This window comes from Mycobacterium simiae, from assembly GCF_008370645.1.
GTDB classification, from domain to species: Bacteria; Actinomycetota; Actinomycetes; order Mycobacteriales; family Mycobacteriaceae; genus Mycobacterium; species Mycobacterium simiae_A.
The window spans coordinates 1-46,730 of sequence record NZ_VTZN01000019.1 but is presented as its reverse complement, the minus strand read 5'-3'; the positions used below and the strand labels follow the sequence as shown (position 1 = coordinate 46,730).

General features: G+C 64.9%; 45 protein-coding genes and 3 pseudogenes. 13 read left to right on the top strand and 35 right to left on the bottom strand.

All coding sequences use genetic code 11. The features are described from left to right. Positions 1-27 precede the first annotated feature (27 nt). The 9 genes from F0Q45_RS05460 to F0Q45_RS05420 all read right to left on the bottom strand — a co-directional run bounded on the left by F0Q45_RS05460 (position 28) and on the right by F0Q45_RS05420 (position 11,802). Positions 28-1,686, bottom strand: a complete 1,659-nt coding sequence (locus F0Q45_RS05460; RefSeq protein ID WP_188112800.1) for a bifunctional uroporphyrinogen-III C-methyltransferase/uroporphyrinogen-III synthase — start codon at positions 1,684-1,686, stop codon at positions 28-30. A gap of 20 nt (positions 1,687-1,706) precedes the next feature. After that, on the bottom strand, positions 1,707-2,657 hold the full coding sequence (gene hemC, locus F0Q45_RS05455; protein WP_149652974.1) for a hydroxymethylbilane synthase: 951 nt from the start codon (positions 2,655-2,657) through the stop codon (positions 1,707-1,709). A gap of 9 nt (positions 2,658-2,666) precedes the next feature. Next, positions 2,667-4,076 carry a glutamyl-tRNA reductase gene (locus F0Q45_RS05450; RefSeq protein ID WP_149652968.1) on the bottom strand — a complete coding sequence of 470 codons (1,410 nt, stop codon included), beginning with the start codon at positions 4,074-4,076 and terminating at the stop codon, positions 2,667-2,669. Between the two features lie 109 nt (positions 4,077-4,185). After that, the gene (locus F0Q45_RS05445) at positions 4,186-4,464 is read right to left on the bottom strand and encodes a glutaredoxin family protein (RefSeq protein WP_149652967.1); all 279 of its coding nucleotides are present in this window, start codon (positions 4,462-4,464) and stop codon (positions 4,186-4,188) included. 4 nt (positions 4,465-4,468) lie between these two features. Then, positions 4,469-7,384 carry an MMPL/RND family transporter gene (locus F0Q45_RS05440; RefSeq protein WP_149652966.1) on the bottom strand — a complete coding sequence of 972 codons (2,916 nt, stop codon included), beginning with the start codon at positions 7,382-7,384 and terminating at the stop codon, positions 4,469-4,471. Beyond that, positions 7,381-7,824, bottom strand: a complete 444-nt coding sequence (locus tag F0Q45_RS05435) for an MmpS family protein (protein ID WP_262490879.1) — start codon at positions 7,822-7,824, stop codon at positions 7,381-7,383. Before F0Q45_RS05435 ends, F0Q45_RS05440 begins: the two co-directional genes overlap by 4 nt. A 238-nt stretch (positions 7,825-8,062) precedes the next feature. Next, entirely contained in the window at positions 8,063-10,231 is a 2,169-nt protein-coding gene (locus F0Q45_RS05430; RefSeq protein WP_149652964.1) for a xanthine dehydrogenase family protein molybdopterin-binding subunit, read from the bottom strand. Then, complete coding sequence (locus F0Q45_RS05425) at positions 10,228-11,205, bottom strand: FAD binding domain-containing protein (RefSeq protein ID WP_149652963.1); 978 nt, start codon at positions 11,203-11,205, stop codon at positions 10,228-10,230. Before F0Q45_RS05425 ends, F0Q45_RS05430 begins: the two co-directional genes overlap by 4 nt. A 3-nt stretch (positions 11,206-11,208) precedes the next feature. Next, entirely contained in the window at positions 11,209-11,802 is a 594-nt protein-coding gene (locus F0Q45_RS05420; RefSeq protein WP_149652962.1) for a (2Fe-2S)-binding protein, read from the bottom strand. A 135-nt stretch (positions 11,803-11,937) separates the two neighbouring features. On the opposite strand from F0Q45_RS05420, the gene F0Q45_RS05415 reads away from it, so the two are divergent. Genes F0Q45_RS05415 through cmaA2 form a run of 3 tightly spaced genes read left to right on the top strand, consistent with a single transcriptional unit; the run spans position 11,938 to position 14,324 of the window. Beyond that, a complete protein-coding gene (locus F0Q45_RS05415; RefSeq protein ID WP_149652961.1) occupies positions 11,938-12,849 on the top strand; it encodes an HAD family hydrolase in 912 nt (303 codons plus the stop codon). A gap of 45 nt (positions 12,850-12,894) precedes the next feature. Beyond that, positions 12,895-13,395: an FAS1-like dehydratase domain-containing protein gene (locus F0Q45_RS05410; protein ID WP_149652960.1), complete on the top strand. Its 501-nt coding sequence runs from the start codon at positions 12,895-12,897 to the stop codon at positions 13,393-13,395. Between the two features lie 23 nt (positions 13,396-13,418). Then, positions 13,419-14,324 carry a cyclopropane mycolic acid synthase CmaA2 gene (cmaA2, locus tag F0Q45_RS05405; RefSeq protein ID WP_149652959.1) on the top strand — a complete coding sequence of 302 codons (906 nt, stop codon included), beginning with the start codon at positions 13,419-13,421 and terminating at the stop codon, positions 14,322-14,324. Between the two features lie 96 nt (positions 14,325-14,420). Here the strand turns inward: cmaA2 and F0Q45_RS05400 are convergent, their stop codons facing one another. The 9 genes and pseudogenes from F0Q45_RS05400 to F0Q45_RS05360 all read right to left on the bottom strand — a co-directional run bounded on the left by F0Q45_RS05400 (position 14,421) and on the right by F0Q45_RS05360 (position 21,446). Further along, positions 14,421-15,506: a lysophospholipid acyltransferase family protein gene (locus tag F0Q45_RS05400; RefSeq protein ID WP_149652958.1), complete on the bottom strand. Its 1,086-nt coding sequence runs from the start codon at positions 15,504-15,506 to the stop codon at positions 14,421-14,423. Between the two features lie 6 nt (positions 15,507-15,512). Then, the gene (locus F0Q45_RS05395) at positions 15,513-16,643 is read right to left on the bottom strand and encodes an SDR family oxidoreductase (protein WP_149652957.1); all 1,131 of its coding nucleotides are present in this window, start codon (positions 16,641-16,643) and stop codon (positions 15,513-15,515) included. 88 nt (positions 16,644-16,731) lie between these two features. After that, positions 16,732-16,833: a 30S ribosomal protein bS22 gene (locus F0Q45_RS05390; protein ID WP_003402602.1), complete on the bottom strand. Its 102-nt coding sequence runs from the start codon at positions 16,831-16,833 to the stop codon at positions 16,732-16,734. 145 nt (positions 16,834-16,978) lie between these two features. Then, entirely contained in the window at positions 16,979-17,236 is a 258-nt protein-coding gene (locus F0Q45_RS05385; RefSeq protein WP_149652956.1) for a helix-turn-helix domain-containing protein, read from the bottom strand. Positions 17,237-17,376: 140 nt separating this feature from the next. Continuing rightward, positions 17,377-18,249 (bottom strand): pyrroline-5-carboxylate reductase, encoded by an 873-nt coding sequence (gene proC, locus F0Q45_RS05380; RefSeq protein WP_188112799.1) that lies wholly within the window; start codon positions 18,247-18,249, stop codon positions 17,377-17,379. A gap of 101 nt (positions 18,250-18,350) precedes the next feature. After that, positions 18,351-18,509: pseudogene (locus F0Q45_RS05375) on the bottom strand (acyl-CoA thioesterase domain-containing protein); the annotation flags it as partial. 1 nt (position 18,510) lies between these two features. Then, on the bottom strand, positions 18,511-19,353 hold the full coding sequence (locus F0Q45_RS05370) for a sugar phosphate isomerase/epimerase family protein (RefSeq protein ID WP_149652954.1): 843 nt from the start codon (positions 19,351-19,353) through the stop codon (positions 18,511-18,513). A 15-nt stretch (positions 19,354-19,368) separates the two neighbouring features. Then, entirely contained in the window at positions 19,369-20,415 is a 1,047-nt protein-coding gene (locus tag F0Q45_RS05365) for a hypothetical protein (protein WP_149652953.1), read from the bottom strand. Continuing rightward, positions 20,412-21,446: a Ppx/GppA family phosphatase gene (locus F0Q45_RS05360; protein ID WP_188112798.1), complete on the bottom strand. Its 1,035-nt coding sequence runs from the start codon at positions 21,444-21,446 to the stop codon at positions 20,412-20,414. The genes F0Q45_RS05365 and F0Q45_RS05360 overlap by 4 nt, the downstream gene beginning before the upstream one ends. A 116-nt stretch (positions 21,447-21,562) precedes the next feature. Between F0Q45_RS05360 and F0Q45_RS05355 the strand changes: the two genes are divergently transcribed. After that, positions 21,563-22,357 carry a hypothetical protein gene (locus tag F0Q45_RS05355; protein WP_149652952.1) on the top strand — a complete coding sequence of 265 codons (795 nt, stop codon included), beginning with the start codon at positions 21,563-21,565 and terminating at the stop codon, positions 22,355-22,357. Between the two features lie 3 nt (positions 22,358-22,360). Here F0Q45_RS05355 and F0Q45_RS05350 read toward each other — a convergent pair whose 3' ends face one another. After that, complete coding sequence (locus tag F0Q45_RS05350; protein WP_188112797.1) at positions 22,361-23,095, bottom strand: FadR/GntR family transcriptional regulator; 735 nt, start codon at positions 23,093-23,095, stop codon at positions 22,361-22,363. Between the two features lie 68 nt (positions 23,096-23,163). On the opposite strand from F0Q45_RS05350, the gene F0Q45_RS05345 reads away from it, so the two are divergent. Genes F0Q45_RS05345 through F0Q45_RS05335 form a run of 3 tightly spaced genes read left to right on the top strand, consistent with a single transcriptional unit; the run spans position 23,164 to position 26,335 of the window. Next, positions 23,164-24,126, top strand: coding sequence for a hypothetical protein (locus F0Q45_RS05345; RefSeq protein WP_149652950.1), 963 nt, complete (start codon positions 23,164-23,166; stop codon positions 24,124-24,126). Then, a complete protein-coding gene (locus F0Q45_RS05340; protein ID WP_149652949.1) occupies positions 24,123-24,461 on the top strand; it encodes a hypothetical protein in 339 nt (112 codons plus the stop codon). Before F0Q45_RS05345 ends, F0Q45_RS05340 begins: the two co-directional genes overlap by 4 nt. Further along, entirely contained in the window at positions 24,458-26,335 is a 1,878-nt protein-coding gene (locus tag F0Q45_RS05335; RefSeq protein ID WP_149652948.1) for a GMC family oxidoreductase, read from the top strand. The genes F0Q45_RS05340 and F0Q45_RS05335 overlap by 4 nt, the downstream gene beginning before the upstream one ends. Positions 26,336-26,902: 567 nt before the next feature. Here the strand turns inward: F0Q45_RS05335 and regX are convergent. From regX to F0Q45_RS05305, 6 genes and pseudogenes are all read right to left on the bottom strand, one after another. Then, entirely contained in the window at positions 26,903-27,586 is a 684-nt protein-coding gene (gene regX / locus F0Q45_RS05330) for a two-component sensory transduction protein RegX (RefSeq protein WP_149652947.1), read from the bottom strand. 72 nt (positions 27,587-27,658) lie between these two features. Continuing rightward, entirely contained in the window at positions 27,659-28,888 is a 1,230-nt protein-coding gene (locus F0Q45_RS05325; RefSeq protein WP_149652946.1) for a sensor histidine kinase, read from the bottom strand. 138 nt (positions 28,889-29,026) lie between these two features. Continuing rightward, the gene (locus F0Q45_RS05320) at positions 29,027-29,782 is read right to left on the bottom strand and encodes a phosphoglyceromutase (protein ID WP_149652945.1); all 756 of its coding nucleotides are present in this window, start codon (positions 29,780-29,782) and stop codon (positions 29,027-29,029) included. Positions 29,783-29,802: 20 nt separating this feature from the next. Then, positions 29,803-30,379, bottom strand: a pseudogene (locus F0Q45_RS05315) (YbjN domain-containing protein). Continuing rightward, complete coding sequence (mshA, locus tag F0Q45_RS05310; protein ID WP_188112796.1) at positions 30,376-31,719, bottom strand: D-inositol-3-phosphate glycosyltransferase; 1,344 nt, start codon at positions 31,717-31,719, stop codon at positions 30,376-30,378. Before mshA ends, F0Q45_RS05315 begins: the two are co-directional and overlap by 4 nt. A 68-nt stretch (positions 31,720-31,787) precedes the next feature. After that, complete coding sequence (locus F0Q45_RS05305) at positions 31,788-33,101, bottom strand: ROK family transcriptional regulator (RefSeq protein ID WP_149652971.1); 1,314 nt, start codon at positions 33,099-33,101, stop codon at positions 31,788-31,790. Between the two features lie 166 nt (positions 33,102-33,267). Between F0Q45_RS05305 and F0Q45_RS05300 the strand changes: the two genes are divergently transcribed. Then, the gene (locus F0Q45_RS05300) at positions 33,268-34,023 is read left to right on the top strand and encodes an SDR family oxidoreductase (RefSeq protein ID WP_149652943.1); all 756 of its coding nucleotides are present in this window, start codon (positions 33,268-33,270) and stop codon (positions 34,021-34,023) included. Here the strand turns inward: F0Q45_RS05300 and F0Q45_RS05295 are convergent. Beyond that, positions 34,004-35,269, bottom strand: a complete 1,266-nt coding sequence (locus F0Q45_RS05295; RefSeq protein ID WP_373424921.1) for a L,D-transpeptidase — start codon at positions 35,267-35,269, stop codon at positions 34,004-34,006. The genes F0Q45_RS05300 and F0Q45_RS05295 overlap by 20 nt on opposite strands. Positions 35,270-35,399: 130 nt before the next feature. After that, complete coding sequence (locus F0Q45_RS05290) at positions 35,400-36,512, bottom strand: UDP-N-acetylmuramate dehydrogenase (protein ID WP_149652941.1); 1,113 nt, start codon at positions 36,510-36,512, stop codon at positions 35,400-35,402. 2 nt (positions 36,513-36,514) lie between these two features. Between F0Q45_RS05290 and F0Q45_RS05285 the strand changes: the two genes are divergently transcribed. Genes F0Q45_RS05285 through F0Q45_RS05275 form a run of 3 tightly spaced genes read left to right on the top strand, consistent with a single transcriptional unit; the run spans position 36,515 to position 38,962 of the window. Next, complete coding sequence (locus tag F0Q45_RS05285; protein WP_149652940.1) at positions 36,515-37,039, top strand: DUF2505 domain-containing protein; 525 nt, start codon at positions 36,515-36,517, stop codon at positions 37,037-37,039. Positions 37,040-37,085: 46 nt separating this feature from the next. Beyond that, positions 37,086-37,916, top strand: a complete 831-nt coding sequence (locus tag F0Q45_RS05280; RefSeq protein WP_149652939.1) for a carbon-nitrogen hydrolase family protein — start codon at positions 37,086-37,088, stop codon at positions 37,914-37,916. After that, positions 37,913-38,962 carry an LmeA family phospholipid-binding protein gene (locus F0Q45_RS05275; RefSeq protein ID WP_149652938.1) on the top strand — a complete coding sequence of 350 codons (1,050 nt, stop codon included), beginning with the start codon at positions 37,913-37,915 and terminating at the stop codon, positions 38,960-38,962. Before F0Q45_RS05280 ends, F0Q45_RS05275 begins: the two co-directional genes overlap by 4 nt. Before the next feature lie 12 nt (positions 38,963-38,974). On the opposite strand, the gene deoC is transcribed toward F0Q45_RS05275, so the two are convergent. The 6 genes and pseudogenes from deoC to F0Q45_RS05245 all read right to left on the bottom strand — a co-directional run bounded on the left by deoC (position 38,975) and on the right by F0Q45_RS05245 (position 43,298). Then, the gene (deoC, locus tag F0Q45_RS05270; protein WP_149652937.1) at positions 38,975-39,664 is read right to left on the bottom strand and encodes a deoxyribose-phosphate aldolase; all 690 of its coding nucleotides are present in this window, start codon (positions 39,662-39,664) and stop codon (positions 38,975-38,977) included. Then, the gene (locus F0Q45_RS05265) at positions 39,664-40,101 is read right to left on the bottom strand and encodes a DUF2599 domain-containing protein (RefSeq protein WP_149652936.1); all 438 of its coding nucleotides are present in this window, start codon (positions 40,099-40,101) and stop codon (positions 39,664-39,666) included. Before F0Q45_RS05265 ends, deoC begins: the two co-directional genes overlap by 1 nt. Positions 40,102-40,105: 4 nt before the next feature. Beyond that, positions 40,106-40,393 carry a DUF2516 family protein gene (locus tag F0Q45_RS05260; RefSeq protein ID WP_188112795.1) on the bottom strand — a complete coding sequence of 96 codons (288 nt, stop codon included), beginning with the start codon at positions 40,391-40,393 and terminating at the stop codon, positions 40,106-40,108. 151 nt (positions 40,394-40,544) lie between these two features. Then, complete coding sequence (gene hbhA, locus F0Q45_RS05255; RefSeq protein ID WP_149652935.1) at positions 40,545-41,147, bottom strand: heparin-binding hemagglutinin HbhA; 603 nt, start codon at positions 41,145-41,147, stop codon at positions 40,545-40,547. A 266-nt stretch (positions 41,148-41,413) separates the two neighbouring features. Then, positions 41,414-41,861, bottom strand: a pseudogene (locus F0Q45_RS05250) (helix-turn-helix domain-containing protein). 84 nt (positions 41,862-41,945) lie between these two features. After that, a complete protein-coding gene (locus tag F0Q45_RS05245) occupies positions 41,946-43,298 on the bottom strand; it encodes a DUF445 domain-containing protein (protein WP_149652933.1) in 1,353 nt (450 codons plus the stop codon). A 135-nt stretch (positions 43,299-43,433) separates the two neighbouring features. Here F0Q45_RS05245 and F0Q45_RS05240 point away from each other — a divergent pair, with 135 nt between their 5' ends. Both F0Q45_RS05240 and pcaA read left to right on the top strand, forming a co-directional pair. Next, positions 43,434-44,141 (top strand): TetR/AcrR family transcriptional regulator, encoded by a 708-nt coding sequence (locus F0Q45_RS05240; protein ID WP_149652932.1) that lies wholly within the window; start codon positions 43,434-43,436, stop codon positions 44,139-44,141. A gap of 155 nt (positions 44,142-44,296) precedes the next feature. Continuing rightward, on the top strand, positions 44,297-45,160 hold the full coding sequence (pcaA, locus tag F0Q45_RS05235) for a cyclopropane mycolic acid synthase PcaA (protein WP_149652931.1): 864 nt from the start codon (positions 44,297-44,299) through the stop codon (positions 45,158-45,160). Positions 45,161-45,166: 6 nt separating this feature from the next. Here pcaA and F0Q45_RS05230 read toward each other — a convergent pair whose 3' ends face one another. Then, a complete protein-coding gene (locus F0Q45_RS05230) occupies positions 45,167-46,030 on the bottom strand; it encodes a 3-hydroxybutyryl-CoA dehydrogenase (protein ID WP_149652930.1) in 864 nt (287 codons plus the stop codon). Between the two features lie 165 nt (positions 46,031-46,195). Then, positions 46,196-46,730 (bottom strand): isocitrate lyase (aceA, locus tag F0Q45_RS05225; RefSeq protein WP_149652929.1); only part of this gene is annotated, 535 nt, incomplete at its 5' end.

Genomic DNA, 46,730 nt, shown 5'->3' with positions numbered 1-46,730 from the left:
TCGCCACGGTCGCGCTTGCGATCGCCACTAGCGTCGGCGGCTCTTCTTGCGCGGCGGGGGCAGCGCGCCTTCGGCGCGCAATCGGGCAGCATGTTCGGCCAACGCGTCGACCAGCGGGCCCACCGCGGCCGTCTCCGGCTGAACATCCACCCGAAGGCCGAACTCGGCGGCAGTCTCGGCGGTCTTGGGGCCGATGCAGGCAATAATCGTTCGCGCGTGCGGCTTGCCGGCAATGCCGACCAGGTTGCGCACGGTCGAGCTGGAGGTGAAGCAGACCGCGTCGAATCCGCCCGTTTTGATCATTTCGCGGGTGGACGCTGGCGGCGGCGCGGCCCGCACGGTCCGGTAGGCGGTCACGTCTTCGATCTCCCAACCGCGCTCGCGCAGTCCCTCGGCCAGCGTTTCGGTGGCAATGTCGGCCCGCGGCAGCAGCACTCGGTTAACGGGGTCGAACACGCTGTCATAGGGCGGGAATTCGTCCAGCAGACCGAGCGAAGACTGTTCGCCCGCCGGCACCAGCTCGGGACTGATCCCGAAGGCACGGACGCGGTCCGCTGTCGACTCGCCGACGCAGGCGATCTTCACCCCGGAGAACGCGCGGGCGTCCAAGCCAAATTCGCCGAATTTCTCCCACACCGCGCGCACCGCATTGGTGGAGGTGAACACCACCCACTGGAAGCGGCCGTCGACCAGGCCTTTGACGGCGCGTTCCATCTGCGCGGGGCTGCGCGGGGGCTCGACGGCAATGGTCGGCACCTCGACGGGCAGCGCTCCATACGACGTCAGCCGCTCGCTCATCTCGCCGGCCTGGTCTTTGGTGCGCGGCACCAGCACGGTCCAGCCGTACAGGGCCCGGCTCTCCCACCAGTTCAGCTTGGCCCGGTTGCTCACGGTCTTACCGATGGTCACCACCAGCGGTCCAGGCGACGGCCCGGCCGGGTCGGCGCCACCCAGAACGGTCGGATCGGTCAAACCCTGGAGCGTGGTTTCGACCGAACGCTGCTGGCAGGTGGTGCCGTGCGCAGTCACCACGCACGGCGTGGTCCCGGCTAGCTCGTGCTCGACCAGCGTCCGGGCGGCCTCGGCCAGATGCGACGCGGTGGCCTGCAGGATCAGCGGGCCGGGTGCCGCGGCTAGTGCCTCCCAATCCACGTCGCCGCGCACGTCGGCAACAGTGTAGGAGGAGCCCAGCGGCAGACCCGCATAGGTCGGGACTGCGCTGGTGGCGGCCAGCCCCGGCACGATCTCGACGTGCAGGTGGGTGCGCGCGACGGCGGTGAGCTCGGTGATGACCGCGTCCACGGACAGCGGGTCACCAGCCACCAGCCGCACCACGTCGACACCGGAGCGTGCCTGGGCGGTCAGAGTCTTGGCGACCTCGGCGGGATCACCGAGCGCCGGGCGAATATCGGGGCCGCTCGACACCCCCGCCGACGGCGGCTGACCGGCTGCTGTGGGAGCGGGTTCGGCGGTCTCCCCCGCCGGGGCGGCGGGCACCGGGCCGGAAACGGGTGGCAGGTCCTTGCCGATCAGCGCCAGCACGGCCGCTGGCACATCGGGGTCGGTAAACACCAGGGCGGCGTTCGCCAGCACTGTGGCAGCCCGTGTGGTCAATAGACCTGGGTCGCCGGGACCAGCGCCCACAAAAGTGATGCGGCCCGGATTCGGCTTCCGCCCTCGCGTCATCATTGTCGCTCCCACGTCACTCACTCAACTTCCTGGCGCGGGTCGTGCCGCGCTCCCCACACCAACTCCGCAGCGCCCAGTTCGAACAACTCCGCGGCGACCGAGAGACCTAGCTCCCAGGCCCGGGCGGAACTGCCGACGCCGGATGCGCGGATCACGTCGGATCCGTCCAGCGCCGCCACGCAGCCGCGTAGCGACAGCTCTTCGAAGACCCGTCCCTCCTCGTCGATGGAATCGACCACCTCAGCGATCGCACCCACCGGCGCGGAGCAACCGGCCTCCAGTTTCGCGAGCAGGGCACGCTCGGCGGTGACCGCCGCTCGGGTGTCGGCGTCGTCCAATTCCGCCATCACCGCTGCCAACCCACGGTCAGCAGCACGGCATTCGATCGCGAGCGCACCTTGAGCAGGCGCTGGCAACATTTGCACCGGCTCCAACGTCTCAGTGACGTCGTCGAGACGGCCCAGCCGGGCCAAACCGGCCCGGGCCACCACGATGGCGTCAAGATCACCACTACATACCCTGTTCAACCTGGTATCTAGGTTGCCTCGTAGGGGTCGGATTTCCAAACCGAGACCCAATGCTCTAAGCTGCGCGGCCCGCCGCGGTGAGGAGGTTCCCACCAGCGATCCCGCCGGCAACTCCGCAAGCACCAACCCGTCACGCGCTACCACTGCGTCGCGGGGGTCGTTCCGAGGCGGTATCGCGGCAATCGTGAACCTCGGGTCTGGGGCGGTTGGCAGATCTTTGTGCGAGTGCACTGCCGCATCGACGCGGCCCGCTGCGATGGCCTCCCGCAGCGCAGTGGTGAAGACGCCCACCCCCAGACTCTGGATCGGCGCAGACGATCGGTCACCCGCGGTGCTGATGGTCACCAATGTGGCGGGGTGGCCGTTGGCGATCAAGGCGTCTCTCACGGTCGCGGCCTGGGTGGTGGCCAGCAAACTGCCCCGGGTACCTATCCGGATCACGTGCGCCAATCAGCACTCGGTAGCCGGGTCGGGGATGCCCGGCACGACACCGGCACCCTGCTGGCGCGCCGCGGCATCGAACCCGCTGGACAGTAGCGGCAATTCTGCTGCGGTTGCGACAGCGTCGACAGCGGTTTGATCCAGTTCGAAGAGCTCGCGCAGCGCCTCGGCGTAGCTGTCCCCGCCCGGAGCACTGGCCAGCTGCTTGATTCGCACGGTGGGTGCGTGCAGCAGCTTGTCCACTACCCGCCGCACCGTGCGGGCCACCTCTTCGCGCTCGGCGCTTTCCAGCCCGGGCAGCCGGTTGTCCAGACGCAGCAACTCTGCCTCCACCACCTCGGCGGCGCGCTGACGCAGCGCTGTCACCGTCGGAGTGACCTCGGCCATCCGCTGCCCCAGCAGGTAGGCGGCAACTTCGGCGGCGACGATGTGGCGGGCCGCATCGACGTCGGCGGCGCTGGCGTGCGCGGACGGTTCGCGTTGGACGCGGTCCACATCGACGACCCAGACTCCCGGCAGACCGGCCACCGCCGGATCGACGTCACGCGGCATCCCCAGATCGCAGAAGACCAGCGGTTGAGTGTCTTCGTCGCGGCGCACGTGAGCCAGCGCGTGGTGCACATCGGCCAGCGAAACCACCGGACTCACCGCGCCGGTACAACTGACCACCACGTCGGCATCCGACAACGCGTCGGCCAGCCGGTCCAGGGTCAGCACTTGGGCTCGCACACCCGAATGACGGATCTTGGCGGCAAGTCGTTGCGCCCGGGCCAACGACCGGTTGAGCACATGAATTTCCCCGATACCGGCCCGAGTCAGGTGCGCGGACGCCAGGGCACCCATCGCCCCGGCGCCAACCACCGCAGCGGTCTTGCCGGCCAACCCCCCCAGCTGGCGTTCTGCGATGGCGAGGGCAACCGACACCACGGAGGCGCCAGCAGCGTCGATTCCGGTTTCCGAGTGCACCCGCTTACCCACCGACAGCGCCCGCTGGGCCAGCTCATGCAGCACCCGGCCAACGGTGCGGTTGGCCTCGGCGGCGGCATACGAGCGGCGGACCTGGCCAAGTACCTGTTGCTCGCCGACCACGGCAGAGTCCAGACCGCTGGCCACGGCGAACAAGTGCTCAACGGCGGCCTCGCTGTAGCGGACGTAGGCGTGTTTGGTCAGATCGCCCATCGACATGCCGGAGTGCTCCGACAGCACCTGCCCGATCACCGATAGGCCGCCGTGAAACGCCTCGACCACCGCATAGACCTCGACGCGGTTACACGTGGACAGCACCATGGCCTCGGTGACCAGCGGTGACTGCAGCACCCTGTCGACGATCTTGATCTGATCGCATTCGTCGATGCTGAGTTGTTCCAGGACCGAAACCGGCGCACTGCGATGCGAAACCCCGAAGAGCAGGATGCTCACCGCAGCACCACCTGGCCCGCTCCCTCGCGTCTTAGAAAGTGAACTGCTGTCTACGGTAGACGCTTGTCAGGTGGCCTACCAAATAATCGGCCGACCTGTCAGGACCTTCTCAGCGGCCTAGATCAGCGCGCAGCCGCGCTTCGTCGACTTCCCAGTAACTGTGCTCGCTCCCATTGAGCAAGATCACTGGCAGCCGGTCCCCGTATTCGGCCCGCAGCTCGGGATGGCCGGCCGACGCCGCGGCGTCCACGTCGGTGCTGACCAGATCGAAGCCCAGTTCGCCGGCCAGTTCAGCTAGCTGCGCATACACCCGCAGACAGATGGCGCAGCCGTCGCGAGTCAACAGCTCCACCCGGTGGGGCCTAGGCCGAGGCGGCGACTGTGTCATGGGCCTAGGGTACGAAAGTGCCGCGCCGATCCAGCGCTGGCGAGTTTTTCTCGGGAGGCAGCAGTAGGGCACGAACCAAGCGGCGGGGCCCGAAGGGCCGCAGCATGTGACTGGCTGGGCGCGGGCGCACCCGTTGCGGCCACCAGAACCAGCGTCCGAGCAGCGCGGCAATGGAGGGCGTCATAAACGAGCGCACGATTAGCGTGTCGAACAACAAGCCCAAGCCGATCGTGGTGCCGATCTGCCCGATAATCCGCAAATCGCTGAAGACAAAAAGTGACATGGTCACCGCGAAAACCATGCCGGCCGCCGTCACCACCCCGCCGGTGCCGGCCATCGCGCGAATGATTCCCGTGTTCAAACCGGCACCAATTTCCTCTTTGAGCCGTGAGACCAGCAACAGGTTGTAGTCCGATCCCACGGCCAACAACAGGATCACCGACATCGCCAACACCAACCAGTACAGCTCGATGCCCAGAATGTCCTGCCAGACCAGCACAGAAAGACCGAAAGAAGCGCCCATCGACAGCAGCACCGTCCCCACGATCACCACGGCGGCTACCACACTTCGGGTAACGATCATCATGATGATCAGGATCAGGCTAAGCGCCGCGACCCCTGCGATCAGCAGATCGTAGAGGGCGCCCACTTGAATGTCTTTGAACGTCGCGGCAGTGCCACCCAGGTAAATCGCGGCACCCTGCAAAGGGGTCCCCTTTATTGCCTCCTTCGCCGCCTGCCTGATCGGCTCCACCCGAGAAATACCCTCCGGTGTCGCGGGATCTCCCTCGAGGGAGATGATAAAGCGAGCCGCCTTGCCGTCGGGAGACAAAAACATCTTCAGACCACGCTGAAAATCCGGATTGTCAAAAGCCGACTTCGGAAGATAAAACGAGTCGTCAACCTGGGCCTCGTCGAAGGCCCGGCCCATTTCGCCGGGATCCGCAGGATTGGAGTCGGACTGCCGATAGAGGCCGGTCAGTGTGCTGTGCCAGATCAGCAGCATCTCGCGCATAAATTTCATCGTGGCTAACATCGGCGGCATCTGCGCCCGCATCTCCGGCAACAGCACGGTGAGAATATCTAGATCTTTGCCCAGGTATTCCAATTTTTCGCTCAACTGGTCGATATTATCGACTATGTCGAAGAGCGATCGAATCGACCAACAGAGAGGGACATCATAACAATGCTTTTCCCAGTAGAAATAACTGCGAATCGGCCGGAACACGTCTTCGAAGTCGGCAATGTGATCTCTTACTGAATTGGTGATGTTCGACACGTCGTGGGTCAAGCGGTCTATGTCGTCAGTGTTGGCAACGATCTCACCCATAAGTTCATACATGCGCTGCATCGTGTCGATGGCCACTTGCATCGCCTGCGCCTGCAGCAGCATATCGTTCAGCCGGTCTTTCATGAATTTCGAGTTCTCGACATTAGATACGTTCTGCATGCTGATGACGAAGGGTATCGAAGCATGCTTCATCGATGTCCCCAGGGGTCTCGTTATCGCCTTGACCTGGGCAACCCCGGGACTGTGGAAGATAGCTTTGGCCACCTTGTCCAGCACCAGCATGTCCACCGGGGTACGCATATCGTGATCGGCCTCGATCAACAGCACCTCGGGGTTGAGCCGAGCCTGCGAAAAATGGCGTCCGGCGGCGGTATCCCCAACATTGGACGGCATACTGGCCGGCATGAATTTGCGCAGATCGTAGGTCGTCTTGTAACTGGGCAAGGCCAACAGGCCAACAAACGCAACCACGCAGGTGGCCGCGAGAACCGGCGCGGGCCAACGAACAATCGCCGTTCCCACTCGACGCCAACGCCGCGTATTAATCCTGCGCTTGGGGTCGAAAAATTTGAAAAAGCTGCCGACCGTCAGCACAGCCGGGCCCAGTGTCAGCGCGGCCAGGACCGCCACGAACATGCCTATCGCGCATGGCGGGCCGAGCGTCTTGAAGTACGGCAGCCGAGCAAAGCTGAGGCAGTACATAGCGCCGGCAATGGTCAACCCGGAGCCCAAGATTACGTGCGCGGTCCCATGAAACATGGTGTAGAACGCAGTTTCGCGATCTTCGCCGGCGTAGCGTGCCTCATGGTAACGCCCCAGCATGAATATCGCGTAGTCCGTGCTGGCGGCGATCGCCATGAGTACGAGCAGGTTGGTCGCGAAGGTGGAAAGGCTCAGAACGTTGTGGTGGCCGAGAAAGGCGACGATGCCGCGGATTGCGCCCAGGTCGATTCCGACCATGATCAGGACGAGAATCGCAGTAACGATAGAGCGGTAGATGAACAGTAACATCACTGCAATCACCAGAGTGGTGATCACAGTGACCTTGGCAATACTTTTGTCTCCGGCCTCGGATTGATCGGCGTTGAGCGCTGACGGGCCGGTGACATAGGTCTTGATCCCACTCGGTGGCGGTGTGGTGTCGACGATATTCCGCACGGCGTGGACCGAGTTGTATGCTTCCGTTTCATTGTTGCCGACGAGATAGACGACCACATAGGCAGCTTTATCATCGGCACTTTGCGATCCCGCCGCCGTCAACGGGTCTCCCCAGAAGTCCTGGATGTGCGCGACATGCCGAGTATCAGCCGAAAGTTTTTGCAATAGCTTGTCATAAAAGTGGTGCGCGTCATCACCGAGTTGCTGGCGACCTTCCAGCACAATCGTCACCGCATTGTCGGAATCGAACTCATTGAATACCTGACCAACGCGCTTTATCGCTTCGATCGACGGGGCATCGCTAGGGCTCATCGATACCGAGTGCGCCTTGCCCACTACTTCCAGTTGCGGCACCGCGAGATTGACGATGGCGGTCAACGCCAGCCAAAAGAGCACGATCACGATCGCAAACCCACGGATCATGCGCGGCAGTAACGGCCGAGCGGCAGTAGGTTCGTCTTTTTCGCTCATCCGGATGTCACCTGGCAGAAGGCGAGGGCTCTTGGTCCGGCGGCAATCTTTTCGTCCTTGACTGCGTCGTTCACGAGGATCCGGCAGCCGATCGTGTCGCCGCTACTCTGCGCCATCACGTTGACGCTGACCGCGGGCAGCGTCGTGGTGACCGTTTGCGACCACGGGAGCGGCGTGCTGTCGATTCGTTGCACCCTGGCCTCGGGGTCCAATAGGGCGATCTTGGCGGTCGGGGCAGGGCCAAAGACTTCATAAGTCACTCGCTTCGGGTTGAACTGCGGCACATCGTCATCGGCTTTGACCTTGACAACGGGATGCTCGTGAACGCCGAAGATGCGGTGCAGCCGATAGATACCGAGCCCTGCGACAACGGCCACGGCGACGACGGCGAGCAGCAACCACATCCGCTTGACAATTCTGGTAACCGGAATCATTCTCACCTCGTGTCAGCCACCGGGTCACAATTTTGCCTGCTCGATCCGGTGCTCCGGCCACGGCCCGGAACCGGTACCTCGGAAGCCTCCACAGCGGTAATCGGATTTCTCGCCCGCTAGCAGCGTAGACGCTAACCGCCGGCCTACTGGATGCATTTCGGATTTCGCGTAAACGTCGTTACATTCGAGCCCGCGGGCGTCATGCCCAAGCGCCCACCCGGACCTGCGGGACACATCGTGCGCTTCACAGCAGCTTCTCCACTGTGATGGGCAAATCGGTGACTCGTCGGCCAGTGGCATTGAACACCGCGTTGGCAATCGCTGCGGGCACCGCGACGATCACTAACTCGCCGAGTCCCTTAACGCCGATCGGGTCGGCGATCGTGTCCTCGGCCAGCAAGAAGGCTGCGTCCAGCGCAGGGATATCAGCGTTGACCGGTACCAGGTAATCCGACATGTTCGCGTTGACTATGCGGCCGTCTCGGTGATCCAGGTCGGTTCCTTCCAACAACGCCATCCCAATTCCTCCGACCATGCCTCCGATAGCCTGACTATGCGCGAGTCTGGGATTGATGACCTTACCCGCGTCGTAACACCCATAGATGCGACGAATCCGCACGGTCGGAAGTACTGGGTCGACGCTGACTTCAGCAAATACGGCACCGTAAGCGTAGATCGAGTATCGATAGGCGGCGTCGTCGGGTTTCCAAGTCTGTTCGAAATCCAGCACCGACCAGCCGCGTCGGCGCAACAGTTCCTGATACGAGTCGCCACGCTCGGGTCCGGCGCGAAAAATCAAGCGGCCGTCGGCGACCGCGATGTCCTCTGGGCGCAGGCCGTGCAGCGGCGATCGCGGGTCAATAATCGCCATGCGAATGAACCTGTCGCGCAGCGTGCTGGCGACCATGAATACCGCAGAGCCCACGCTCGCCATGGTGCGCGAGGCGGAGTGCGGCGGCGCCGCCGGGAAGCTGCTATCGCCCAACGCGAATCGCACCCGGCTCAGCGGCATCCCGAGGGCATCGGCGGCGACTTGCGTCATCGACGTATACGTTCCAGGTCCCATGTCACTGGTTCCACATTTCACCTCGGCAGTGCCATCGGCGAAGACCTTTGCGCTGGCCGCACAGTCACTGCGATACGTGCGATAGGCCGCAACAGCCATCCCCATCCCGACAAGCTGATTGCCGTCGCGGGTGATTCCGGGCGTCGGATTTCGCCGGTTCCACCCGAAGGTTGCCGCGCCCTGGCTGAGGCACTCGGTGAGTCGTCTGGTGGAAAACGGCTGGCCGTTGGTCTGGTCGACATCGGGTTCGTTGCGCATCCGCAACTCGATCGGGTCCATGCCCAGGCGGTGGGCGAGATCGTCCATGCTGCACTCGAGCGCAAAGGTTCCGGTAACCGCACCGGGTCCCCTCATAAACCACGGCAGATTGACGTCGAGTCGAACAACGCGATACGTCGAACGCATGTTAGGCGCCCGGTACACGAATTGCGGACTGCGGACGATGCCATCCTCATAGACCGCGTATTTGGCTGCCTCGGTGCGCCCCTCGTGGATGATGGCATCGATGCGCCCGGATTGGTCCGCCCCGATCGCCATGCGCTGGCGGCTGGCAGGCCGGTACCCGATTCCGCTGTACATCTGCCTACGGTTCAGCACCAACTTGACGGGTCGCCGGATTCGGCGCGCGGCGAACGCGGTGAGCAGCTGGTGCGGCCAGGTCAGGCTGGCGCTACCGAATGCGCCGCCGACGAACGGCGAGATCAGCCATACGTCGTCGGTCGGTATACCGAAGGCGGCGGCATAGGCTTGCTGTGCTGAGCTGATGTTCTGGACCTTGTCCCAGACCGTGAGCCGGAGGCCATCCCACTTGGCAATGGTGGCAGGCATCTCCATGGGGTTGTGGTTGTTGCGGGCAATGCGGTACTGCAGATCTGACAGCACCGATGCGCGACGCAGCGCCCGCTCCGGGTCGCCGCGGGCGTAGTCCCTGATGAAACGTCCGGGTTGGGTAACGGCGTGCGGCGCATCGATATCCGTCACCGGCGGCCGACCGGAATAACGGACATGGACACGCTCGGCTCCGTGGGCTGCCGCCTCGAGTGTGGTGGCGACCACCACGGCGACTGGCTGCCCGAAGAAGGAAACCTGGCGAGTGTCGAAGGGCAGTTTCACCTCGGCGAAGTCGATCAGCACCGCAAGTACGTCACGCTGCAACAGCGCGGCACCGGTGTCCACGCGGTCGATGGCGCCACCTGCCACCGTGCTGCAGACCAGCGCGGCGTACACCAGCCCGGGAATCTGGTTGTCGGCCGCGTAGCGGGCCTTACCGGTCACCTTCAGCGGGCCGTCCACCCGGGCGATCGGTTGTCCGCAGACCACCTGCCCAGCGGTGAATGCCTGGGTCATGGCATCACCGCCACGGTGGCCAGTTGCCTCTCCACCGTGCGCTTGAGGAGTTCGACCTTGAAACCGTTCTCCCGCAGTGGCTTTGCACCGTCAGCGGCGAGCGCGGCGGCACGACGGAACACGTCTGCATCGGCTGGCCTGCCCCGCAACGCTGCTTCAACGGCCGGCAAGCGCCACGGCACGGTCGCAACCCCTCCCACGGCGATCCTGGCGCTGCGTATCGTGCCGGCAGCGACGTCGAGTGCCACGGCCGCCGACACCAGGGCAAACTGGAATGACTCGCGATCACGGACTTTCAGATACCCGGACCGGCGGGCCGCCGGCCCAGTCGTTACCTCGATCGCGACGATCAGCTCGCCCGGGCCGAGGTTGTGCTCCCAGTGCGGCGAGTCGCCGGGCTGCCGAAACAGATCAGCCAGCGCAAATCGCCGTTCCCGAGCGATTGTCCGAGCTACGACGACGCTATCCAGCGCCAGCAGCGCCACCGCCAGGTCTGATGGGTGGGTGGCTATGCAGTGGCGGCTGGTGCCAAGTATTGCGTGCGTGCGGTTGCGCCCTTCAATAGCCGAGCAGCCGGCGCCGGGAGTGCGCCGGTTGCACGCGGCCGACACATCACGGAAGTACAAACACCGTGGGCGCTGCAGCAGATTGCCGCCGACAGTTGCCAAGTTGCGCAGCTGTGCGGAAGCAGTGAGCTCCAGGGCTTGACTGATCATCGGAGCTTGTTGCCGTACAACAGGATGGGCGGCGAGCTCGGCCACCCGAACCAGGGCCCCGACGCGAATCGTTCCTGGCTGCACGTCGATCGACGTGTAGGGCAGGGCGTTGATGTCGACCAGGAGCTCGGGACGTTCCACCGTTTCGCGCATCAGGTCGACCAGCATGGTGCCGCCGGCGATGTAGCGACCTCCGGCTGCCCCCGCTCGCAACGCCGACAGCTCGTCGGCGGGCTTGATGTAGTGGAACGGGAACACGTGCTAGTAGTCTCGCGCCACCGCGGCGATTGCGTTGACGATGTTGGTGTAGGCGCCGCAACGACAGATGTTGCCGCTCATCCACGCTCGTATTTCCGCCGGAGAACCTGCGTGCCCTTCCGCGATACAAGCCAACCCGGACATGATTTGGCCAGGAGTGCAGTAGCCACACTGCAGCGCGTCCTCATCGATGAAGGCCTGCTGCAGGGGATGGAGCCTGCCCCCCGCGCCGGCCAAACCCTCGATGGTGGTGATCTGCGCACCGTCGTGCATGACCGCCAATGTCACGCAGGAATAGATACGGCGACCGTCAACCAGCACCGTGCACGCGCCGCATGCGCCATGGTCGCAACCCTTCTTGGTGCCGGGCAGTCCCGCTCGCTCGCGCAGCATATCCAGCAGCGACGTGCGGTTGTCGACACCGATTTCTCGGTGCTCACCGTTGATCAAGGCGCGCACGACGGCGGTGCCAGTTTCATCGCGGTCGATGCGCTCAGATCCGGCAACAGTACTAGTAGCGGCGACGGCACCACCCAGCGCAACGGAGGCCCCGACGAAAGTCCGGCGGTTGATTCGCAGCTCGGGCCCCTCATCCACAGGTCAACTGTAGACGGGCAGCGCTGGCCAGCCAGGTAAATCCACCTAAGACGTTTGCCCGTTAGGGTTGACGTTGGCCGCAGCCAGTTTCTCGACGGGCCACCGGCCGGGTACAGCGATTCTGGGAGGTTTCTCATGGCTTCCTCTGACCTGGGTGGCGCGGGCTGCTCGCACCACACCGGTCGCGTCGACCTGGAGTCGATGGCCGCAAACGCCAGCGCTCAACGCGCCCTTGACGGCAGGTACGCCGCCGCTGACCAACGGCCGCAACCGCCGATCGACCTGACGGCCGCTGCATTCTTCGATGTCGACAACACGCTGGTGCAGGGGTCCTCTGCGGTGCACTTCGGCCGTGGTTTGGCCGCTCACCACTACTTCACGTACCGCGACGTCCTGGGCTTCATCTATGCGCAGGCCAAGTTTCAGCTGCTCGGCGTGGAGAACAGCGATGACGTCGCCGCTGGGCGACGCAAGGCGCTGGCATTCATCGAAGGCCGCTCGGTCGAAGAATTGATGAATCTGGGCGAGTTGGTATACGACGAATTCATCGCGGACAAGATCTGGCCCGGTACCCGCGAGCTCACCCAGATGCATCTCGAAGCCGGTCAGCAGGTCTGGCTGATCACTGCCACACCCTACGAACTGGCGGCAACCATCGCTCGCCGGCTGGGCTTGACGGGCGCCCTTGGTACCGTCGCCGAGTCCGTCGACGGGGTATTCACCGGACGGCTGGTCGGTGAGATCCTGCACGGCACCGGCAAAGCGCACGCGGTGCGTTCGCTGGCCATCAGAGAAGGCCTGAACCTCAAACGCTGCACCGCCTACTCCGACAGCTACAACGACGTTCCGATGCTGTCGCTGGTGGGAACCGCCGTGGCCATCAACCCGGATGCCCGGCTACGCAGCCTGGCCCGAGAACGCGGATGGGAAATCCGGGACTTCCGAACCGCTCGCAAGGCCGCTCGGATCGGGGTGCCGTCGGCCCTGGCGCTGGGCGCCGCCGGGGGCGCATTGGCGGCTCTGGCGTCTCGACGCCAATCACGCTGATAAGCTGCGCCGCTGAGCACCTATCCGAGCGGAGAGCGCAGCGGCATGACAGTCCCCCAGGAAGCCGAAAAACTCATCGGCAAGAATTACCGGGCACCAGACTACTTCGAAGTAGGGCGGGAAAAGGTCCGCGAGTTCGCGGCGGCGATCTTTGACGAGCATCCAGCACATTACGACGAGGCGGCCGCGGCCGACGCGGGCTATCCCGCGCTGCTGGCCCCGTTGACCTTCCTGGCGGTCGCAGGCCGGCGGGTGCAGCTGGAGATTTTCACCAAGTTCAACATCCCAATCAACATAGCCCGGGTCTTCCATCGGGATCAGAAGTTCCGTTTCCACCGGCCGATCGTGGCCGGTGACAAGCTGTTCTTCCATACCTATCTAGACTCTGTCATCGAGTCGCATGGCACGGTGCTCGCCGAGATCCGAAGTGAAGTCACCGATGATGAAGGCAAGCCGGTCGCCACCGGCGTTGTCACCATGTTGGGGGAGGCGGCCCACCACGAGGCCGAGGCCGAAGCAGCGGTGGCGGCAATTGCCTCCATTTGAGCCAAGAAGGTAGGGTCCGTTCAATGACATCCCAGGGTGAAACGGGTGGCACTCAGCTCAAGCCACCAATCGAAGCTGTCCGATCCCACTACGACAAATCGAATGAGTTCTTCAAGCTCTGGCTTGACCCGTCGATGACGTACAGCTGCGCGTACTTCGAACGCCCCGACATGACTCTGGAAGAGGCGCAGTACGCCAAGCGGAAGCTGGCGCTAGACAAGCTGAACCTCGAGCCCGGCATGACGCTGCTGGACATTGGATGTGGCTGGGGCTCCACGATGCGCCACGCCGTGCAGGAATACGACGTCAACGTCATCGGCTTGACGCTGAGTGAGAATCAATATGCCCACGATGTGGCGAAGTTCGAGGAGATCGACAGCCCCCGGCGCAAAGAGGTGCGGATCCAGGGGTGGGAGGAATTCGACGAGCCAGTCGACCGCATCGTCTCACTGGGGGCCTTTGAGCACTTCGCTGACGGAGCCGGCGACGCTGGATTCGAGCGCTACGACACCTTCTTCAAGAAGTTCTACAGTCTGACGCCCGATGACGGCCGGATGTTGCTGCACACCATCACCATCCCGGAGCCCGAGGAAGCCAAGGCGTGGGGTCTGACGTCGCCGATGAGCCTGTTGCGGTTCATCAAGTTCATCCTGACGGAGATCTTCCCGGGCGGTCGGCTGCCCCGCATCTCGCAGGTCGACCACTACTCCTCCAACGCCGGCTGGAAGGTTGAGCGCTACCACCGGATCGGGGAAAACTACGTTCCCACCTTGAACGCCTGGGCAGATGCGCTCGAGGCGCATAAGGATGAGGCGATCGCCCTCAAGGGGCAGGAAACCTACGACATCTACATGCACTACCTGCGGGGCTGCTCGGATTTGTTCAGAGACAAGTACACCGGCGTCTGTCAGTTCACACTGGTGAAGTAGTCCAGCCGAAGTCGAGTCGTTGGGCTACCAACCCAGGAAATCGAAGCAAATCGCTCAACGACTCGACGTTGGAACGCCGCCCGCAATACTGCAACCTCAGCCGAAGAAGATATTGCGACGCCCGGCCAGCAGCTGGTAGAGCGTCTGCTGGATGGTCTCGCGCACTTGATCGGTCAACTCGAAGGTGACCATGGGATCCTCGGCGTCGGAGTCCGAGTAGTCGGACGTGTAAATCGGCTCGCCGAACGCGATACGCCACTTGGAGGGTAGCGGCACCAAGCCCGCCGGGCCTGCCAATGGGAACAGCGGGGTGACCGGGAAGTACGGCAAGCCGAACAGCCGCGCCAGCAGCTTGACGTCGGTGAGCATCGGGTAAATCTCTTCCGAGCCAATGATCGAGCACGGCACAATCGGCGCCTTGGTCCGTAGCGCCGCTGAGACGAAGCCGCCGCGTCCGAACCTCTGCAGTCGATAGCGGTCCTCGAAGCGCTTTCCCAGCCCTTTGTAGCCTTCGGGGAACACGGCGGTGAGCTGACCCGACGCCAACAGCCGGTGCGCATCGGTGGTGCAGGCCATGGTGTGTCCCGCCTTGCGTGCCGCTTCACCGAGCACAGGCAAGTCGAATACCATGTCGGCGGCCAGCAGCCTCAGGTCCCGGCGGGCAGGATGCTCGTCGTGAACCGCCACCGACAGCATCAGGCCGTCGAACGGCAACACCCCGGCGTGGTTGGCCACCACCAAAGCGGCACCCTGGCTCGGAAGATTTTCAATCCCACTGACTTCCACCCGGAACCAGGACTTGAAGAAGAATCTCAGTAAAGGTCGAACGATCGCGTCATTGAAGTGTGGATCGAATCCGAACTCATCGACAGCATAGTCACCGATGAGTCGTTGCCGAAGGAATCCGGCGACAGCGGCGACGCGCTGGGCAAGATCGTTCAGGGGCGCTTCCGCTGACCCAGACACACCAGTCGCACCCGCAACACGCCGATGCTCATCGATCTCGCGGACGACTGCGGCGATCTGTTCAGCCGATGCCCGCCCGTTCGGGTCCGACAGCAACGAGGGGTGCTGCCGCGTGGAGTCGGCTCGCTGATCTGCCCGGCGACGCGCGGCTACGCGACCCCGATTGGCATGCAGTGGAATGACATTCGCTCTGGTTTCACCCGCCACGTTATCTATCCAAATCTATCTAACCCCGACCCACGGAATTGGATTTCGGCTTCCCCAGCGTTGCGCTACAGCTATGACGCGGCCCTCCCAGGAGCGTACCCGATGCGGGTCAATTATGGGAGTCAAGCCGCGGCCGCGAATGTAGTCATCGAAGGCCTCGGCCGTCGACCACTTGGGGTGATAGCCGAGCTCAGAGCGCATTCTGCTGGTGTCCATCACCCTGCCATATCTCAGGTAATCGAATTGCTCGCGATTGATCTCGGTGTAGCGATTAGCTCGTCTCAGCGAATCAAGAGCCCACACCCCAAAGCCCGGCACCGGCAAGGGGATTCGACCAGCCCGCCGGATCGCCTGGGACAGCATGAGGATGCCGTCGGCACCAATGTTGAAGGTGCCGGGCTTGCCGGCCATCGCCGCACGCTCCAGCGCGCCCAGCGCATCCTGCTCGTGTAGCAACTGCAATCGTGCGTCGCGACCCAACATCGTGGGCACCAAAGGCCCGGCCAGATAACGCGACAACGTGGTATCCATCGCCGGGCCAATCATGTTGGCCAACCGCAGAATGGTTACCGCAACATCGGGCCGACGCCGGCCCAGCCCACGTGCGTAACCTTCGATGTCCAGACTGTCCTTGGCAAAACCCTCTCGGAAAGGTCGACGGCTGCTGCTGTCCTCGGTGAACACCACCGGATCGTGTGGGCTCGACCCGTAAACCTCGGAGGTGGACTTCAACACCACCCGGTGAACCGACGGCGCCTTCTGGCACGCTGCGAACAGCTGCATGGCGCCCATCACGTTGATTTCCTTCAACGCCGCGCTGCCTCCGGACCGCGGCGCGTAGGACGCCGCCGCGGCGTGCACCACCGTGTCGACGTCGCCGTTTCGAATTACCTTGGCGATAAACGGATTACGAATGTCTGCGCGAACAAACTCTGCTCGGCCCATGCGACGCAACATGTCCTTGCTCGGCGCGATCGCGTCCACTGCGATGACCGAGTTGATTAACGGGTTCTGCGCGAGCCGGGCGGTCACGTAGCCACCCAGAAACCTGCATGCACCGGTCACCAGCACCACTTTGGGGTAGTGGACCTGCTCGCCGCCGCCGATTCCCCCGGCGCCGCCCCCCTGACCGCTCGACGAATTCACCCCGCTAGCCTAGCGGCGACGAGAGACAGAAGCGTTACAGGCGAGTGTCGGTAGTCGCTGACTGCGGCCAGATCCGGCTAGGGCAGGCCTACTTACCGAGTTTTCTACGCTGCACTCGGGTGCGGCGCAGCAGCTTGCGGTGCTTTTTCTTCGACATGCGCTTGCGCCGCTTCTTGATGACTGAACCCATGAACTCCGCTACCTGCCCGTGACCGCTTCTCAACAACTTCTGAATGACTAGGACGGAGTCACTTTACCCAGCCCGCCGCACCCAACACCAAACCGGCGCCCATCGACGGCTGACCGGTCGGCTCGCGCAGACAGTCTTGTCTTGGTTAGCCGGCGAAGTATGAGGTCTGCAGCATGTCGTGGACGGCCTTCGCATGCACCCGGAACGACCGCCCGACCCGCACTGCGGGCAGCTCGCCGTTGTGCACCAACCGGTACACGGTCATCTTCGAGACCCGCATCAGCGAAGCCACCTCGGCCACGGTAAGGAATTGCGTGCCGGCCTGCTGGCCTTCACCCGTACCGCTCTCTCGTGCCGTTCTAGCAGCAGCTTCCCGGGCCGATGGCCCGTTCGTAGACGTCATCGCAACCCAATCATGTCAGGCACGCGCAATGCCAGCGGCTTCCCCTCCGCTGGCACCCACACGTGCATACAAAGAGGAGAATAGCGGGACTAGTGGGGTTACTGGTACTAGTGGGGGACATCAGTTCAAAATTCTTTGAATTATTCGGATGTAATTCGTAACTGTTCAGAACGGCTTTTAGCGGCTTGAACGGCCGCGTCCACCGCCACTCGAAACCCTCCTTTTTCCAGCTCACGCAGCGCAGCGGCAGTCGTCCCGCCCGGAGAGGTGACCGACGCCCGCAGTTGCAGCGCGGTGGTGTCGACCCGCAATCCCAGCGGCTTACCGGAGGGTTTGCGATCTTGCTCCATCCGCTCCAGCAGCATCGCCGCCGACCCGGCCATGGTCTGTGCCGCCAGGTCGGTAGCCACCTGGCGGGTCAAGCCCACCGCAACACCGGCGTCCACCAGGGCCTCGACCAACAGCAAAAAATACGCCGGACCTGAGCCCGACAGCGCGGTCACCGCGTCCAGTTGCTGTTCGGGAACGGTCAACACGACGCCCACCGCGTCGAACAGGGCCGAGACCTCCTCGAGCTGTTGTGGGGTGACGAAACGGCCCTTGGCCAAGGCGGTCACCCCGGCTCCCACCAATGCCGCCGCGTTCGGCATCGCTCGGACCACCGGGGTGCCCGCCGGCAGCTTGGATTCGAAGTACGAGATCGTGACACCTGCGGCGACCGTGACGAACACTTGCTCAGCGCTGTCGCTTTCGGCGGCAGCGGCCGCGGCCGCCAAGTCCCCCATCACCGTCTCGATGTCAGCCGGCTTCACCGCGACCACGACGAAAGTCGCGTGTTCGACAGCTTCGCTGGCAGCGGTCACCAGGACCGAATAGGTGCTCGCTAGGTACTTGGCGCGCTCCGGCAGCCGCTCGGCCACCACCAGATCTTTGACCTGCCGCCCAGCCCGCAGCAAACCTGACAGCAATGCCTCACCGATGCTGCCGCCGCCGATGATCGCGATTCGTGCCATGCCGCACAGCATCGCAGACGTATCCGCGCTACCTCGCGGGCACCATCGCCAGTTGGCGGGATGGCACCACCAGGCGGCCCACCTGGTCGACGACGATGTGGAGCGGCGCGCGCGGCGTTGGCGCACAGCGCCAACATCGCACCGCCGTGCACCTTGGGACCGATGGTCCAATGTTCGTCGAGTTCCCCGTGAAACACCGGGCTGTTGGGCCCCGACTCGACCTGCCGCAGCGCCATGGCGGTGGTGAACAAGGCGTTCATGTCAGCGCAGCAGGTGGGTACGGGCGAACTGCAACGATTCGGCGAGCATGGCTTCGCGCTCACTGGCTGACCGCGCCGACGAGGTGGACACCTCCAGCACCACATGGCCGGTAAAGCCGATCGTGGCCAGCATCTGGCACAGCTCGGCGGCGGGCTGGGTGCCGCGACCTGGTACCAGGTGCTCATCGGCGGGCAGCCCACTGCCGTCGCACAAGTGCAGATGCACCAAACCCGAGCCCATCCGGCGGGCCATCTCCAACGCATCCGTACCGGCGGTCGAGGTGTGTGAGAGGTCGAGCGTGAAATGCGCGTGATCGCCGTCCAGCGGGTCATAGGACGGCGCGAACGCCGAAATCGCCGGGCCAGGTCCACCGCCGCGCCGCCGCATCCGTTCCCGCGATTGACCGGCGCCAAAGAACCGGTCCGCACGGAACGGAAACATGTTTTCGACAGCCACCATGACGCCGCTGGACGCTTCCAGGGCGGCAACCTGGTCGCTGAACCCCTCGGCGTAGCGCCGTTGCCAGCGAAACGGCGGATGTACCACGACCGTCTGCGCCTCCAGCCGGTCCGCGGCGCGCACACTGCGCTCCAACTTGGGTATCGGATTGGCCCCCCATACCCGCTGCGAGATCAGCAGGCACGGAGCGTGCACAGACAGCACCGGAACTCGGTAGCGCCGCGCCAGCCTCCTGACGGCATCGATGTCCTGGCTGACCGACTCCCCCCACACCATCAGCTCGACCCCGTCGTAGCCGAGCTTGGCCGCGTACTCGAACGCGACCTCGGCCCGCAGCGGGTACACCGAGGCCGTCGACAGACCGACTTTGATTGCTGGACGCACTGTCTGTCGGTGCGCCTAGCCTGTTTGCAGTGATAGCACCAGGGGCCCCCAGGTGATCAGTGCGCCAACCGCAACCGCGATCAGCGTACTGGCGATGTCCTCCGTCTTGCGGACAACCCGCACCGCGACCACGAGGCCCAAGATCACCAACACCGACAGGACCAACGCCACAATGCTGTTCCAGCGCCACAGCTGGTCGAAGGCGATGAACAGCCCTGCGCCGAAGACCACGGCCAGGATGGACTGCAGCGCAACCACCGTGCCTCGCCACAGGGCAGCCAACAGGCCAGCCACGCGGCGGGGCTCCCGAGCCGCTGCGGCCACGTCGGTGTCGCGTTGGTCTTGGTCGAAGACTGCCGGTGCCGGATCACCGCGCCGAGCCACCTCATCAGCGAGAGAGTGCCCGCCGAAAAGGGTCCCTTCCGCGGCTTGCAGGTAGGAACGCACATAAGCCGAATCCCCGGCGGCTGCATCCGCCTCGCCTACCTCAGCGTCCAAGGCGTCCAAGGCGTCCAAGGCGTCCACCGACGTATCGCCCGTTCCGCCGTAGTGGTCAACCGGGTCCGGACTCATATCCTCGGCCCCGGGCAGCTGCCCCCCGGTATCGCTGCCGTCGGTGTGCCGCAGCGGCCGTGGGTATTCGCTGCGCTCCGGGCCCGACTTCCGTCGGGCGATCGGCTCAGATTTGGGCCAGCGCGGTTCGGGCTCGGACCAGTATCTGGCCTTGTCCGGCTGTTCCGAGGCCGGTCCGGTGAACCGGTCAGCGGCCGGTTCGGTGTCGGCTACCGGGATTCGCCGGTTGCTCGGCTCCGGCGGCGTTGGCAGTTCAGATGGGGCGGCAAGCGTGGCAGGCTCGGCGTTTTTTCGGCGCTCGTCGGGACGGACGTCACGGACGATGGGAATCTCACCGGTCAGCTCGGCGACGGTGACCGAGTCGCTGTCGCCACGCCGACGATGGCGCCGCCGGGTGACGGACGGCGCACCGATGGTGCCGTTCCTGGCCAGCAGTTCGGCCACCGAGATCTGCCTGGTTTCCTCCGTTTCGGAGTCTGATCCAGTCATGCTTTGTTGCCTCTCGATCGGTTTGCAGCGTTCCGATCTGTTACCTGACCTCTAGCATCGCGCACCGACGTCGCGACCGGCGAAGTTTCCATGAAGGCGGCTCCGTCGGCTTCGCTGTCGAGTCGGCGCAAGATCACACCTTCACGCAGCGCCCACGGGCAGATATCCACCGCTTCTATTGACAGCGCTCGCATGCTTGCTTCTGCGACCAGAGCCCCCGCCACGATCTGCGGCGCCCGCTCGGCGCTGACTCCTTCCAGTTCCGCACGGTCAGCGGTGGTCATCCTAGAGATGAAAGATATGAGTTGCCTGAGGCCGTTGGCGGTCAGCGTCCGTCGCATGCGTGGCCCAGCCGCGGACGGCGCCGCTCCGGTGAGCCGCGCCAGCGAGCGAAATGTCTTCGACGTTGCTACCGCAAGGTCGGGGCTCCCGGCCTCTAGCATGACCACGCTGGCATCAGCCAGCTCGGCGTCCAGCCAGTCGCGCAGCATCGCCACCCGCCGGCGGCCGGGCGGGTCGTCGGGTAACCATTCGCGGGACAACCGGCCTGCTCCCAATGGCAGCGACAACGCGACCTCAGGATCCTCGTCCACGCCGCTGGACAATTCCAGCGAACCGCCACCGATATCGAGGTTGATGATGCGCCCGGCGCTCCACCCATACCACCGCCGCACCGCCAGAAAGGTTAGCCGCGACTCGTCGACCCCGCCCAGAACCTGCAACTCGACACCGGTCTCTTTGCGTACCTGGGTCAGCACATCTTCGGAGTTCTCGGCGTCCCGGACGGCGGACGTCGCGAAGGCCATCAATTCAGCGCAGCCGGAGCTCACGGCGATCTTGGCGAACTCGTCGATGGTGGACACCAGCTTGTCGGCGCCGCGCTTGGTGATCTTGCCCGAGCTGTCGGTAGCTTCGGCCAGCCGCAGGGTCGCCTTCGTCGAACTCATCGGGGTGGGGTGCCCACCACGGTGAGCATCAACCACCAGCAGATGGACCGTGTTGCTACCCACGTCCAGCACGCCTAATCGCACGAAATCAACCTAGTCGGGGCGCGCCGGGACCCGCCGATCGACCCGCTGACCAGCTCGGGGAAACCCTCGCACGCGGTCAGCTCGCCCGACCGGAATCGTGGACTAACGTTGCAACCGTGGCAAACTCGCGCCTGAGTTCGGTGCAGCCGGGACAAGAGGTCGAATTGGATTTCCCCCGCGAGTGGGTGGAGTTCTACGATCCGGGAAATCCCGAACACCTGATCGCGGCCGACCTGACCTGGCTGCTGTCGCGGTGGACGTGCGTATTCGGCACCCCAGCCTGCCGGGGCACGGTGGCCGGCCGCCCGCACGACGGGTGTTGCTCGCATGGCGCGTTCCTGTCCGACGACGACGACCGGGCCCGGTTGGACAACGCAGTCAATCAGCTGACTGACCAGGACTGGCAGTTCCGCGACAAAGGCCTGCGCCGTAAGGGGTACCTGGAGCTCGACGAACACGACGGCCAACCCCAATACCGCACCCGCAAACACAAGGATGCTTGCATCTTCCTCAACCGTCCCGGGTTCGCGGCCGGCGCCGGGTGCGCGCTGCACAGCAAAGCCCTCAAGCTGGGTGTGCCACCGCTGACGATGAAACCTGATGTGTGCTGGCAACTGCCCATCCGGCGTAGCCAGGAGTGGGTGACCCGGCCGGACAGCACTGAGATCCTCAAGACCACGCTTACCGAATTCGATCGCCGGGGCTGGGGCTCCGGGGGTTCCGACCTGCACTGGTATTGCACCGGCGACCCGGCCGCCCATGTTGGCGCCAAGCAGCTTTGGGAAAGCCTCGCCGACGAGCTCACCGAATTGCTCGGCGACAAGGCCTACGCAGCGCTTGCGGCAATATGTAAGCGGCGCAGCCAGTTAGGGCTCGTCGCGGTGCACCCTGCGACCGGCGCGGCCAGGTAGCGGTTATCCCGAGTCCGCCGCGCGCTGGGCGCCGGTGTATGCCTGCACCATGCGCAACGCGCTGGCGCCCAGGTATGCCTCGACCGTGGCAGCGGCCGCCGCTGCATCGTGCGCAAGCACAGCATCGTTGATTGCCCCGAGCTCGGCAATCACTGGTTCGGCCTTGTCATAGGCACCAGTGAGTTCGTGCTCGCGGCTGCCGAAGGCATGTTCTACCCAGCGATACAGCAAACCCAACGCGCGGTTACGTGTGCTGCGAATCAGCACCCGGAAAAAGGCAAGATCGGCTGCTTGGCGGGCTGCGGCGGTCTCCGCTTCCCGCACCGCTGCCAGCGCGGCGCCCAATGCCTCGGCATCCACCAGCGTGCACCGGGCGGCTGCCAGGCGGCCAAGCAGCGGACCCAAGGCCGCGCGGACTTCCAACAGCTCGACCAGGAAGTCCGGGCCGAGTTTGCGCACCAACGCCTCGACTACCTCCGGATGGGTAAGGCCCTCGGGGTCACGCACGACGTTGCCGCTGCCCTGCCGGGTCTCGATTAGACCCATTTGCTGCAGCCTGGCCAAAGCCTGCCGCAGCGACGTCCTGTTGACCCCCAACTGCTCCGCTAGTTCACGTTCGGGCGGCAACGCCGAGCCTGGCGGGAAGGCGCCATCAAGGATCGCGTCGGCGATGGTCGTCGCAATTTGCTCATCCACCCGCTGACGATCCGGCGGCTGCAAGATACTTGACTGGTTCATTGGCTCAACCAATATAGTGGATACTGCGACAACGCGCGGGCGGACACGCAGAACCGGAGGTGAGGCAGGTGGATGACGAGCTGCTCTCGGCGGCGTCTCCGCGCTGGCGAGGCAAGGCCGGGCGCCTGGAAGTCTGGTACGCCACGCTGTCGGATCCGCGGACGCGTGCCGGCCTATGGGTGCACTGCGAAACCGTGGCACCCAGCAACGGTGACCCGCCTTATGCGCACGGGTGGACGACCTGGTTTCCCCCCGACGACCCGCCGCGCACCGAGCGTTTCGGACCCGTCGCCGCCGAGCCCGCGCTCGGCGCCGCCTGGTTCGACGCCGCGGGCGCTCGGGTCGCCCTAGAGGAGCTGAGCGGGCGGGCGGGATCCTTGGCCTGGCAGCTGTCCTGGAAACATACCGGGACGCCGCTGTGGACGTTTCCGCGAGTGGCGTGGGAACGCGAACTGCTGCCGGGCGCCCAGGTGGTGCTCGCCCCCACCGGCGACTTCACCGGCTCGCTGACCGTCGGCGACACCACCCACTCTGTTGCTGGCTGGGGTGGCGCCGTCGCGCACATCTACGGGCACGGCAACGCCAAGCGCTGGGGGTGGATCCATGCCGACCTGGGCGGCGGCGACGTGCTGGAAGCTGTCACCGCGGTGTCGCATAAGCCGGGATTGCGCAAGCTCGCGCCGCTCGCCTTCGTTCGCTTCCGGATCGACGGAAAGGATTGGCCCGCAAGCGCCCGAAGCATCCTGCCGTCACTGCGGATGCGGACCACGCTGGGCGTACGGCACTGGCAGCTGGAGGGACGCATCGGGGGCCGGGACGTGCTGATCCGGGTCGACCAGCCACCGCAGCGGTGCGTGAGCCTGCAATACACCGATCCCGACGGGGGCAAGGCAGTGTGCACCAACACCGAGCAGGCCGACATCTACATCGAGATCGACAAGCGGCGCTGGTCGGTGGTGGGCACCGGCCACGCCGAAGTCGGCTTGCGTGGGACCGAGGCACCCGCCGTCAACGAAAGGACGTCGTCATGAGTTTTTTGCTCGACCCGCCACTGTTGTTTGTCTGCGGAGCACTCATCGAACGCCGGGTGCCCGAAGATCGTCGCGATTACGCCGAGGCCGCCGTGCTGGGGGTCTTCTTCGCCGGCTCGTTCGGGCTCTATAACAACGTGCCGGGGCTGGGGTTCTTGTGGCGCCCGTTCCGCGCCGAGAACGGACGTGACTTCATGTGGAACAGCGGCGTCTTCGGCGTGGACACCTCCAAGATCGATTGGCCAGCCCACGCGGCGGCCGGCGGCATCTTCGCCACCTATCCGTTCTTCATCAAGCTCGGCCGGCGACTTGGGCGCCGGTTGGCATCGACATGAGACCCGTCCGACCCGCCCGGTCGGCGTTAGCCGCTTTCGGTAGCGCTTTGTTACCCGAGGAGCACGGCGGCCCGCCGCCCGCCCAGTTCGTCGAGCGCGTCGAACGGTACCTGGCGCGCATGCCCGCCGCCTCCCGGCTGGCACTGCGGGCCGGCCTGATGGCGCTGGCGGCGTCGAGCTACCTGGCCACGGGTCGATCGCTGTCGCGGCTCGGCCCGGGCGAACGCGCACAGGTATTGCGTCGCATCGCGGCAATCAATCCTGATCTCGGCGCCGCGGTCGAAGGAGTGAAGGCGGTCGCGTTGCTGGCCAACGGCGCCGACACCTACGCACAGGAACTATTGGTCGGCGCCCAGGCGCACGATCCGGCGCGCCCGGATGCGGAGCTGAACGTGGCCGCCTCCACCGATAGCCCTTCGGTCCTCACTACCGACGCGGTGATCGTCGGTTCCGGCGCCGGCGGCGCCATGGCAGCCCGTACCTTGGCGCGGGCCGGTTTGGACGTCGTCGTCCTCGAAGAAGGCCGGCGCTGGACGGTCGAGGAATTCCGCACTACCCACCCAATCGACCGCTACGCCGGGTTGTACCGCGGCGCTGGGGCCACCGTCGCCCTGGGGCGCCCGGCGGTAGTGCTGCCGATCGGCCGGGCTGTCGGTGGCACCACCGTGGTCAACTCCGGCACCTGCTTCCGTCCGCCGGTTTCCGTGCAACGGCGCTGGCGCGACCAGTTCGGCCTCGGCTTGGCCGACCCGGACCGGCTGGCCGGCCACCTCGCCGACGTAGAGCGCACCCTGCAGGTCGCGCCGGTGCCGCTCGACATCATGGGCCGCAACGGCAACCTGTTGCTCGACGCCGCCACGTCACTAGGCTGGCAGGCCGCTCCCATCCCCCGCAACGCACCGGGCTGTGCCGGCTGCTGCCAGTGCGCAATCGGCTGCCCCCGCAACGCCAAGTTCGGTGTGCACCTCAACGCGTTGCCCCAGGCCTGCGCGGCCGGCGCGCGGATCGTCTCCCGGGCGCGCGTCGAGCGGGTCTTGCACCAGCACGGACGCGCCCGTGGGGTACGGGCGCGCCGACCTGACGGCACCGCGGTCGACGTGCTGGCGACTACCGTCGTCGTCGCCGCCGGGGCTATCGAGACACCGATGTTGTTGCGGCGCAGCGGTCTTGGTGGTCACCCGCGGCTCGGCAGGAACCTGGCACTGCATCCGGCGACGATGCTGGCCGGGCGCTTCGATGACGACGTGTATGCCTGGCGTGGCGTGCTGCAAAGTGCCGCCGTCCACCAGTTCCGCGAATCGGACGGGGTGCTGATCGAGGCGACCGCCACGCCGCCAGGCATGGGCTCAATGGTGTTCCCCGGCTACGGCAGCGAGCTGCTCAGCTGGCTGGACCGGGCGCCCCAGGTCGCTACGTTCGGTGCGATGGTGGCCGATCGGGGCGCCGGCTCGGTGCTGTCGCTGGGTGGCGAGGCGTTGGTGCGCTACGACATCGCCCAAGCCGACCTCGCCAAGTTGCGGGTCGCCATGCACGCCATCGGTCAGCTGCTCTTTGCCGCCGGCGCGGCCGAGGTACTCACCGGTCTGCCGGGTGCGAAGGCGCTGACGTCGCTGCCCGAACTGCAGGAGGTGCTGCAGCGCAGCGATCCGAGGAGCCTGCACCTGGCCGCCTTTCATCCAACCGGGACCGCGGCCGCCGGCGCTGACGCGCAGGTTTGTCCGGTCGGTGCGACCGGCCGACTCCGCGGTATCGACGGGGTATGGGTGGCCGACGCGTCAATCCTGCCCAGCTGCCCGGAAGTCAACCCGCAAGTGTCGATCATGGCGCTGGCGCTGGGCGTAGCCGATGAGATTGTTGGTGCTCACTCGCCGTGAATTCTTCCCACCAATGGATCATCGACGCCATTCACCCCTTTGAATATGACGTCGCTTCTTGTGTGGCTCCGGTATTCGAAGCCTACGCGCGAGTGTTTCACCCGGCGTATCGCATAGATATGCCCGAGCCGTATGACCCTGTTTCCTGGCATGCGGTGGCGCAGGCCAACAACCGCATAGCGCACCCGGCCATGGAATGGGGATCTCTGGTCGGCTCTTGGGCCTTACCATGTCAGCCTGGCCTTTGGGATCGTCAGCCAGACACCGGTCGGCTTCCGATGCCCACCACGGCGGAGCTCAGTCGCGTGCTGAGGCAATGTTCGAACACCGAGCGGGTGCTGTACGCCCTGTGGTACGGGTACGGCGGGATGCGCCCAGAAAATGCGGAACTAATCGAATTACCGCAGCGCCCAATGGAAGTGATAGCCGGGTCAATTGACGATGCGGCCCGACCGTTCGGAATACCGGGTCGTACCGCAAACTTATGGTGGGCAAGCGATCGACAATGGTGTGTCGCCACCGATATTGACTTGATGACGACCTATATTGGCGCCAGCGCGCGCAGGGCTAGCCCTCTAGCTTGTAGCCCAGTCCCCGCACCGTCACCAGGTGCACCGGGTTGGCTGGGTCGGCCTCGATCTTGGACCGCAGCCGCTTGACGTGGACGTCGAGCGTCTTGGTGTCTCCGACGTAGTCCGCGCCCCAAACCCGATCGATCAGCTGCCCTCGGGTCAGCACCCGCCCGCTGTTGCGCATCAGGTATTCCAGCAGGTCGAACTCTTTGAGCGGCAACGTGATAGCGACACCGTTCACCGACACGACGTGGCGTTCGACGTCCATCCGCACCGGCCCGGACTCCAGCACGTTGTCGCTGACTTCGGCGTCGTCGTCGCCGCCGCGGCGCAGTACCGCGCGGATCCGGGCGATCAATTCGCGTGCGGAGTACGGTTTGGTCACGTAATCGTCGGCGCCCAGCTCCAGCCCGACCACCTTGTCGATCTCGCTGTCCCGGGCGGTCACCATGATCACCGGTACGCTGGACCGCGCGCGTAACTGCTTGCACACGTCGGTGCCCGACATTCCCGGGAGCATCAAATCGAGCAGCACAATGTCGGCGCCGGACCGGTCAAACTCGGCCAGCGCAGCGGGACCATCGGTCACCACGGTGGCGTCAAAGCCCTCCTTGCGAAGCAGAAACGCCAGCGGATCGGCCAATGACTCCTCGTCTTCTACGATCAGCACGCTAGTCATCGGCGCCACTTTCCCTCATCGCTGCGTCCCCAGCAAGCGGGTGTACCCCCACTGCATCGTCGTTGGCGCGGGTCATCGACTTAGCTCTTCCTCTCGTTGTGACCTGTTGGACCACGATTCGTGCCCCCGCAAGTGGGCCGATAGTTCGCCATCAGCCGGTTCCGCCGCGGGAATAGCTAGCGTGAAGGTGGAGCCGGTGCCAGGCTTGCTCCATACGCCGATGCTGCCGTTGTGGTTAGCCGCGACATGCTTGACGATGGCCAGCCCCAGCCCACTGCCGCCGGTAGCTCTCGAGCGAGCCTTGTCACCCCGGAAGAACCGCTCGAAGACTCGCTCCTGGTCCTCCAGCGCGATACCGATGCCGCGGTCGGTGACAGCGATCTCGATATTGTCACCGCGGCGGCGGCGGCTGATCGACACCAGCGAGCCTGGCGGCGAATACGCAATCGCATTGGAAACGAGGTTAGCCAGCGCGGTCACCAACAGAGTTTGGTCACCCAGCACCCGCAAACCGCTGGGCGCATCGGTGCGAACCTCGATGTCGGCATTGTCAGCGGCCACTTTGTGGCGCGAGATGGCTTCGGACACAATGGTATCGACGTCCACGTCGGTGACGTTGTGCAAGCGCTCGGCGCCCTGCAGCCGGGACAGCTCGATCAGCTCGGCAACCATATCCCCGAGTCGATTCGCCTCAATGAGTACCTTTTCGGCGAACCGCCGCACGGTGTCGGGATCATCGGGTGATGCGAGCAGGGCTTCGGCAAGTAACGCCATGGCGCCGACCGGGGTCTTGAGCTCGTGGCTGACGTTGGCTACAAAGTCGCGCCTGGTCGCCTCCATGCGCGCGTGGTCAGACTGGTCATGGGCGAAGACCACGACGAATCGCCGGTCTTCCTCGCTTAGCCGCCGGGCGTACCCATGCACCGACGACAGCCCAGATCTGCCGGGGACACGCTTGGCCGGTGATAGATCAAACTCGACATCTTCCCCGTTCAGGGCCCGCTGTGCGGCCCTCCAGGCGTGGTCGTCGAGCTGCCGGTCTCGCACCAGACCGAGGTCCTTGGCCTGATCGTTAAGGTAAACGACGTCGCGATGAGCGTCCACCACAGCCGCACCCATCGGCATCAGAGCAACGATTCGTTGCAGCATCTGCGCAACGGTGATCCCGGTCCACTCGGCGGCCGCTCGCTGGCGACGACGCGACGCCAACCGCTGCGACAGCCGGATTCCCGCCGCAACACCTACGGCCAGCGCTAGCGCGGACAAGACCCCGGCCAGCAACAGTGCCGAGAACACAGTCACATGCAAAATCCTACAAACTCCGGTGAACGCGGCCCTAGCGGAGCAAGGCCGAAATCGGACAAGTCACACCATCCCCAACAGGTGTTCGGCTGCTGTTCATGTGCTGTTCAGTAAAAACCCCTGTGAACCCCCGGGAAATCAAATTTTCGCTGTGCCTTGACTGGCTACCGCAGCGGCACCAGCGGCCGCGGCCTCCGGGTCCAGATAGGTACCGCCGGGCACCACCGGCCGCAACTGCCGGTCCAGGTCATAGCGCAGCGGAACGCCGGTCGGGATGTTCAATCCGACGATCTCCTCGTCGGACAGCTGGTCCAGATGCTTGACCAACGCCCGCAGCGAATTGCCGTGGGCGACGATCAACACCGTCTTGCCAGCCCGCAGGTCGCCGACGATGACGTCGGTGAAGTAGGGCAGAAACCTGGCCACCACGTCGGCCAAGCATTCGGTCAGGGGGCCGCCGCCGATGTCGGCGTACCGGGGGTCGGCGTCCTGGCTGAACTCACTGCCCCGCTCGATCGGCGGCGGGGGCGTGTCATAGCTGCGCCGCCAGGCCGTGAACTGCTCTTCGCCGTAACGAGCCTTCGTCTCGCCCTTGTTGAGACCCTGCAGCGCCCCGTAATGGCGTTCGTTGAGCCGCCAGCTGCGCCGCACCGGAATCCATAGCCGGTCGGCGCTATCGAGCGCCAGATGCGCGGTCGAGATCGCGCGCCGCAGTAGCGACGTGTAAAGCACGTCCGGCAACAGGTCGTGCTCGATCAGCAGCTCGCCACTGCGAACCGCTTCCGCCGTGCCCTTCTCTGTCAGCCCGACGTCGACCCAGCCAGTGAACAGGTTGAGGGCATTCCAGTGGCTCTCGCCGTGGCGAAGCAGCACCAGCGTGGCAGTGTCTCCCATGCTGGCAAGTCTCTCACGGGCTATCGGTCATGCTGTGGGTCATCGTCGTCGTCGAACACATTGCCCGCTCCCTCTTTATCGCGCTGCGCGCTCGTCATCGTCGTCGATGAGGTGCGCGAAGGCCTCCAAGTTCTTCAGCGATTCGCCGCGCGCGACCCGCCACTCCCACTCTTTTTGGATCGACGAACGAAAACCCAATTCCAGCAACGTGTTGAAGTCGGAGTCCACCGCCTCGAGCACCTGCCCGAGCACTCGGTCGATCTCGTCGGCATCAACTGAGGCCAGCGACATCCGGCCTACCAAGTAGATGTCGCCAACATTGTCCAGCGTGTAGGCGACCCCATACAGCCGGCGGTTACGTTTGAGCAAGAACCGGTAGACACCCTCGTGGTTCTCGTCCGGCTTGCGGCACACGAATGCCTCGACCCGCACCGAGTGCTCGCCGACGCTCAAGATGGTGTTGGTCTTGAGCTTACGCTCGCCCGGCAATTCCACGATGATGCCCGCCGGCCCGCCATGCGCGCCGGGGTGTTTCGAGTAGGTCAACTGGCTGGCCCGCAACGCATGCTCGATCACCTGCTGCACGGAGGCGCTCATGCGCCTACCCCGCGACGAACCGTCCAACGGCGTGGTTTGCGCGCGGCGACCAGGTCGCGCACGCGGCGCCGGCGCCCGGCGGTGAAGTCGCCGATCGCGCGCCGGTAGCTGGCTAACAGCGCATCAGTGGTGTGGTCCCATGAGAATTCCGCGGCGTGCTCGGCCGCCGCGCGGCTCATTACCCACTTCTGCGGGCCGGCGTTGCGCCGCAACAGCTGGTCGATCGCGTCCGCCCAGTGCCCGACGTCGTGCCCGGATACCAGGGCGCCGGTGATACCGTCGCGCACCGCAACCGGCAGGCCGCCTACCGCCGCCGCCACCACCGGCGTGCCGCAGGCCTGCGCCTCGATAGCGACCAGACCAAAGGACTCGGAATAACTCGGTACCGCAACCAGGTCGGTCGCGCGAAACACGGTAACCAAATCCGAGCGGGATTGCGGCGGCAGGAACGTCACTCGCGCTGTAATGCCAAGTTCGGCGGCCAGATCCGCCAGCCCATCCGGCGAGGCGAATCCGCTGCCCGACGGTCCGCCGGCAACGATGACTCGCACTCCCGGTAGCTCGGCGACCGCCCGCAACACGATGTCCGGCGCCTTCAGCGGCTGAATCCGTCCAACGAAGGCCACCACCTGCTCGTCGAGGGGCAACCCCAGTGCGGCCCGCGCCGCCTTTCGGTCACCGGGTGCGAACACATCCAAGTCGACACCGGGATGGACGATGTCGATTCGCGCCGGATCGGCACCATGATGAGAAACTAACTGCCGGCCTTCATCGTCGGTGTTGACAATGAGCCGGTCCGCCTCGTCGACCACCTGCTGTTCACCGACGGTACGCAGCGGCGGCTCCGGGGCATCACCGTCGGCCAACGCCGCATTCTTCACCGCGGCCAGCGTGTGCGCGGTGTGCACCAACGGCACCGCCCAGCGGTCGCGGGCCAGCCAGCCGACTTGACCGGACAGCCAATAGTGCGAGTGCACGATGTCGTAGTAGCCCGGTTCGTGGGCGGCTTCGGCACGCAGCACCCCGGCTGCGAATGCACACAGCTGAGTGGGCAGGTCATATTTGTCCAGACCCTCGAATGGCCCCGCCACCACATTGCGCACGAGTACGCCCGGCGCGACCCGCACGACCGGCGGATCCGCTGACGCGGTGGCCCGGGTGAAGATTTCCACCTCGATGCCCCGGCGGGCCAGATGCAGCGCGGTCTGCAGCACGTAGACATTCATCCCCCCGGCGTCTCCGGTACCCGGTTGGGCCAGCGGTGAGGTATGCACCGCCAACAGCGCAACCCGGCGCGGGTCGTCGTCACCGGCTAACCGGAGCGGGTCAGTCTGCCGCACACTGTCATCTTTCCAGGACTAACTCTGACAACTACCCCACGCGCGCGAACTACGCACGTCAGGACCCCTTATGCGAGCGCGTCGGGCTGGGGGTCGGGCAGCCGGATGTCCAGTACTCCGGAGCGGCGCATGGCGCCCAACGGATCGGCATAGAGCCCACCCAGCGACACAATGCCGGCCCCCGCTTCTTGCACGCGGTTGCCGAAGGCGGTGACGCGGATGTCCCGCGGCGGCAGCACCGAGCGCGCGGCGAAAGCCGCCTCCACCTGCTCCATCCCTTCCGGGTACTCGGTGAACGCCTGGCCGCCGACCACCAGTTCATCGGGATTCAGCACGTCGCGCAGCAGCGCCACCGTCTCGCCGAGTACCCGGGCCCGCTCGGCCAACAGATCGCGGGCCTGCTGGTTGCCGGCTCGCGCGGCTCGCAGCAGCTCAGTCATTGCGGTAGCCGACCCGCTGGTGCGAGCGGTCGGGGCGGGGGGAATGATCCGCAGCCTGCGGGCAGCAGCCAAAACGGCCTCGTCGCTGACCGTGGACTCAAGCTGTCCGCCGCCGCCGAGCAGCTCCGAGTGGGCCGGCAGGCCCGCAATGGTGCCCGGGCCACTGGCCGGGCAGTGCACCCGCCCATCGATCACCAGCGAGTAACCCACAGTTTCGCGGGCATAGACATAGAGGCTGGTCGCTGAGCCTGGGGCAAACTGCCGCATCCCGAGCAGCAGTTCAGCGCCGGCCATGGCGTCGACATGTGATGCCACCGAGACCGGAAGTCCCAGCGCGTCGGCCAGCACCGGCCCCACCGGTGCGTTTCGCCAGCCCAGCCGCTGATGGTCGACGTGGCCGGTCGTGTTATCGACCGTGCCGCCAATCGCGACTCCGACCCGCAGCGTGCGACGGCGATGCCAACGCCTCAGATAGCGGCCGGCACTGTGAGCCAGCGAGGTCAGGGCCGGACCCGCTGGACTGAGCGGCGTCGGCGTCTCAACCGTGTCGAGAGTGCGGCCGAGCAGGTCAGTGGCCACGATGCTGGTGGTGCGAGCGCCGATGTGGATGCCCAAGGTCACGAACGGCTCGTGGTTGACCTCCACAGGCACCCGGGGGCGCCCGATGGCTCCAGAAACCGCCAAGTCGGCGCGCTCGCGCAGAATACCAGCCTCAAGGAGTGCGGTGACCTGGCGGTTCACCGTCGCGATGCTCAGCGAGGTCACGCCGGCGATGACGTCGCGGCCCACCGGACCACCCAGCCGCACCGCCCGAAACACCGACGCTGCCGCGGAATCAGCCAGGTGCAGGGATGGCGGCGCAACCTGGCGGTACGGCCGCGCCTGGCCGCTACGGCTGGGGGGACGAGGGGTGAGGGTAGTCGTGTGCACGGGCGTCCTTATTTCGAGTTCAACTGGCCGGATCCTGGGCCACGCTGCACAACTTTGCGTCAGGCGCGGCAAAGTGAGCGGCAACAACAGGGGCCCGCGAAAAAGCACGCGGACGTCGCGTCGAACGAGGCGCTGTGGTACACCCCCAGAATTTAGCACGTTTACTAGAGTGTTTCCGATGACAATTCCCAGCCTAAAAAGACGAGTCGCGGTGGTTACCGGAGCCAGCTCTGGGATCGGCGAGGGAACCGCTAAAGTGCTTGCTGCTCAAGGGTTTCACGTAGTGGCGGTAGCCCGCCGGGCAGACCGGATCAAGGCGCTCGCCGAAGAGATCGACGGGACCGCAGTTGTGGCAGACGTCACAAAGGATGCGGCCGTTGACGCGCTGGCACGCGCGCTGAGCCGGGTCGACGTGCTGGTCAACAATGCCGGTGGAGCAAAGGGGCTGGAATCGGTCGTCGACGCCGATCTTGAGCACTGGCGCTGGATGTGGGAGACCAACGTGATGGGCACACTGCGGGTGACCCGCGCGCTGCTACCCAAGCTCATCGAGTCCGGCGACGGCTTAGTGGTTACCGTCACTTCGATTGCGGCGCTAGAGGTTTACGACGGCGGCGCCGGCTACACAGCGGCCAAGCACGCCCAAAGTGCGCTGCACCGCACGCTGCGGGGCGAACTGCTGGGCAAGCCGGTCCGGCTCACCGAGATTGCGCCCGGTGCGGTGGAGACGGAGTTCTCGCTGGTCCGGTTCAACGGTGACCAGCGACGCGCGGATGCGGTCTACTCCGGCATGACTCCGCTAGTAGCCGCCGACATCGCCGAGGTGATCGGGTTCGTAGCCGCAAGGCCGTCGCACGTCAACCTGGACCAGATCGTCATCCGGCCACGCGACCAGGCGTCAGCGACGCGGAGGGCTAACCACCTGGCCCGGTAGTGGTCGTCGGCGTGCCCGACAGGCTAGGCGCCGTCGACGGGGTGGCCGGCGCGGTGATCGGGATCTGAGTTCCTGGCGTGCGCGTCGTCGGCCGCGGCAGCGCCGACATCGACACCCAAGTGTCCCAATCCACCGCCCAGTCCCAGATATCGCCGTCAGAGTAGGAAAGCTGGATCGAACTGCCAGTCACCTCGACCGGATCGCCGTACATCGCTGAGCTGTAGTACTCCTGAGCGTCGCTCGTCGACAGGTTGATGCAGCCGTTGGTGACGTTGCTGTTGCCTTGCGCGCCGGCACTCATCGGGTTGGCGTGGATGAACTCACCGTTGTTGGAGATGCGCACCGCCCAGCGCTCGTGCACGTTGCTGTATCCGGCGGCCGGGTTTGACATGTAGAAGTCAGCGTACTTTTCAGTGACCACGTGGACACCGTTACGGGTGACGTTGCGGGCCTTGTCGGCTTCGCCGTAGCTGCAGGGGAAGTCCATGATGACGCCCTCGTCGGTGACCACCTGCATGCGGTGCGAGGAGACTTCGGCCTTGACCACCTGCCGTCGACCGATCTGGATGCTCAACGACATGTCCTGCAGGCCGTAGGCCCCGTCACCGAAGGGCAACCCATACAGCTGGGCGTCGACGTTCACGGTGGCGCCAGCCGGGTAGTACTCGCGCGGACGCCAGTGCACCCGCGCGCCCTGCGCTTCGTCGGGCAGCCAAGCCCAGCTGCCCTCGACGGGCGGGTTGGTGGTCACCGTGAGGGCCTGCTCGACGGAAGCCTTGTCGCTGATTGGCGCGTCGAACTGGATGATGATCGGGGTCGCCACGCCGACGGTCTGGCCGTCAGCCAACTGGAAGCCGCCGTCGATCTTCTTCGCGGGGGTCACCGTGATGAACTTGCCGGTCAACGGAATCGTCTTTCCGTCGTGGCCCACGGCCGAACCGCTCCAGCTGTAGGTGGTGTCGTAGCCCAGCGGCTCGGTGATGGTGTACACCGTGCGGTCCTGGTTGTATGCGCCGGCGACGGCCTTGCCGGCCGAATTGGTCAGTGCCACCCGCTGGAACCAGCCGTCGCCGACCTCGACGCTGATCGGCGCGATCGGCACTACGTCTTGAGAAGCATCAGCCGGCCGGAATGTCAGATGGGGAGCAGCGGGCGGCTTCTTCTCCGCTTGCTTGGTGACGGTACCCGCACACGCGGCCAGCACGCTTGGGGCCAACACCCCAGCCCCAAGGGCCACCAAAGCCATGCGCCGATTGATCGGCCCCTGACGTTGCGGGTTGGCGGATGTGCTCACAAGTATCCAAGATACCGGGCCAAATGCGCTGTCCCCCGCCAAGAAGCGATCCAGCGACAGCCCACAGGCGTGAAATTGGCCGCTATAAGGAGCATCCGACCAGGACTGGTTCGGGCTGCAGTGTGATACCAAACACATCACGGACCCCGTCGCGGACCGTGCGAGCCAATACCATCACGTCCTCGGCCGTGGCCGCGCCGCGGTTCGTCACCGCCAACGCGTGTTTGGTGGACAGCCGGCACGGCGCGGCTTGATCATCTGGATAGCCCTTGCCGAACCCGGACCGCTCCACCAGCCAGCCGGCTGCCAGCTTGACACCGTCTGGTGCCGGATAGTGCGGCACCAGACCTCGGGTCGCCGCAGCCAACCGCTCATAGACCCCGGGTGCCACCACCGGGTTGGTGAAAAACGAACCGACGCTCCAGGTGTCGTAGTCGGCCTCGTCGAGCACCATGCCTTTACGCTTCCGTAGCGCCAGGACTGCCTCCCGGACGGCTCGCGGGTCGGCGCGATCGCCGCTGTCAGCACCCAGCGCCGCGGTCAGTTCGCCGTAACGCAACGGCGCGCTGCGGCCCGCGGGGTCCAGCGCAAACTCGACCTCCAGTACCACTGCAGGACACTGAAGCCCGTCAGCCTGCCTGAGCACGCTGGTGCGGTACCCGAAACGCAGTTCGGCGCCGGGTACCCAACGGACCGCACCGGTGCGTCGATCCAGCAGCCGGACCCGAGTGATGACATCGGACACCTCCACCCCGTATGCCCCCACGTTCTGCACCGGCGTCGCGCCGGCCGATCCTGGAATGCCAGACAGGCACTCCAGTCCGCCCAGTTGACGTTCGATGGACCTGGCGACCACGTCGTCCCACACCGCACCCGCCTCCGCGCGCACCAGGTTGCCCTCGATGCTGATGCGGTCATTGGTCAACCGCACCACGGTCAGGTCGGCGACGGCGTCTCCGATCACCACGTTGGAGCCGCCTGCAAAGACCAGCAGCGGGCCGCCCTCCCCTGCCCGGTTCTCCACGTCCAGCTGGCGCAGCACCGCGACCACTTGATCGGTGCTCTCACAGGTGATTACCCGCCGTGCCACCGGCCCCACCCGCAGCGTCGTCAACGGCGCCAGCGGCACCAGCTGTTCGACAGGCGCACCGGCAAACCGTGAACCGATCACGGCCCGTAACGGTAGCCTGACCAGCTATGCCGCGTTCATTCGACATGTCGGCCGACTTCGCGGGCAGCGTCGAAGAAGTTCACCTGGCTTTCCACGAGGAGGACTACTGGCTGGCCAGGCTGGCGGAAACTCCGGCGGACATCGCAACTTTGGAATCGATGCGGATGGGCGGGGAGTCCGGGTTCGACGGCAGCATCGAGGTGGTGACCCTGCAGACGGTCCGCAGCCACAACCTGCCGGGATTGGTTACCCAGTTGCATCGGGGCGATCTCTGCGTGCGGCGCGAAGAGACCTGGGGGCCGGTCAGCGACGGCATTGTGACGGCGTCCATTGCCGGAACGATCGTGGGTGCTCCGGTGCACCTATGGGGTACTGGCGTGCTGTCTCCCAACGCCGATTCCGGCGGCTCCCGGCTGTCGCTGCGGCTCACTATCCAGGTGCGTATCCCGTTGATTGGCGGCAAGCTGGAGCGGATGATCGGCAGCGAATTGGGCCAGCTGGTGACCATCGAACAGCGCTTCACCACCGAGTGGATTTCCAGCAAGGCCTAGCTTTGGCCGCCTGGGCGCATCCAATTCGGCTCCTATGCTGGCGGCTATGCGAATCGCGTTAGCGCAATTGCTCAGCAGCACCGACCCGGCGGCCAATTTGCGGCTGGTGCGAGAGTACGCCAACCGAGCAGTCGACGCGGGCGCCCAGCTGGTGGTGTTTCCCGAGGCGACCATGTGCCGGTTCGGCGTCCCCCTGGCACCGATCGCCGAGCCCTTGGATGGCGCCTGGGCCCACGGCGTCCGACGGATCGCGGCCGAGGCCGGCATCACCGTCATCGCCGGCATGTTCACCCCTGCCGGTGACGGGCGGGTGATGAACACGCTGATCGCCGCCGGGCCCGGTTCGCCCAACCAGCCGGACGCCCACTATCACAAGATCCATCTCTACGACGCGTTTGGCTTCGCCGAGTCGCGGACAGTCGCACCCGGGCACGAGCCGGTGGTGATCATGGTCAACGACGTCGCGGTGGGATTGACCGTTTGCTATGACATTCGCTTCCCGGCCCTCTACACCGAGCTGGCCCGCCGCGGCGCCCAGCTGATCGCGGTATGCGCGTCCTGGGGCGCAGGCGCTGGCAAGCTCGAACAGTGGACGTTGCTGGCGCGGGCCAGAGCACTAGACTCGACGAGCTATGTCGCCGCGGCCGGCCAGGCGCATCCCGGCAGTTGTGTGACCAATTCGGGCGCACCAACCGGAGTGGGCGGTAGCTTGGTGGCTTCGCCGCTGGGCGAGGTGGTGGCCGCGGCCGGCGCCGACCCGCAACTTGTGGTCGCCGACATCGACGTCGAGAAGGTGAGCGCCGCCCGCGACACCCTTGCCGTGCTGCGCAACCGCTCAGAGTTCATTCAGATTGATAAGGCACAATCACGGGGGTGACGAACCCGCAAGGGCCACCCAACGAGGGCCCGTCGACATGGTCGCGTCCCACCAATCCAGATCCTTTTGGCCGACCGCAGGCACCGGCTGACCCCGCTGGCGGTCAGTTGCGTTCCAGCGGGCCCGGTGGCGCCCAGACCCAGGAACCGCCAACCGAGGCGGGCCAGGCCGCGCCGCAGACGGAGCCGCTGACTGCGGCTAATGCCGACGCGCAGCACCCCAGTAGCTCGCGGCCGCCCGCCGCGGCCGCTGCCGCGACCACCACGCTGGCCACCCCGCAAGAAGAACCCGCATCGGGAAAGACCAAACGTCGCTGGCGTCGCGACCCGCTATCCGTATTTCTGATCCTGATCATCGTGTTCTCGCTCGTTCTCGCCGGGCTGATCGGCGGCGAGCTCTACGCGCGGCGCGTCGCGAACAGCAAGGTCGCCGCAGCAGTGGCATGCGAGGTCAAGGATCAGGCCACCGCGTCGTTCGGCGTGGCACCGCTACTGCTATGGCAGCTTGCCACGCGCCACTTCACGAACATCACCGTCGAGACCGCCGGTAACCAAGTGCGCGACGCCAAGGGTATGAAGCTGAAAATCAGCATCCAGGACGTCCAGCTCAAGTCCACCCCAAGCTCGCAGGGCACGGTGGGCGCTTTGGATGCCACGATCAGCTGGTCGGCGGAGGGGATCAAGGAATCGGTGCAAAACGCGATTCCCATACTCGGCGAATTCGTCACCAACAGCGTGGTAACGCACCCCGCGGACGGCACCATCGAATTGAAGGGCATGCTCAACGACATCATCGCCAAACCGGAGGTGTCCGGCAATGGTCTGCGGCTGCAGATCGTCAGTTTCAATACGCTCGGCTTTTCGCTGCCCAAAGAAACCGTCCAGTCCACGTTGGACGCCTTCACCGCTGACCTGACCAAGAACTATCCGCTGGGAATTCATGCCGACAGCGTCCAGGTCACCTCGACCGGCGTGACAAGCCGCTTCTCCACCCGGAACGCCACCATCCCGTATGGCGCCCAGAATCCCTGTTTCGCCAATATTTGACGGCGGCGCCGGTCAGCTCGGGCTGAGCCCGTCGAGCACCGCGCGAGTGCCCGACAGACCTAGTCTGGTCGCACCAGCGTGAAGCATTTCGACCGCGTCGGTGGCGGTGCGGATGCCGCCGCTGGCCTTGACTCCCAGATGCCCGCCCACCGTGTCGGCCATCAGCTCGACGGCACGCACGGTCGCACCGCCGGCGGGATGACACCCTGTCGACGTCTTGACGAAGTCGGCGCCCGCGTCCGCGGCGACCCGACACACCTTCGTCAGAGCGTGCTCGCCGGCCAGGGCCAAAAGTACTGCCGACTCGACGATCACTTTCAGCACCACCCCGGCGGTTGCGGCGCGCACCGCTGCGATGTCGGACTGGACCGCGTCGAGGTCTCCGGCCAGCGCAGCGCCGACGTCGATCACCATGTCGATCTCGACGGCCCCCGACGCGACGGCCAGTGCGGCCTCCTGCGCTTTGATCGTCGGCACATGCTTGCCTGACGGGAAGCCCGCGACCGCTGCCACCCGTATGATTTCGGCCCCCGGGGCACTGCAGGCCGCCGGCACCATCGATGGGGAGACGCACACCGCGTAAACGCCCAGCTCGACGGCTTCTGCGACCAACGCGGCCACGTCGGCGCTGGTGGCTTCCGGCTTGAGCAGGGTGTGGTCGACCAATGCAGCTAGCTGCGCACGGGTTGGCTGGCTTAACATCAGAACTGCTCTTCAGCACCACCCGGATTGCATCCGGAGTCGAGCATCGCGGCGTCGTCGACAACCGGACGCCATGGTTCCAGGTTCCAACTGATTTTTCCAGGTTGTGCAATCTCGGCCAGTTCCCAGTGACAGTCGAACTGGCTTCGCATACCGGGGATGTCGGCGTCCGGGGACAGCGCGAGTATCTCCGCCCAGGCAACGTCGGCGCTGGCTGTAGTGCCGGGGTGTCGGGAAGCCGCGCGCCCGGTCGGGGTAGGGAAAACGCGCAAGCTACTGAGCTGTCCCAAGTACACCCACTCGGTGTGATCAATCAGCGGCGGCGAGTACGAGGGGCCAGCAGGGGTCGAGATGCCAGTATCAGGACCAGCGGCGGCGGGGATGGCGCTTAGGACAGCGGCAAGCACCGCCACCGAGACGACTAGTAGGCGTTTCATCCAGTTAGCGGGATTTACCCTGAACGTCGAGAAGCTTAGGCCGGACGTCGACCAGATAAACACCTGCAGCGCATGCGGCAATCGCCATCCCGAGTACGCCAAAGACGAAACCCAGGATGGAAGTCAGCGCCACAGCCACGCCAAGGATCACCAACCATACCGGTTTGGTCAACTTGTCCGCTGCGGTGTAAGCGTCGGGCCGCTGCAGCGCCGCGTGCACAAACGAGTACAGCGCTGTCACGAGAACGGCGATCTGTAAGACCAACATGACAGTACCCACGAGGTGGCTCACGCCTAAAGACTATGCGGGCAGCCGCCAACACGTCGACTCCGAGTCGACTCCGAGTCTCCCCAGCGGGGCGACTCGGACCACAAACACGTCGACTCCGAGTCGCCCCAGCGGGGCGACTCGGAGTCGAGTTCAGCGGTCCGAGTGATCTGGCTTACTTCTGGGTGACCTTCTTGGCGGGGGCCTTCTTGGCAGGCGCCTTCTTAGCTGGGGCCGCTTTCTTAGCCGCCACCGGGGCCTTCTTGGCCGGAGCCTTTTTTTCCGACTCCGCCTTCTTCGGTAGCTCGATGCCGACAAGCTTGGCGGCACGCTCACCGACAGCGCGAGTCTGCGACGCAACCGTACCCAGCGCCTCCTGGGTCAGCTCGACTGCCTGGTCCACATAGCCCTCCGCACGAGCCGACGCGTCCTCGAAGGCCGGCTGGCTGCGCAGCCGCTCGAGAGCGGCCTCACCACGCTCGACGAGCTCGTTATAGCGACCGGTGGCGGCCTCCAAGTAGCCCTCTGCGGCCTTGCGCAGCTCGTCGGCGGTGAAGCGCTCACGCAGCTCGGTAAGCTGCTCAGGCAGGTCTTCCTGCAGCTTGGTCAGCCGGGCCCGGCTCTCCTCGACCCGGGTGCGAGTGTCGGTGCGCCTCTCCTCGGCGCGCTCACGCAGATTGCTGATCAAGTCGTTGACGGTGGCCAGCGCCAAGTCGGCGGCACCGAGCGCGGCAAGCAACGGAGCCTTCAGGTCCTCGATGTTAGGGTTTTCAGCCATCGTGTTTCCTTTCCTAGCGTGTTTTTGAGTGTTCTTATTGGCGTTATTTGCGTCGTGATATGAAATTTGGGCAAGCGTCGGCTCCCCTGAGGGGAATAGTCAAGACCCGCGGATTGACCTAGCGCGTGACTTGCTAAAAACCTCCTGATTGTCGGGTCGGTTGCTGGCGGGAGTCGTGTTGTCAGGCCCGGTTCAGGAACTGCCCTTAGGCTGGTCGGATTACCCGAGCCCGATCAGCTAACGCCGGCCGTCTAACGTCTCCACCGCTACGTCTCACGACCGACAAGTTGATCATTTGTCGATGTCGGATGACTTCGGACACTCCTCACGGATTGCTTCGTTCTGCTGGGTGAATGACGCGTAGATATCCAGCAGAATTTGCTTTTGGCGCTCGCTGATCGCCGTGTCGGTGATGATGGCGTCCCGCACCTGACTGGTCTCGCTGTGCTCGAGAATGCCGGCGCGCACATAGAGAACCTCGGCGGAAACCCGTAACGCCTTCGCGATCTGGGCCAGGACATCGGCGGACGGCTTACGCAGTCCGCGCTCGACCTGGCTCAGGTACGGGTTGCTCACACCGGACCGCTCAGCGAGTTGGCGCATGGAAACTTGCGCCGTCTCGCGTTGCGCTCTGATGAAGCTGCCGATATCGGAGGCCACGTCGGAGGCCTTGGTGGACACCTTGGCGCCCAGCTTGTCCTCCGGGGACGGCATTGGTGCACTCCTTGCGTTGTGCCGATCGTTGACGCCCACCAGGGTACGGACCGGTGCTTGCTTTTGCAAGCGCTTGTTAGCACCCTAGAACAGCAGTTGCGCGATGCCATAGATGGCAACGCCAGCCAAAGCGCCCACAACGGTGCCGTTGATCCGGATAAATTGCAGGTCACGGCCCACATGTAGTTCGATACGCCGGCTGGCTTCCGCGGCGTCCCAGCGCTCGATGGTCTCGGTGATGATCGCTGTGATCTCCACCCCATACTGGGAAACCAGGTGCTGAGCAGCCCGCACCATCCAGTTGTCGACCTTGTCGCGCAGTTCGGCATCGTCGCGCAGCGATTCACCGACCTGAATCACCGTATCGGTGATGCGGGTGCGCAACGCGCTCGACGGGTCGTCGACGCCATCGAGTACCAGTCGCTTGAGCGTCTTCCACGCGGTGGCGGCGGCGTTGGCGACCTCGTCGCGAGCCATCAGCTGCTCTTTGACAGTATCCGCGCGCGCGATGGTCGCCGGATCGTGCTGTAGGTCGTGCGCGAATTCGAACAGAAAGTGGGTTGCCGACCGGCGTAGCTCGTGGTCGGGGTTGCGGCGCACCTTGTCGGTGAAGTCCATCAACTCACGATGGATACGGTCGCCGACCAGATGGTCAATGAATCGCGGCGACCAGGTCGGCGAATCCCGCTCGACCACGCGCTGAATCACTACCCCGGCATTCAGCGACCAGTGGAACGCACGGTCGGCCAGTAGCTGGAGCAAAGCTTCCTGTCGGTTCTCGGCAAGCACTGTTTCCAGCACCCGTCCCACCGGCGGGCCCCACTGCGGCTCGGCGAGGCGGCGCATGATCGTGCGGTCGATGACATGCTGTACGTCCTCGTCGCGGAGCAGCTCCACCAGGACCCGAAGCACCGTTGCCGCCTCGGCCGCCACTCGTCGGGCGTGCGCCGGATCCGACAACCACTTCCCCAGCCGGCTGGGCACTTGCGCGTCGCGCAGCTTGGTCTCCACGACCGGCGCCGACAGGAAATTCTCCCGGACAAAGGTACCCAGTCCTTCGCCGAGCTGGTCTTTCTTGCGCTTGATGATGGCAGTGTGCGGAATCGGAATGCCCAGCGGATGCTTGAACAGCGCGGTCACGGCGAACCAGTCGGCCAGTGCGCCCACCATGCCGGCCTCCGCGGCCGCGCCGGCGTAGCCCACCCACAGTGGCGCGGCACCGTGCGCCTGCACCCAGCGACAGGCAAGAAACGCGACGGTGGCGCCGAGTAGGAAGCTCAGTGCCACCAATTTCATCCGGCGCAGCGCCACACGGCGCTCAGCGTCTGCCTCCGAGTCGGCCCCGGCGAACGACTCCGCTAGCGACGGCCGGCGCCGCGGTGTGCTCACGTCAAGTCTCGGCGGCGGGCCCGACGCGTCGACTCTGTGTGCCACCACACCATCATCCGCTATCGCGGTGATCGGTTGCGGTGACCGCACAATTTCGGGGCTTGACGGGGCCGGCCGATGCGCCGTGCGGGCCCCTGCAGGCCGTAGTATCAGGGGCGTCTAGTGAATGGAAATCGGCGGAAAGTGACAGAGCATATCCCGGCCATGGCGGGCAAAACCGATGGTCGTAAGCGGCGCTGGCACCAACACAAGGTGGAGCGGCGCAACGAACTCGTTGACGGCACCATCGAGGCCATTCGCGTCCACGGCCAATTCCTGAGCATGGACGAGATCGCGGCGGAGATCGGGGTTTCCAAGACGGTGCTCTACCGTTACTTCGTCGACAAGAATGACCTGACGACCGCGGTGATGATGCGCTTCGCGCAAACCACTTTGATTCCCAATATGGCAGCGGCGCTGTCATCCAACCTCGACGGCTACGAACTGACCCGCGAAGTCATCCGGGTATACGTGCAAACGGTGGCAGATGAGCCCGAGCCGTACCGGTTCGTGATGGCCAACAGCTCGGCCAGCAAGAGCAAGGTGATCGCCGACTCCGAGCGGATCATCGCCCGCATGATCGCGGTGATGCTGCGCCGCCGCATGCAGGAGGTCGGCTTGGACACCGGCGGGGTGGAACCGTGGGCGTATCTCATCGTCGGCGGCGTCCAGCTGGCCACCCATTCTTGGATGTCAGCGCCGCGAATGACCAGCGACGAGCTGATCGACTATCTGACGATGCTGAGCTGGAGCGCGTTGTGCGGGATCGTGGAGGCCGGCGGGTCGTTGGAAAAGTTCCGTGAGCAGCCGCATCCGTCTCCGATCGTGCCGCCACGGCGGCAGATCGAATAGCTGGTCGGTTAGCGCCCGCAGCACGCCCGCGGTGCCACCTGTGGCCAATGCAACCCTTTGTCGATCGTTTTAGCGGCTAGCATGCATGGGGAGCATCCGGAGGGCAGGCCAGGGTGCATTGGCGCAAGCCCTGTGGAATAGAAAGGCTCATCCATATGTCCGTGCAGCTCACCCCGCATTTCGGAAATGTCCAGGCCCACTACGACCTGTCCGACGACTTCTTTCGGCTTTTCCTAGACCCCACCCAGACGTATAGCTGCGCATATTTTGAACGCGATGACATGACACTCGAGGAGGCTCAGCTCGCCAAAATCGACTTGGCGCTGGGAAAGCTCAAACTCGAGCCCGGGATGACGTTGCTGGACGTCGGCTGCGGTTGGGGCGCCACGATGCGGCGCGCCATCGAGAAGTACGACGTCAACGTCGTCGGGCTGACGCTGTCCGAGAACCAAGCCGCCCACGTCCAGCAAATGTTCGACCAGATGGACACACCCCGTAGTAGGCAGGTGTTACTGGAAGGGTGGGAGAAGTTCCACGAGCCGGTCGACCGCATCGTTTCGATCGGCGCATTTGAGCACTTCGGCCGCCAGCGTTGGGGCCACTTCTTCAAGATGGCCCACCAGGTGCTGCCGGTCGACGGCGTCATGCTCCTGCACACGATCTCGCGTCCCACCTTCAAAGACGCCCGGGCGCAGGGCAATACGCTGACCCACGAGATCGTTCACTTTACCCAGTTCATCCTGGCCGAGATCTTCCCGGGCGGCTGGCTCCCGACCATCCCGTCGGTCGAGGAGCACGCGTCCGCGGCTGGTTTCAAGGTGACTCGGATCCAATCGCTGCAGCTACACTACGCCCGCACGCTGGAGACGTGGGCTGCCGCGCTGGAGGCCAACAAGGATCGGGCCATCGCCATCCAGTCGCAAGAGGTCTATAAGCGCTACATGAAATACCTGACCGGCTGCGCAAAGCTATTCCGCCAAGGCTACACCGACGTGTGCCAGTTCACTTGTGCGAAGTAGGCAGCGTCAGTACCGGTAGAAACCCTGACCCGACTTCTTGCCCAACTGGCCCGCCTCGACCATCCGCAGCAATAGCGGCGGCGGCCCGTAATGCGGCTCTTTGAACTCCTCGAACATCTTGTCCGCGATCAGCTTAAGCGTGTCCAGGCCAACGAGATCGGAAAGACGCAGCGGCCCCATCGGATGGGATAGCCCGGCGACCACAGCCTTGTCGACATCTTCTACCGTGGCGAACCCGGCCTCGACCATACGAATGGCGGACAATAGATACGGCACCAACAACGCGTTCACCACGAAGCCTGACCGGTCGGAACAGCGCACGACCTGTTTGCCAAGGACGGCGCTGGCGAAGTGTTCGGTGCGTGCGGCCGCCGCCTCGGCGGTGACCAGTGTGCTGACCAACTCCACCAGCGGAAGCACTGGCACCGGGTTGAAAAAGTGCAAGCCCAGCACCCGCTGCGGGTTCTTAGTGGCCGCGGCAATTTTCATAATCGGGATGCTGGAGGTGTTCGACGCCAACACCGCGTCGGCGTCGGTGACGACTCGGTCGAGTTTGGCGAAGATCTCGGCCTTGACCACCTCGTCCTCGACGATGGCCTCGATCACCAGTTGCCGGTCAGCCAAGTCATTCAGGTCGGTGGTGAAAGTTAACAGACCCAGTGCGCGGTCACGTTCGCGCTCGGTCACCTTGCCCGCGCTGACACCTCGCTCCAGCGACTTCACGATGCGGCTGCGTCCCGCGGTAACCAGCGCCTCGGTCGTCTCGAACACCGTCACTGCTACGCCAGCGCGTACCGAGACCTCAGCGATGCCGGAGCCCATCTGTCCAGCCCCGACTACCCCTACCCGCTGGATCGCTGCGTCACTCACTGTTACCTCTTCCGAATCGGTTTGTCTCGCACCGCAGTAGGCCCCGCCCAGGTTGGCTGGACGGGGCCAGCGCTGTCAACCGCTTCCACTCGCGAGCAGACACAGACTCGCATCAGCTTGGCCGAAAAAGTGCGATTCTGCGTCTGCTCGCGGTAAAACCTGTGCTCAGTGGAATTGGCCCTCTTCGGTGGAGCCGGCCAGCGCGGTGGTCGACGAGGTCGGGTCGACGGTGGTGGCGATCCGGTCGAAGTAGCCCGCGCCGACCTCGCGCTGGTGCTTGGTCGCGGTGTAACCGCGCTCCTCGGCGGCGAACTCACGTTCCTGCAGCTCGACGTAGGCGCTCATCTGGTTGCGGGCGTAGCCGTAGGCCAGGTCGAACATCGAGTAGTTCAGCGCGTGGAAGCCGGCCAGCGTAATGAACTGGAACTTGAAGCCCATCGCACCCAGCTCTCGCTGGAACTTCGCGATGGTGGCGTCGTCGAGATGCTTTTTCCAGTTGAACGACGGCGAGCAGTTGTAGGCCAGCATCTGGTCAGGGAACTCGGCCTTGACCCCCTCGGCGAACCGCTTGGCTAGCGCTAGGTCAGGAGTGCCGGTCTCCATCCAGATCAGGTCGGCAAACGGCGCGTAGGCCTTGGCCCGGGCGATGCAGGGCTCCAGGCCGTTCTTGATGCGGTAGAAGCCCTCGGCGGTGCGCTCA

Coding starts and splice junctions, on each gene's coding strand:
- F0Q45_RS05445 (WP_149652967.1), bottom strand. CDS start 4,464: ATGACACAGTCGCCGCCTCGGCCTAGGCCCCACCGGGTGGAGCTGTTG.
- F0Q45_RS05285 (WP_149652940.1), top strand. CDS start 36,515: ATGCCGCGTTCATTCGACATGTCGGCCGACTTCGCGGGCAGCGTCGAA.
- F0Q45_RS05340 (WP_149652949.1), top strand. CDS start 24,123: ATGAGTTTTTTGCTCGACCCGCCACTGTTGTTTGTCTGCGGAGCACTC.
- F0Q45_RS05280 (WP_149652939.1), top strand. CDS start 37,086: ATGCGAATCGCGTTAGCGCAATTGCTCAGCAGCACCGACCCGGCGGCC.
- F0Q45_RS05415 (WP_149652961.1), top strand. CDS start 11,938: ATGGCTTCCTCTGACCTGGGTGGCGCGGGCTGCTCGCACCACACCGGT.
- F0Q45_RS05390 (WP_003402602.1), bottom strand. CDS start 16,833: ATGGGTTCAGTCATCAAGAAGCGGCGCAAGCGCATGTCGAAGAAAAAG.
- F0Q45_RS05440 (WP_149652966.1), bottom strand. CDS start 7,384: ATGAGCGAAAAAGACGAACCTACTGCCGCTCGGCCGTTACTGCCGCGC.
- F0Q45_RS05410 (WP_149652960.1), top strand. CDS start 12,895: ATGACAGTCCCCCAGGAAGCCGAAAAACTCATCGGCAAGAATTACCGG.
- hbhA (WP_149652935.1), bottom strand. CDS start 41,147: ATGGCTGAAAACCCTAACATCGAGGACCTGAAGGCTCCGTTGCTTGCC.
- F0Q45_RS05365 (WP_149652953.1), bottom strand. CDS start 20,415: ATGACTGGATCAGACTCCGAAACGGAGGAAACCAGGCAGATCTCGGTG.
- F0Q45_RS05350 (WP_188112797.1), bottom strand. CDS start 23,095: ATGAACCAGTCAAGTATCTTGCAGCCGCCGGATCGTCAGCGGGTGGAT.
- F0Q45_RS05300 (WP_149652943.1), top strand. CDS start 33,268: ATGACAATTCCCAGCCTAAAAAGACGAGTCGCGGTGGTTACCGGAGCC.
- F0Q45_RS05320 (WP_149652945.1), bottom strand. CDS start 29,782: ATGGGAGACACTGCCACGCTGGTGCTGCTTCGCCACGGCGAGAGCCAC.
- F0Q45_RS05385 (WP_149652956.1), bottom strand. CDS start 17,236: ATGACGTCTACGAACGGGCCATCGGCCCGGGAAGCTGCTGCTAGAACG.
- F0Q45_RS05335 (WP_149652948.1), top strand. CDS start 24,458: ATGAGACCCGTCCGACCCGCCCGGTCGGCGTTAGCCGCTTTCGGTAGC.
- proC (WP_188112799.1), bottom strand. CDS start 18,249: ATGGCACGAATCGCGATCATCGGCGGCGGCAGCATCGGTGAGGCATTG.
- F0Q45_RS05265 (WP_149652936.1), bottom strand. CDS start 40,101: ATGAAACGCCTACTAGTCGTCTCGGTGGCGGTGCTTGCCGCTGTCCTA.
- F0Q45_RS05460 (WP_188112800.1), bottom strand. CDS start 1,686: ATGACGCGAGGGCGGAAGCCGAATCCGGGCCGCATCACTTTTGTGGGC.
- pcaA (WP_149652931.1), top strand. CDS start 44,297: ATGTCCGTGCAGCTCACCCCGCATTTCGGAAATGTCCAGGCCCACTAC.
- F0Q45_RS05295 (WP_373424921.1), bottom strand. CDS start 35,269: ATGGCTTTGGTGGCCCTTGGGGCTGGGGTGTTGGCCCCAAGCGTGCTG.
- deoC (WP_149652937.1), bottom strand. CDS start 39,664: ATGTTAAGCCAGCCAACCCGTGCGCAGCTAGCTGCATTGGTCGACCAC.
- cmaA2 (WP_149652959.1), top strand. CDS start 13,419: ATGACATCCCAGGGTGAAACGGGTGGCACTCAGCTCAAGCCACCAATC.
- F0Q45_RS05430 (WP_149652964.1), bottom strand. CDS start 10,231: ATGACCCAGGCATTCACCGCTGGGCAGGTGGTCTGCGGACAACCGATC.
- regX (WP_149652947.1), bottom strand. CDS start 27,586: ATGACTAGCGTGCTGATCGTAGAAGACGAGGAGTCATTGGCCGATCCG.